59 protein-coding genes and 2 other annotated features (2 of these 61 running past the window's edge) are annotated in these 57,671 nt (G+C 32.8%); of the genes, 43 read left to right on the top strand and 16 right to left on the bottom strand.

Going from position 1 to position 57,671, the window contains the following annotated elements; all coding sequences use genetic code 11:
• Together B7R67_RS06550 and B7R67_RS06545 are read left to right on the top strand one after the other, a co-directional pair.
• Positions 1–479, top strand: the final stretch of a protein-coding gene (locus B7R67_RS06550; protein WP_088068702.1) for a dicarboxylate/amino acid:cation symporter. It extends 730 nt beyond the left edge of the window; the window shows 479 of its 1,209 coding nt (coding positions 731–1,209); the start codon falls outside the window, past its left edge; it ends in the stop codon at positions 477–479.
• A 160-nt stretch (positions 480–639) separates the two neighbouring features.
• Positions 640–1,113 (top strand): hypothetical protein, encoded by a 474-nt coding sequence (locus tag B7R67_RS06545; protein WP_142289525.1) that lies wholly within the window; start codon positions 640–642, stop codon positions 1,111–1,113.
• Between the two features lie 38 nt (positions 1,114–1,151).
• Here the strand turns inward: B7R67_RS06545 and B7R67_RS06540 are convergent, their stop codons facing one another.
• Both B7R67_RS06540 and B7R67_RS06535 read right to left on the bottom strand, forming a co-directional pair.
• Entirely contained in the window at positions 1,152–2,051 is a 900-nt protein-coding gene (locus tag B7R67_RS06540) for an SDR family oxidoreductase (protein ID WP_088068698.1), read from the bottom strand.
• A gap of 121 nt (positions 2,052–2,172) precedes the next feature.
• The gene (locus B7R67_RS06535; RefSeq protein ID WP_088068696.1) at positions 2,173–3,288 is read right to left on the bottom strand and encodes an aminopeptidase; all 1,116 of its coding nucleotides are present in this window, start codon (positions 3,286–3,288) and stop codon (positions 2,173–2,175) included.
• Positions 3,289–3,488: 200 nt separating this feature from the next.
• Here B7R67_RS06535 and B7R67_RS06530 point away from each other — a divergent pair, with 200 nt between their 5' ends.
• Together B7R67_RS06530 and ytxJ are read left to right on the top strand one after the other, a co-directional pair.
• A complete protein-coding gene (locus tag B7R67_RS06530; RefSeq protein ID WP_088068694.1) occupies positions 3,489–3,986 on the top strand; it encodes a DUF948 domain-containing protein in 498 nt (165 codons plus the stop codon).
• Positions 3,952–4,281 carry a bacillithiol system redox-active protein YtxJ gene (gene ytxJ / locus B7R67_RS06525; protein WP_088068692.1) on the top strand — a complete coding sequence of 110 codons (330 nt, stop codon included), beginning with the start codon at positions 3,952–3,954 and terminating at the stop codon, positions 4,279–4,281. The genes B7R67_RS06530 and ytxJ overlap by 35 nt, the downstream gene beginning before the upstream one ends.
• An 85-nt stretch (positions 4,282–4,366) precedes the next feature.
• On the opposite strand, the gene B7R67_RS06520 is transcribed toward ytxJ, so the two are convergent.
• Positions 4,367–4,756, bottom strand: a complete 390-nt coding sequence (locus B7R67_RS06520) for a rhodanese-like domain-containing protein (protein WP_088068691.1) — start codon at positions 4,754–4,756, stop codon at positions 4,367–4,369.
• 207 nt (positions 4,757–4,963) lie between these two features.
• On the opposite strand from B7R67_RS06520, the gene B7R67_RS06515 reads away from it, so the two are divergent.
• From B7R67_RS06515 to ccpA, 4 genes are all read left to right on the top strand, one after another.
• Positions 4,964–5,923, top strand: a complete 960-nt coding sequence (locus B7R67_RS06515; RefSeq protein ID WP_088068689.1) for an acetamidase/formamidase family protein — start codon at positions 4,964–4,966, stop codon at positions 5,921–5,923.
• A 24-nt stretch (positions 5,924–5,947) separates the two neighbouring features.
• Positions 5,948–6,766, top strand: coding sequence for an alpha/beta fold hydrolase (locus tag B7R67_RS06510; RefSeq protein ID WP_088068687.1), 819 nt, complete (start codon positions 5,948–5,950; stop codon positions 6,764–6,766).
• 218 nt (positions 6,767–6,984) lie between these two features.
• Positions 6,985–8,055 carry a bifunctional 3-deoxy-7-phosphoheptulonate synthase/chorismate mutase gene (locus B7R67_RS06505; protein WP_088068685.1) on the top strand — a complete coding sequence of 357 codons (1,071 nt, stop codon included), beginning with the start codon at positions 6,985–6,987 and terminating at the stop codon, positions 8,053–8,055.
• A 262-nt stretch (positions 8,056–8,317) separates the two neighbouring features.
• A complete protein-coding gene (gene ccpA / locus B7R67_RS06500) occupies positions 8,318–9,316 on the top strand; it encodes a catabolite control protein A (RefSeq protein ID WP_088068683.1) in 999 nt (332 codons plus the stop codon).
• A 613-nt stretch (positions 9,317–9,929) separates the two neighbouring features.
• On the opposite strand, the gene B7R67_RS06495 is transcribed toward ccpA, so the two are convergent.
• From B7R67_RS06495 to B7R67_RS06485, 3 genes are read right to left on the bottom strand one after another with little or no spacing between them, the layout of a single operon-like run.
• Complete coding sequence (locus B7R67_RS06495) at positions 9,930–11,102, bottom strand: acetoin utilization protein AcuC (RefSeq protein ID WP_088068771.1); 1,173 nt, start codon at positions 11,100–11,102, stop codon at positions 9,930–9,932.
• A complete protein-coding gene (locus B7R67_RS06490; RefSeq protein WP_088068681.1) occupies positions 11,102–11,743 on the bottom strand; it encodes an acetoin utilization AcuB family protein in 642 nt (213 codons plus the stop codon). Before B7R67_RS06490 ends, B7R67_RS06495 begins: the two co-directional genes overlap by 1 nt.
• A gap of 35 nt (positions 11,744–11,778) precedes the next feature.
• Entirely contained in the window at positions 11,779–12,411 is a 633-nt protein-coding gene (locus B7R67_RS06485; protein ID WP_088068680.1) for a GNAT family N-acetyltransferase, read from the bottom strand.
• A 179-nt stretch (positions 12,412–12,590) separates the two neighbouring features.
• Between B7R67_RS06485 and acsA the strand changes: the two genes are divergently transcribed.
• Complete coding sequence (acsA, locus tag B7R67_RS06480) at positions 12,591–14,309, top strand: acetate--CoA ligase (RefSeq protein WP_088068678.1); 1,719 nt, start codon at positions 12,591–12,593, stop codon at positions 14,307–14,309.
• A 46-nt stretch (positions 14,310–14,355) separates the two neighbouring features.
• Here acsA and B7R67_RS06475 read toward each other — a convergent pair whose 3' ends face one another.
• Complete coding sequence (locus tag B7R67_RS06475) at positions 14,356–15,075, bottom strand: TPM domain-containing protein (RefSeq protein WP_088068676.1); 720 nt, start codon at positions 15,073–15,075, stop codon at positions 14,356–14,358.
• The gene (locus B7R67_RS06470; RefSeq protein WP_088068674.1) at positions 15,072–15,647 is read right to left on the bottom strand and encodes a LemA family protein; all 576 of its coding nucleotides are present in this window, start codon (positions 15,645–15,647) and stop codon (positions 15,072–15,074) included. The genes B7R67_RS06475 and B7R67_RS06470 overlap by 4 nt, the downstream gene beginning before the upstream one ends.
• 186 nt (positions 15,648–15,833) lie before the next feature.
• Positions 15,834–16,071 (top strand) — a binding site (T-box leader).
• 66 nt (positions 16,072–16,137) lie between these two features.
• On the opposite strand from B7R67_RS06470, the gene tyrS reads away from it, so the two are divergent.
• The 12 genes from tyrS (at position 16,138) to B7R67_RS06410 (ending at position 26,430) form a co-directional block, all read left to right on the top strand.
• Positions 16,138–17,394 carry a tyrosine--tRNA ligase gene (tyrS, locus tag B7R67_RS06465; protein WP_088068672.1) on the top strand — a complete coding sequence of 419 codons (1,257 nt, stop codon included), beginning with the start codon at positions 16,138–16,140 and terminating at the stop codon, positions 17,392–17,394.
• Positions 17,395–17,639: a binding site (T-box leader), on the top strand.
• Between the two features lie 187 nt (positions 17,640–17,826).
• Positions 17,827–18,288, top strand: a complete 462-nt coding sequence (locus tag B7R67_RS06460) for a GNAT family N-acetyltransferase (RefSeq protein ID WP_088068670.1) — start codon at positions 17,827–17,829, stop codon at positions 18,286–18,288.
• Positions 18,289–18,347: 59 nt separating this feature from the next.
• Positions 18,348–19,724 carry a Na+/H+ antiporter NhaC gene (gene nhaC, locus B7R67_RS06455; RefSeq protein WP_088068668.1) on the top strand — a complete coding sequence of 459 codons (1,377 nt, stop codon included), beginning with the start codon at positions 18,348–18,350 and terminating at the stop codon, positions 19,722–19,724.
• 57 nt (positions 19,725–19,781) lie between these two features.
• Positions 19,782–19,916: a hypothetical protein gene (locus tag B7R67_RS22645; protein WP_088068666.1), complete on the top strand. Its 135-nt coding sequence runs from the start codon at positions 19,782–19,784 to the stop codon at positions 19,914–19,916.
• A gap of 475 nt (positions 19,917–20,391) precedes the next feature.
• Entirely contained in the window at positions 20,392–20,973 is a 582-nt protein-coding gene (locus tag B7R67_RS06445; RefSeq protein WP_088068665.1) for a YdcF family protein, read from the top strand.
• A gap of 132 nt (positions 20,974–21,105) precedes the next feature.
• On the top strand, positions 21,106–21,474 hold the full coding sequence (locus tag B7R67_RS06440; RefSeq protein WP_235822103.1) for a hypothetical protein: 369 nt from the start codon (positions 21,106–21,108) through the stop codon (positions 21,472–21,474).
• Positions 21,475–21,763: 289 nt separating this feature from the next.
• A complete protein-coding gene (locus B7R67_RS06435) occupies positions 21,764–22,021 on the top strand; it encodes a hypothetical protein (protein WP_088068663.1) in 258 nt (85 codons plus the stop codon).
• A gap of 385 nt (positions 22,022–22,406) precedes the next feature.
• Complete coding sequence (locus B7R67_RS06430) at positions 22,407–23,705, top strand: MFS transporter (protein ID WP_088068661.1); 1,299 nt, start codon at positions 22,407–22,409, stop codon at positions 23,703–23,705.
• A gap of 434 nt (positions 23,706–24,139) precedes the next feature.
• Positions 24,140–24,505 (top strand): DUF2089 domain-containing protein, encoded by a 366-nt coding sequence (locus B7R67_RS06425; RefSeq protein WP_088068659.1) that lies wholly within the window; start codon positions 24,140–24,142, stop codon positions 24,503–24,505.
• A 12-nt stretch (positions 24,506–24,517) separates the two neighbouring features.
• Positions 24,518–24,901, top strand: coding sequence for an SHOCT-like domain-containing protein (locus tag B7R67_RS06420; protein ID WP_088068657.1), 384 nt, complete (start codon positions 24,518–24,520; stop codon positions 24,899–24,901).
• A 9-nt stretch (positions 24,902–24,910) separates the two neighbouring features.
• Positions 24,911–25,201: a hypothetical protein gene (locus tag B7R67_RS06415; RefSeq protein ID WP_088068655.1), complete on the top strand. Its 291-nt coding sequence runs from the start codon at positions 24,911–24,913 to the stop codon at positions 25,199–25,201.
• Positions 25,202–25,437: 236 nt separating this feature from the next.
• The gene (locus tag B7R67_RS06410) at positions 25,438–26,430 is read left to right on the top strand and encodes a zinc-dependent alcohol dehydrogenase family protein (protein WP_088068653.1); all 993 of its coding nucleotides are present in this window, start codon (positions 25,438–25,440) and stop codon (positions 26,428–26,430) included.
• An 85-nt stretch (positions 26,431–26,515) separates the two neighbouring features.
• Here B7R67_RS06410 and B7R67_RS06405 read toward each other — a convergent pair whose 3' ends face one another.
• Positions 26,516–26,977 carry a VOC family protein gene (locus B7R67_RS06405; RefSeq protein ID WP_088068651.1) on the bottom strand — a complete coding sequence of 154 codons (462 nt, stop codon included), beginning with the start codon at positions 26,975–26,977 and terminating at the stop codon, positions 26,516–26,518.
• A 159-nt stretch (positions 26,978–27,136) separates the two neighbouring features.
• Between B7R67_RS06405 and B7R67_RS06400 the strand changes: the two genes are divergently transcribed.
• On the top strand, positions 27,137–28,063 hold the full coding sequence (locus B7R67_RS06400) for a helix-turn-helix transcriptional regulator (RefSeq protein WP_088068767.1): 927 nt from the start codon (positions 27,137–27,139) through the stop codon (positions 28,061–28,063).
• A 248-nt stretch (positions 28,064–28,311) separates the two neighbouring features.
• Here B7R67_RS06400 and rpsD read toward each other — a convergent pair whose 3' ends face one another.
• Complete coding sequence (gene rpsD / locus B7R67_RS06395; protein WP_088068649.1) at positions 28,312–28,914, bottom strand: 30S ribosomal protein S4; 603 nt, start codon at positions 28,912–28,914, stop codon at positions 28,312–28,314.
• A 475-nt stretch (positions 28,915–29,389) separates the two neighbouring features.
• Here rpsD and B7R67_RS06390 point away from each other — a divergent pair, with 475 nt between their 5' ends.
• On the top strand, positions 29,390–31,252 hold the full coding sequence (locus tag B7R67_RS06390; protein ID WP_088068647.1) for a sensor domain-containing diguanylate cyclase: 1,863 nt from the start codon (positions 29,390–29,392) through the stop codon (positions 31,250–31,252).
• 40 nt (positions 31,253–31,292) lie between these two features.
• Here the strand turns inward: B7R67_RS06390 and B7R67_RS06385 are convergent, their stop codons facing one another.
• Positions 31,293–31,781 carry a GAF domain-containing protein gene (locus tag B7R67_RS06385; protein WP_088068645.1) on the bottom strand — a complete coding sequence of 163 codons (489 nt, stop codon included), beginning with the start codon at positions 31,779–31,781 and terminating at the stop codon, positions 31,293–31,295.
• Positions 31,782–31,931: 150 nt separating this feature from the next.
• Here B7R67_RS06385 and refZ point away from each other — a divergent pair, with 150 nt between their 5' ends.
• The 11 genes from refZ to tpx all read left to right on the top strand — a co-directional run bounded on the left by refZ (position 31,932) and on the right by tpx (position 43,798).
• Positions 31,932–32,579, top strand: coding sequence for a forespore capture DNA-binding protein RefZ (gene refZ / locus B7R67_RS06380; protein ID WP_088068643.1), 648 nt, complete (start codon positions 31,932–31,934; stop codon positions 32,577–32,579).
• 257 nt (positions 32,580–32,836) lie between these two features.
• On the top strand, positions 32,837–34,549 hold the full coding sequence (gene ezrA / locus B7R67_RS06375; protein WP_088068642.1) for a septation ring formation regulator EzrA: 1,713 nt from the start codon (positions 32,837–32,839) through the stop codon (positions 34,547–34,549).
• Between the two features lie 76 nt (positions 34,550–34,625).
• Positions 34,626–35,768, top strand: a complete 1,143-nt coding sequence (locus B7R67_RS06370; protein WP_088068640.1) for a cysteine desulfurase family protein — start codon at positions 34,626–34,628, stop codon at positions 35,766–35,768.
• A gap of 4 nt (positions 35,769–35,772) precedes the next feature.
• Entirely contained in the window at positions 35,773–37,002 is a 1,230-nt protein-coding gene (thiI, locus tag B7R67_RS06365) for a tRNA uracil 4-sulfurtransferase ThiI (protein ID WP_088068638.1), read from the top strand.
• A gap of 83 nt (positions 37,003–37,085) precedes the next feature.
• Positions 37,086–37,295, top strand: coding sequence for an alpha/beta-type small acid-soluble spore protein (locus B7R67_RS06360; protein ID WP_088068636.1), 210 nt, complete (start codon positions 37,086–37,088; stop codon positions 37,293–37,295).
• A gap of 119 nt (positions 37,296–37,414) precedes the next feature.
• Positions 37,415–38,287: an aldose 1-epimerase family protein gene (locus B7R67_RS06355; protein WP_088068634.1), complete on the top strand. Its 873-nt coding sequence runs from the start codon at positions 37,415–37,417 to the stop codon at positions 38,285–38,287.
• Positions 38,288–38,648: 361 nt separating this feature from the next.
• A complete protein-coding gene (mbcS, locus tag B7R67_RS06350; protein WP_088068632.1) occupies positions 38,649–40,223 on the top strand; it encodes an acyl-CoA synthetase MbcS in 1,575 nt (524 codons plus the stop codon).
• 136 nt (positions 40,224–40,359) lie between these two features.
• Positions 40,360–41,928 carry an amidohydrolase gene (locus tag B7R67_RS06345; protein ID WP_088068630.1) on the top strand — a complete coding sequence of 523 codons (1,569 nt, stop codon included), beginning with the start codon at positions 40,360–40,362 and terminating at the stop codon, positions 41,926–41,928.
• A gap of 192 nt (positions 41,929–42,120) precedes the next feature.
• Positions 42,121–42,750: a DUF2953 domain-containing protein gene (locus tag B7R67_RS06340; RefSeq protein WP_088068627.1), complete on the top strand. Its 630-nt coding sequence runs from the start codon at positions 42,121–42,123 to the stop codon at positions 42,748–42,750.
• Between the two features lie 12 nt (positions 42,751–42,762).
• On the top strand, positions 42,763–43,206 hold the full coding sequence (ytfJ, locus tag B7R67_RS06335) for a GerW family sporulation protein (protein ID WP_088068626.1): 444 nt from the start codon (positions 42,763–42,765) through the stop codon (positions 43,204–43,206).
• 91 nt (positions 43,207–43,297) lie between these two features.
• Positions 43,298–43,798: a thiol peroxidase gene (gene tpx / locus B7R67_RS06330; RefSeq protein WP_088068624.1), complete on the top strand. Its 501-nt coding sequence runs from the start codon at positions 43,298–43,300 to the stop codon at positions 43,796–43,798.
• A gap of 126 nt (positions 43,799–43,924) precedes the next feature.
• Here tpx and proC read toward each other — a convergent pair whose 3' ends face one another.
• Entirely contained in the window at positions 43,925–44,737 is an 813-nt protein-coding gene (proC, locus tag B7R67_RS06325) for a pyrroline-5-carboxylate reductase (RefSeq protein ID WP_088068622.1), read from the bottom strand.
• 165 nt (positions 44,738–44,902) lie between these two features.
• Here proC and B7R67_RS06320 point away from each other — a divergent pair, with 165 nt between their 5' ends.
• The 4 genes from B7R67_RS06320 to B7R67_RS06305 all read left to right on the top strand — a co-directional run bounded on the left by B7R67_RS06320 (position 44,903) and on the right by B7R67_RS06305 (position 49,464).
• The gene (locus tag B7R67_RS06320; protein WP_088068620.1) at positions 44,903–45,943 is read left to right on the top strand and encodes a phosphatidylglycerol lysyltransferase domain-containing protein; all 1,041 of its coding nucleotides are present in this window, start codon (positions 44,903–44,905) and stop codon (positions 45,941–45,943) included.
• A 300-nt stretch (positions 45,944–46,243) separates the two neighbouring features.
• The gene (locus B7R67_RS06315; protein WP_088068618.1) at positions 46,244–47,233 is read left to right on the top strand and encodes a class I SAM-dependent methyltransferase; all 990 of its coding nucleotides are present in this window, start codon (positions 46,244–46,246) and stop codon (positions 47,231–47,233) included.
• A gap of 90 nt (positions 47,234–47,323) precedes the next feature.
• Positions 47,324–48,514, top strand: a complete 1,191-nt coding sequence (locus tag B7R67_RS06310) for an acetate kinase (RefSeq protein ID WP_088068616.1) — start codon at positions 47,324–47,326, stop codon at positions 48,512–48,514.
• Between the two features lie 104 nt (positions 48,515–48,618).
• The gene (locus B7R67_RS06305; protein ID WP_088068614.1) at positions 48,619–49,464 is read left to right on the top strand and encodes an EcsC family protein; all 846 of its coding nucleotides are present in this window, start codon (positions 48,619–48,621) and stop codon (positions 49,462–49,464) included.
• A 218-nt stretch (positions 49,465–49,682) separates the two neighbouring features.
• Here B7R67_RS06305 and B7R67_RS06300 read toward each other — a convergent pair whose 3' ends face one another.
• Positions 49,683–50,006: a hypothetical protein gene (locus tag B7R67_RS06300; RefSeq protein ID WP_088068612.1), complete on the bottom strand. Its 324-nt coding sequence runs from the start codon at positions 50,004–50,006 to the stop codon at positions 49,683–49,685.
• Between the two features lie 259 nt (positions 50,007–50,265).
• On the opposite strand from B7R67_RS06300, the gene B7R67_RS06295 reads away from it, so the two are divergent.
• The 3 genes from B7R67_RS06295 to B7R67_RS06285 all read left to right on the top strand — a co-directional run bounded on the left by B7R67_RS06295 (position 50,266) and on the right by B7R67_RS06285 (position 52,943).
• The gene (locus B7R67_RS06295; RefSeq protein ID WP_088068610.1) at positions 50,266–51,039 is read left to right on the top strand and encodes an SDR family oxidoreductase; all 774 of its coding nucleotides are present in this window, start codon (positions 50,266–50,268) and stop codon (positions 51,037–51,039) included.
• A gap of 246 nt (positions 51,040–51,285) precedes the next feature.
• Positions 51,286–52,419: an alanine dehydrogenase gene (ald, locus tag B7R67_RS06290; protein WP_088068608.1), complete on the top strand. Its 1,134-nt coding sequence runs from the start codon at positions 51,286–51,288 to the stop codon at positions 52,417–52,419.
• Between the two features lie 230 nt (positions 52,420–52,649).
• Positions 52,650–52,943: a hypothetical protein gene (locus B7R67_RS06285; RefSeq protein WP_407920381.1), complete on the top strand. Its 294-nt coding sequence runs from the start codon at positions 52,650–52,652 to the stop codon at positions 52,941–52,943.
• Between the two features lie 70 nt (positions 52,944–53,013).
• Here the strand turns inward: B7R67_RS06285 and B7R67_RS06280 are convergent, their stop codons facing one another.
• The gene (locus B7R67_RS06280) at positions 53,014–53,535 is read right to left on the bottom strand and encodes a GNAT family N-acetyltransferase (protein WP_088068606.1); all 522 of its coding nucleotides are present in this window, start codon (positions 53,533–53,535) and stop codon (positions 53,014–53,016) included.
• Between the two features lies 1 nt (position 53,536).
• Complete coding sequence (locus B7R67_RS06275) at positions 53,537–54,631, bottom strand: M24 family metallopeptidase (RefSeq protein ID WP_088068604.1); 1,095 nt, start codon at positions 54,629–54,631, stop codon at positions 53,537–53,539.
• A gap of 241 nt (positions 54,632–54,872) precedes the next feature.
• Between B7R67_RS06275 and B7R67_RS06270 the strand changes: the two genes are divergently transcribed.
• Positions 54,873–55,559: a metal-dependent hydrolase gene (locus B7R67_RS06270; protein WP_088068602.1), complete on the top strand. Its 687-nt coding sequence runs from the start codon at positions 54,873–54,875 to the stop codon at positions 55,557–55,559.
• Positions 55,560–55,688: 129 nt separating this feature from the next.
• A complete protein-coding gene (locus tag B7R67_RS06265) occupies positions 55,689–57,005 on the top strand; it encodes a DRTGG domain-containing protein (protein ID WP_088068600.1) in 1,317 nt (438 codons plus the stop codon).
• Positions 57,006–57,633: 628 nt separating this feature from the next.
• Here the strand turns inward: B7R67_RS06265 and B7R67_RS06260 are convergent.
• On the bottom strand, positions 57,634–57,671 hold the end of the coding sequence (locus B7R67_RS06260) for a hypothetical protein (protein ID WP_088068598.1). The gene runs 976 nt beyond the window's last position; only the last 38 of its 1,014 coding nucleotides appear in the window; its start codon lies beyond the right edge, outside the window — the gene reads right to left on this strand; the stop codon is at positions 57,634–57,636.

Raw genomic sequence — 57,671 nt, 5'->3', positions numbered from 1 at the left:
AAATTTATTGGAAAAATGTAATACCATCAACGTTAACATCTTTAGGAACTTGTAGTAGTGCAGCAACGATTCCAACAAATTTTGATTCAGCTGAAAAAATGGGCGTTTCTAAAAACGTTAGAGAAACTGTAATTCCATTAGCTAGCGCTCTTCACAAAGATGGATCTGTTTTGGGCGGCGTAGTAAAAATTGCCTTTGCTTTCGGTGTATTTGGAATGGATTTCTCAGGCATGAATATTTATCTTGTTACAATCGGTATTGCGTTATTAGTCGGTATGGTTATGGGAGCAATCCCTAATGGTGGAATGATAGGTGAAATGTTAATACTATCACTGTTTGGGTTACCGGTAGAATCTTTACCAATTCTTGCAGCAATTAGCACAATAATTGATCCACCTGCTACAATGTTAAATGCAACAGGTGATTTATCTGTTAGTATGTTAATTGAACGAATGACAAACGGTAAAAAAACTGCGTAAAAAAGGACTTTTTATATACACTGAGACTGGAATTTTCCCAGTCTTTTTTTTATTTAGCAATAATAGCAATGCTAATGGAATAAAAAGGAAATTTTGTAGGAGCGTTGAAATAATAATAGTGGAAGAAAATGTTAAAATAGTATTCTTTTTTGAGTATGAGGTGAAGTATTTTCGCTTAATTGCTTGTATATTTTTACTTTTAGCTTACTCTGCTTTTTTTGGTCGCTTTTTGCATGAATCGAATCAAAAGTTTTACGAGTATAGCATTTATGGAAGTACGATCATTTTTTTTATTATTTGTACTTTAGGAGCTTTAAAATTTAGTAAAAAGTTTAGTAAGATTTCTTATTTTTTTACTATGATCGCATTTGTCGGTTGGTTTGTCGGAAATACATATATTTCAAAAACAGTTTATTGGAGAATTGGAGACACATATAGGCCAATTGAAATTGGTGGCATATTTATGTGGTTATTCATTTTAAGTTTAATTGGAAGCTTTATCTTTGGAGTCATTGCGTTTATTAAAGGTGAGAAAGGTTTAGCTAAATATTCAGCAGTATTATTATTGTTAATGACGGGATTAGTATATGTTAGTATGTTTATTATTTGGCTAGTAATCGGTGGAGAATTTTAATAGATGGAAAAAAAGAAGGTTGTTTAACCTTCTCTTTTTTATGTTTCTGTCATAATTCCACCATTTACGTGAAGTACTTGCCCGGTTACAAATGATGAGTCATCAGAAGCTAAGTAAATATAAGTTGGTGCTAGTTCAAATGGTTGACCAGCTCGCTTCATTGCTGTGTCAGAACCAAATTTTTTCACATACTCTGCAGAATAACTTGAAACAATTAACGGAGTCCAAATTGGACCTGGAGCAACAGCGTTTACACGTATTCCTTTTCGGGCTAGTTGTAGTGATAAAGAGCGAGTATATGAGACGATAGCACCTTTTGTAGAGGAGTAATCAATGAGTAAAGGAGCACCTGCGTAGGCGGTAACAGAGGCAGTAGAGATAATTGAACTGCCCTCTTTCAAATGTGGAAGTGCTGCTTTCGTTAAGTAGAACATAGGAAAGATATTTGTTTGGTAAGTTGTTTCTAATTGTTCATTAGAAATTTTTTCAATTTCATCTTGAGGGAACTGAACACCTTGATTCATGACAAGGATGTCTAGTCTTCCGAAGGATTCTACTGCTTTATTAATCACTTCTATACAAAAATCAGGGCGTCTTAAGTCACCTTCAATAAGTAAACACTTTTGTCCATATTGTTCAACCATTCTTTTTGTTGCTTCAGCATCTTCTCTTTCATATAAGTATGCAATTACTAGACTTGCGCCTTCTTTAGCAAAGCCTATTGCAACAGCACGACCAATTCCACTGTCGCCTCCAGTAATAATCGCCACTTTCCCAGCTAATTTACCGCTTCCTTTATAATCGGGATTATCTGAAATTGGAATCGGATTCATTAAATATTCCAGACCAGGTTGCATGTTTTGATGTTGAGGTGGAAAAGTAATTGGAACTTGTTCGCATTTTTCTTCATAACTATAATACGGATATTTAGGTATCAAGCTAGATCCCCCTTTACTTAATTAGTCAAAGCAAGATATTCGCTTTATTAAAAATTGTGCAAGTCAACATGTAATTGCAAAAAAAGAACACATATAAGTATGTGTTCTTTACAAATGATCATTATTTTAGATTTTCTGGGTTTAATCCTTTTAATTCTTCGATTACGAAAAGACCATCTTTACGGATTAATACGTCATCGAAGTAAATTTCTCCTCCACCGTATTCAGGACGTTGAATACATACCATATCCCAGTGGATATTTGAGTTGTTACCATTGTAAGCTTCATCATAAGCTTGACCTGGAGTGAAATGGAAGCTTCCATCAATTTTTTCGTCGAATAAGATGTCTCCCATTGGGTGTAAAATGTATGGGTTTACACCAATTGCGAATTCACCGATAAAGCGAGCGCCTTCATCTGTATCAAAGATTTTGTTGATACGTTCAGTGTCATTTGCAGTTGCTTCAATAATTTTACCATCTTTGAATTTAAGTTGAACATTTTCAAATGTAAATCCGTTGTTAGGTGATGGAGTGTTATAAGAAAGTGTACCATTTACTGAATTACGAACTGGGGCAGTAAATACTTCACCATCAGGAATATTCATTTCACCAGCACATTTAATAGCCGGGATATCTTTAATTGAGAATGTTAAATCAGTTCCAGGACCTTTAATTTGTACTTTGTCTGTACGGTTCATTAAATCAACTAGCGCATCCATCGCTTTGTCCATTTTACCGTAATCTAGATTACATACATCGAAATAGAAATCTTCAAATGCTTCAGTACTCATTTTAGCTGACTGAGCCATTGAATCTGTAGGGAAGCGTAGAACTACCCATCTAGTTTTTGGAACGCGAATTTCTCTATGTACTTTTTTACCTACAGTATTACCATGAATTTTTGTTTTTTCATCAGGTACATCTGATAGTTCACTAATGTTAACACCTGAACGTAAACCAATATATGCATCCATATCTTTCATTACATTTGCTTCGTATTCAGCAATTTTATTGAAGTGCTCTTCAGTAGCTCCCATTAGTAATGCACGATCTACTTTATGATCTTTAATTGATACGAAAGGAAAACCACCAGCAGCATATGCTTCTTTAACTAAAGCTGTAACTAATTCAGATTCCAGCTTAAAGTTTTCAATTAAGATTTTTTCTCCTGGTTGTAATTTTACAGAGTAATTGATTAAGTTTTTAGCTAGTTTTGCAATACGTGGATCTTTCATTGAAAATTTCCCTCCAATATTTATAACTATATTCCTATTGTAAACTATTTGGTCAGTTTTGTTTACCTATAGTATTCTTTTTTACAAAAGAATTTGAAAACTTGTAATACGACTAGTTTAGTGTTTGGTAAAATTTGTAGTATAATACGAAATAAGTGATTAAAATTGTGGAAGGCTATGAACGAAAGGGGTTTTTTCGAATGGATCTTATTTCCGTTAGTGCGTTAATTGCAGCGATTGCATTTGTTATTTTAGTTGTTTTTATTAGTCGTACGTTATTCCGACTAGAAAGGGTGTTTAGAGGTGTAGAATCTACAATTGCTGAGACACAAAAAGATTTACATAACGTTTGTGTAGAAGCAGTTCAACTAGTACATACTTCTAATCATTTAGCAAATGAAGCTAAAATTTTTGTTAATAATTCAAATGAACTTACGAAAGATATGCGTGAACGAGCAAAATCCCTTGATGTATTAGCTAAATCAGTAGAAGAAGTTGGAGTGACAATCTCGGAAATGAACGAAAAAGTACGAGATACTGCTAATAATGTTTCAACTACTGTAAAAGAAAGCACAGAGAAAATGTCTCAAGTTTTAAATTGGGGTACAACAGCAATCGATTTATGGGAAAAGTATAAAACGAAGCGTGAGGGAAAAAAGAAAAATGGTAAATCGAATATCAACGACTCAACAATTTGATGAGCTAATAAACAACGAAGAAAAATTTGTTTTCTTAAAACATAGTACAACTTGTCCAATTAGTCATGCGGCTTATACTGAATTTTTGGCATTTGCTTCAGCATATGAAAATGTACCATTGTATTTTTTACAAGTACAAGATGATCGTGAGTTATCTAATTATATAGCTGAGAAAACAGAAATTAGACATGAGTCTCCTCAATTATTTATTTTTGAAAATGGTGAGGCAGTTTATAATACTTCACATTTTTCAATTAAGAAAGACACAATTGAAAATGCTTTATTAAAGAAATAAATGTAAAAACTGCACCTGAAATTTAGGTGCAGTTTTTAATTAAAACGATTTTTAATCAATATGAGATGTTTCGACTTCTAAAAAATTACTCTACATCAAAACCTGCTGCTTTCCATGCAGCAGTTCCACCATCAATATATGCTACATCAGTGAATCCCATTTTTTTTAGTAAGTAAGCACCTAAAGCAGCTTGACCACCAGCGCCGCATGTTACAAGCACAGGACGATTTCGATCAGCTAATCTTGGTTCGCGTAAATGTTCAGGTAGCTCCAAATCTGCACGGATTGGAAGCATGCCAAGAGAGATATTAACACTGCTAGGAATTAAACCGCATGCACCTGCATCAGCTGCATCTTGTACATCAATGACGAATGTATCTGGATTTGATTTAATTTTTTCTCGTGCATCAGCTGAACTGATCCCATTTACATTTTCACGTGCTTCTGCAACCATTTGTTTAAAAGTAATTGCCATCATTAATCCTCCAATAAAATAAAATTTGATTTTCCTCAAATTGGAAATCCTTTCTATACAATACACCTAAAGGAACAGACAATTCAAATGAAGGCTTTGGGTCGAGGGAAATTTAGGTAGAAAAATTAAAAACAAGGAAATGTATTTTAGATGCAGAATTAAGTTATGGTGAAATCATTTTTTGTTAGCTGAAAGAAGGAGTAAACTATGTCGGAAACATTTAAGTATACTATCTCAAATCAACATTTGCATGCATCTTTTAATAATGAATATGAACCAATTCAATTCATTCGATCTGGTGATTCGATCGAGTTTAACACAATCGATATTGGATGGGGGTATTCAGAAAAAGAAGGTGAACGAATAAGATTTGAGTCAAGAGAGAAAGAAACAGAATGGGGTCATCCAATGATTGGACCATTTTATATCGAAAATGCAAAGCCAGGGATGACTCTTGAGATAAAAATAAATGAATTAAAATCAGGTTGGTACGGATGGAATTGTGCTGGTGGTAATAAGAATTGGCAAAATAAAGTATTAGGTATTTCGGAACAACCAGAAGTAACGATTAATTGGATGATTAATACGGAAAGTAAGTTAGCAAAAACGGAAATAAAAGACCAAGAATTTTCGGTACCATTAAGTCCATTCTTAGGTGTTCTTGCAACAGCACCTAGTGAACCGGGAATTCATTCGACAATTCCACCTAGATATTGTGGCGGAAATATAGATTGCAAAGAATTAATAGAAGGTAGTACGTTATTTTTACCGATTGCTGTTGAAGGGGCTTTGTTCTCAGCTGGTGATGGACATGCTGCCCAAGGAGATGGGGAAGTATCAGGTCAAGCGATCGAAGCACCATTTGATAAAGTAAATCTTACCCTTACAGTCAGAGAAGATTTGCACATAAATATGCCTCGCGCTAATACTCCGGCGGGGTGGATCACTTTTGGTTTTGATGAAGATTTAAACAAAGCAACAGCTACGGCATTAAACGGTATGGTTGAATTAATGCAAGAACTTTACAGTTTAGAAAAAACAGAAGCTGTTGCGTTAGCTAGTGTTTGTGTTGATTTGAGAATCACTCAAATTGTAAACAAGGTCAAGGGAGTTCATGCAGTATTACCACATGATAAATTATTTTCACCAACCGGTAAATCAGAGTAAATAAAAAGTTTGGAGGTAATTAAAATGCCTTTTTGTACTTTAAAAAATAGTGAGATTAACTATGAAATAAAGGGAGAAGGACAACCAATTGTTATGATTCATGGGTTTACGCCGGACTCTAGGTTAATGCAAGGTTGTATGGAACCAATATTTACGAATAGGAATGGTTATAAGAGGATTTACTTTGATCTCCCAGGAATGGGTAAAACAAAAGGAAGCAGTGAGATTAATACAACAGATGATATGTTAAAAACAGTTCTTGAATTTCTAGATGCAATAATTCCTGGGCAATCATTTTTATTAGTGGGAGAATCTTACGGAGGGTATTTAGCTAGGGGGATTATTGCGAATAGATCAGAAAAAGTAGAAGGTGTTGCATTTATTTGCCCGGTGATTATACCAGAATATGAACAAAGAACACTTCCTGAACACACAGTAGTAAAAGAAGATTTCATATTTATGAACCAACTTACTGAAATAGAAAAAACAGATTTTCGTACAAATAATGTTGTGTTAAATGAAAAAACTTGGGTTCGATATAAAAATGAGATTGAAAGTGGCTGTTCAATTGCCGACCAAGATTTCTTATCGAAAATAAGGAGGAATTACGGTTTCTCATTTAAGATCGACAGCAGAAAGTTCAATGCACCAAGTTTATTTTTGTTAGGATTACAGGATTCAGTCGTTGGATTTAAAGACGCATTTAAATTACTAGAAAATTTTCCTGGAGCAACTTTTACAGTATTAGATCAGGCTGGACATAACCTGCAAATCGAACAAGAGAAATTATTTAATTCTCATATTAATGAGTGGTTAGACAGAGTAGGAGAAGATAGTAAATAAAAAACTATTGTTTCTTTATAACATACAAAATTAAATATGTTATGGAAGATTTACTTAGGTGAATCTTCTTTTTTTATTGCTATAAAAACCTACCTTTAAATCTTAAGCTATTCGGATATAAAATATTTTTGTAAAATAATGCTCTTATTTTGATTAGCTTTTAATAAAGTGTCATAATAACAAATGAGATATTGGTTTATTTGCAAGGAGGATTTAAGTTGAACAATAATGATTTAGAGCAACTAAGAAGTGAAATCGATCAGATTAATCATCAAATATTTGAGTTGTTAAATAGAAGAGGCGAAATCGCTAAAAAAATAGGAATCGCAAAGATTGATCAAGGAGTTAAACGTTATGATCCAGTCAGAGAACGTAAAATGCTTGATCATATAGCAGAAATAAATGAAGGACCATTTAGTACAGCAACACTCCAACATATATTTAAAGAAATTTTTAAAAGTAGCTTAGAGCTTCAAGAAGAAGATGATAAAAAGGTTTTACTTGTATCAAGAAAAAGAAAATCTGAAAATACAATCGTCGAAGTAAATGGCGTTAAAATCGGTGATGGAAGTCCAATCATTATTGCTGGGCCATGTGCAGTTGAAAGTTATGAGCAAGTGGATTCTGTTGCAAAAGTATTAAAGGAACAAGGAATTAAAATTATGCGAGGTGGTGCATTTAAACCACGCACGTCTCCATATGATTTCCAAGGACTTGGTGAAGAGGGCTTGAAAATCTTAAAAGAAGTTGGTCAAAACCACGGTTTAGCAATTATTAGTGAAATCGTTAGTCCAGAGCATATTGAAATGGCTTTAGATTATGTTGATATCATTCAAATTGGTGCTAGAAACATGCAAAATTTTGAGCTTTTAAAGGCTGCAGGTTCTGTGAAAAAACCAATTTTACTAAAAAGAGGATTATCTGCGACAATCGAAGAGTTTATTTATGCGGCTGAGTATATTATGTCAGAAGGAAATCAAGAAATCATCTTATGTGAACGTGGCATTCGAACTTATGAAAAAGCGACAAGAAATACGTTAGATATTACAGCTGTTCCAATTTTAAAACAAGAAACACATTTACCTGTATTAGTAGATGTAACTCATTCTACAGGAAGAAGAGACTTACTAATCCCTGCAGCAAAAGCAGGATTAGCAATTGGAGCCGATGGAATTATGGCAGAAGTTCATCCGGACCCTGCAACTGCATTAAGTGATTCATCGCAGCAAATGAACTTTGATCAATTTGGCCAATTTATGACTGAAGTTAATTCATTCATGAATCGATAATTTTCAAAAAAGCGCTGGCTGACTAAAATTCAGTCAGCGCTTTTTTGAATAATTTGTGAACATTTGTTTTAAATTAGGTTTAGATAGTGAAAAACTACAAATTATTTACATTTTTTTCTAAACGGTGTATTGAATGAATATTCATTTCACTATAAGATAGAAGGAAGGCACTATTTTTGTGGAATATGACGATTTATGACTATTTTACTCAAATTAAAAACAAACTACATAATAGATAGAATAAAATAGAGGAGTGAAGAAAATGACGGTTACGATTTACGATGTGGCACGTGAAGCAAACGTTTCCATGGCTACGGTTTCACGTGTAGTCAATGGAAATCCTAATGTTAAACCGACTACAAGGAAAAAAGTAAATGAAGCGATCAGTCGTTTAGGATATAGACCTAATGCAGTTGCAAGAGGGCTAGCAAGTAAAAAAACAACAACAGTTGGAGTAATTATTCCAGATATATCAAACACTTTTTATGCAGAACTTGCTCGTGGTATTGAAGATATCGCAACAATGTATAAGTACAATATTATTTTAAGTAACTCTGATGAGAATGTTGAAAAAGAGATTACATTAATTAATAATATGTTAGCAAAACAAGTGGACGGTATTTTATTTATTGGTGGAACGATTAAAGATATCCATATTGAAGAATATGAAAAAGCTGGTGTACCGATCGTTTTGGCAACTACTTTTGATGAATCAAAAAAAATACCTTCAGTAAATATTGATTATGCTCAAGCAGCTTTTGATGCAGTTGATTATTTAATTAAAAAAGGTCATCAACAAGTAGCGTTCGTAAATGGACCTACAGAAAATAATATCATCGGTTCAAGCAAGCTAGAAGGATACAAACGTGCTTTACAAGAGAATGGTATTGAATTCGATGAAAATTTAGTTACTTATGGTGATAATAGCTATGAATCTGGAAGTGAAGCATTTGAATCATTTCATGAACGCAATATAGTGCCTAGTGCGATTTTTGTAGCCTCTGACGAGATGGCGATAGGGGTAATCCACAGTGCTCAAGATCATGGAATCCTTGTCCCAAATGATCTTGAAGTTTTCGGATTTGATAATACAAGACTTGCCTTGATGGTTCGTCCGAAATTAACATCTGTTGCACAACCAATGTATGATATCGGTGCAGTTGCAATGCGATTATTGACGAAGTACATGAATAAAGAAACTGTTGAAGATGCTACTGTCATTCTTCCTCATCATCTTCAATTCAGACAATCAACAAAATAATAGAAATAAGAAGCTTAGGAATGGTTTTGTTCCTGAGCTTTTTTTATTTTATGAGGAGGAGATTAAGGGTGTGAACTGCAAATAAGTTGAAGGAAGCGGCAAATAAACTCAATAAAAGTGCAAATACAGATTTGAGAGGCAGGAAGTGAAGAATGAACTGCAAATAAGTTGAAGGAGCGGCAAATAAACTCAATAAAAGTGCAAATACAGATATGAGAAGCAGGAAGTGAAGAATGAACAGCAAATAAGTTGAAGGAAGCGGCAAATAAACCCTATAAAAGTGCAAATAAAGAGATGGAAGCAGCAAATAAAGAGTAAACTGCAAATAAAAGGTGTGAATCGCAAATAAAAATGGCAAAATAGCAAATAAAATTCGAGAATCGCAAATAAAACAGACAGAATCGCAAATAAAAGTATAAATTACCTATACCGGCAAGTGTATTTCGTAGGGAATTTGGGCAATTGTGGATGTTTTTTAATATAAAACTAGCAATTTTTCTTTAATTCTCTTTGAATTTGATTAGAAATCTAATAATTTTATATAAAAAAGACCAATAAAATCTACTAAAAATAAAAAACGCTGTCAGGATACCCCTTAACAGCGTAAAGAAATTTAAATAAAAGGTTTCTTTTGTTGAATATGCAATGGCTCGAGTGCACGGTATAGAATTTGTTCGTTATATTCTTCTATTTCTTTTTTTCTTGGGATTGGTTTCACAATTGATGGATCGTCTGTCCAAGTAGTTGGTAACTTAACATTAGCAATATTCTGCCATTTTTCTAACCAACTATCCGGTATTAATTCTGAAGTCGGTTGTTGATTTGTCATTGCGAGCCATACTTGAGACCAAGCACGTGGTACGACTCTCCAGTAATCGTATCCTCCGCCAGCGACTGCAATCCATCTACCTTCACAATATTTATGGGCAATTTCATGAGCGATTTTTGGGATTTCTTCAAATGTTTTCATCGTTGTACAAAGATGTGTTAATGGATCGTAGCAATGAGAATCAGATCCATTTTGTGTGAGAATGATATCTGGTTTAAAATATTCAGCTATATCTGTAATTGCTTTTTTGTAGTTTGATAGAAATGACTCATCTTCTGTAAATGCATCGACAGGAATATTAAATGCATAACCGTAACCTTTTCCTTGGCCTCTTTCGTTTACGGCACCAGTACCTGGGAATAAATATCTACCAGTTTCATGAATGGATAATGTGCATACAGTTGGGTCATCATAAAATGCCCATTGAACTCCATCGCCGTGATGGGCGTCTGTATCAACATATAAAACTTTTAATCCATATTTTTTTTGTATGTATTTTATTGCGATTGCACAATCATTATAGATACAAAATCCAGAAGCTTTTCGTTTAAAACCATGATGGAGACCACCGCCTAAATTAAAGGCGTGATTTGATTTTCCTTCCAAAACGGCATCAACTGCAGTCAATGTACCACCTACGATTAGTGCGCTTGCTTCATGCATGTTTCTAAAAATAGGTGTATCTTCAGTTCCTAAACCGTATTGTTCGGCGACATTTGCTCTTATTGGTTCTCGACTCGCTTTTTTAACTTGTTCGATAAATTGTTGATCATGAAAAAGTAATAATTCCTCATCTGTTGCTAATCTTGGTGGAAGAATATCAATATCAGATACAAGATTACTAGATTTTAATAGTTCATAAACTAATTGGGACCGTATTGGATTAAAAGGATGATTTTCATTGAATTGATATGTATGATAGTCTGCACTATAAACTAAATAAGCTTCCTTTTTCATCATACTTCACTCTCTTCATTTGGCGAAAGAACTTTATAACCTTCATTCTTTAAGATTTGAATGAGAGGAAGTGGATTCATTGTTTGAATTCTAAAAACTAGAACTTTATGATTTTCGTCTTTTGCAGGGTATACAAGTACACTTACAATATTAATGTTTTCTTTTGCAATAACATTTACAACATCACTTAATATACCTGGTTCATCATGGACTAATATTTCGATTTGGGAGCTAGGTTGATAGGCACCCGTTAAAGTTACAAGTGTATGTAATACATCAATTTCTGTTACAATTCCTATTAGCTTACCGCTTAATATGACTGGTAAACAGCCTATTTTATATTGAAAAAAATAGGTTGCGACTTCTTCTACAAAATCAATCGGGCTACACGTAATAACATTAGTAGTCATAATTTTTTCAACCGGTACATCAAATACCGATGAAATCGCTTGTGAATATAAGGTAGAAGGTAGGGCATCACGGACATCACGGTCAGAAATGATTCCAACAACTTGCCCGTCATCATTAATAATTGGAATATGACGGACTGCGCCTTTTCTAAAAATAGCTACTGCTTCACCAATCGTATTGTCCTTCTTTAAAGTAATGTTTGAACTGCGCATAATATCTTGAATAAGCATTGTTTTGAATCCTACCTTTCGAGATTAAAGTTCAGTTAGTACATATATCTTTGCAAAAAGCGTAGTGCATCAAATGCTTGGATTTCTTCAGTTGTTACCCGTTTTCCTATCCTCGCCATTAAACAGTTTGCAGGATGCGAGCAAATTTCCGGATCGTCAGTTGCAAATTGAATGAGCCCTCCCGCATTCATCATTTTTTCCATCATTTTACGGTATTCCCAAACATTTAGACCGGTACCTTTTAAATCCCAATGCCAATAATATTCAGTCGTAATAATGATATAATCTTCCATTGCATCATCTAGCATTGAAAGAATTAGCATATTTTTAGCGACAGAAAAGCCTCTAAATTCTGGGATAACTTCGACTGCACCTAACTCAACTAAATTTTCGAGCGTAGTTTGTGACCATCTTTCAAGTGGGTCAGGATATAAATAAGTTACATACCCTACAATTGTTTGATCATGTCTTGCGATAATAATTCTTGCCTCAGGTAAACTGGCAATTTCAACAATTGCTTTATGTTGTTGTGCTGGTTGTCTAAAAGAAGTTAGATTTTCATGAAAATGATATGTTTCAAGTAAAGCAGATTCGACTGGCCCTTCTATAATTAACTCACCATGTTGTGTTTGAATCGTTTTCGAAAAATATTTTTTTGGGTGATCCAATATTACACACTCCCTCGGAAAACACCTTTTTTTATATCATACTAAAAATTACAGGAAAGACATACAGGAAAAAAATCGGTTAATGTCTAATACATATAAATGGCGAATTTATTTAAAATACTGAAAATTGAGTATTATCAATGTATAATGTTAGTAGACAATATCAAGGAGGGATTTTTATGAAGGTGGAAGCGCTTCCTGTTAGTAATGGTCAATTTAATTTAAAAAACTATGAAGAAAGCTATAAAAATTTTAAGTGGGAAGATGTAGAAAAAGAGTTTTCTTGGTATACAACGCAAAAATATAATATGGCATTTGAGGCGGTCGACCGTCATGCAAATTCTCATCGTAAAGATAAAATTGCATTGTATTACAAAGATGATAAGCGAAATGAAAAATATACGTTTGAAGAAATGAAAAATCATTCAAATAAAGCAGCAAATGTATTAAAACAATTTGGTGACGTTGAAAAGGGCGATCGCGTATTTATCTTTATGCCTCGTCAGCCGGAATTATATTTCGCTCTTTTAGGTGCCTTGAAACTTGGCGCTATTGTTGGCCCATTATTCGAAGCATTTATGGAAGGTGCTGTTAAGGATCGTTTAGAGGATAGTGCAGCAAAAGTATTAGTAACAACGCCGGCTTTATTATCACGAGTACCAATTAATGATTTACCTGCATTAAAAACAATTTTCCTTGTAGGAGAAGATGTTGAAGAAGGCGGTAAATTTGTAGATTTTAAAGGCCGCATGAAAGAGGCAAAAACAGATTTTGAAATTACTTGGTTAAACCGTCATGATGGTTTAATTTTACATTATACATCTGGTTCAACTGGAAAACCAAAAGGTGTTCTTCATGTTCAACAAGCTATGATTCAGCATTATCAAACTGGTAAATGGGTAACTGATCTTCAAGAGGATGATATTTATTGGTGCACGGCTGATCCAGGCTGGGTAACTGGGACATCTTATGGTATTTTTGGTCCATGGTTAAATGGTGCTTCTAACGTAATTTTGGGAGGCCGTTTCAGTCCTGAAGCCTGGTATGAAACAATTCAGGAGTTTGGAGTAACAGTTTGGTATAGCGCTCCGACAGCGTTCCGTATGCTAATGGGAGCAGGAGTTGATGTAATTAAGAAGTATGATTTAAGTTCGCTTCGACATATTTTGAGTGTTGGTGAACCATTAAACCCAGAAGTAGTTCGTTGGGGTGCGAAAGTATTTAATTTAAGAATTCACGATAATTGGTGGATGACTGAAACTGGTGCTTCTTTAATTGCTAACTATCCTTGTATGCCAATTCGTCCAGGATCAATGGGAAAACCATTCCCTGGGGTTGTAGCAGCTATTGTTGATAATAATGGTAATGAGGTTGCGCCATATACAATGGGAAATCTAGCAATTAAAAAGGGCTGGCCATCAATGATGAATACGATTTGGAATAATGAAGCAAAATTCCAATCATATTTCTTAAATGATGAGTGGTATGTTTCGGGTGATTCAGCTTACATGGATGAAGACGGATATTTTTGGTTCCAAGGACGTGTTGATGATGTGATTATGACTTCAGGTGAGCGTGTAGGTCCATTTGAAGTGGAAAGTAAACTAGTTGAACATCCAGCGATTGCAGAAGCAGGTGTAATCGGAATTCCGGACCCAGTACGTGGAGAAATCATTAAAGCATTTGTTGCTTTAAGAGATGGTTATGTTGCTTCGGATGAATTGAAAGAAGAAATTCGTAATTTCGTTAAACTAGGATTAGCGGCTCATGCAGCACCTAGACAAATTGAATTCCGTGATAAATTACCAAAAACTCGTAGTGGAAAAATTATGCGAAGAGTCTTAAAAGCATGGGAGTTAGATCTTCCAACGGGTGATTTATCTACTATGGAAGACTAATAAAAAAGTAAAACCATTGGAAGAAATTTTTCCAATGGTTTTTTAATTAAAATTTTCGATCAGAGCCCCCACCGCCGGAGCTTCCGCCTCCACCGCCTCTAGAGCCACCTGATGAATTCAAAAGAGCTGGTAATAAATTTAAGATGAAATAAGTGAGTACACCGTTAAAGAACATCATATCAAGGATAATAATCCCGATTACAACTGCAATAATAATAAATATTTTTAAATTGTCCCATAACGTACTTGAACTTGTATGACCAGTTTTCTCAGAGCCATTTAAAATAACGTTATATAAAGACTTATAAGTATTTGTTATTGCAAGTGACTCCTCACCTTTTTTTAAATATGGAATTGCACTTTGATCTAATATGTTACCAGATCGAACATCTGTTACAACTCCTTCTAAACCATAACCAACTTCAATTCTTATTTGTCGATCTTTTTTTGCATATAACAATAGGACACCATTATTCTTCTCTTTATTACCTAAGCCATATTTTCGAAAAGCTGTATTAGCATATTCTTTAATATCATTTCCCTCTAAGCTTGGAATTGTTAGAACTGCTAGTTGAGCAGAAGTAGTATCATCTAATTTTTTTCCTAACTGAATTAGAGTTTGTGTATCTTCACTGTCGAGTACATTCGCATAATCTTGTACATAAATATTTCCGACTTTTGAAGGTACTTTAATTTCAGCATTTGCATTCGTAACAAATGATAAAAGGAAACCTATTAGGAATATTGTTGAGAGGATTTTTCTCATTTATTACCAGCGCCACTAAAGTCAACCTCAGGTGTAGCTTTGTCTGATTCAGATACTTCAAAGTATGGTTTCTGTTCAAATCCAGATATTCTGGCTACTAAAACTCCTGGGAATTTTTTAATTTTTTGATTATAGTCAGTTACTGCATCATTGTAATCTTTACGAGCAACTGCTAGTCGATTTTCTGTACCTTCTAGACTATCCATTAGTGCCTGGAAATTTTGGTTTGATTTTAAATCAGGATAGTTTTCTACTACAACTAATAAACGAGACAATGCTCCAGATAATTCTTGGTCAGCCTTGCTTTTTTCAGACGTAGTTTGAGCGCCTGCTAATTTTGCACGTGCATCTGTTACAGAAGCAATCACATCTTTCTCTTGTGATGCATATCCTTTTACTGTATTAACTAAGTTCGGAATTAAATCTGAACGACGTTTTAATTGGTTATCAACTTGTGACATTTTATTCGTTACATTTTCTTCCTTTGTTACAAAGCTATTATAGCTTCCCACACCCATAAAGATTAGAACTGCTACAATTATTAGAGCAATCCACATACCCTTATTCTTCATGAATAACACTCCATTTCCAAAATATGTATTTTTAAAGATACTAATATTAATATTTAACCATATTATTGAATTTAAAGCATTTATATTCAATGAATGGATGACAATTTAGATAAAATTAATAAAAATTTAATTATCTATTTGACTTTGTAGAATTATGTGTGATATAAATGTTTCATAACATTTTAATAGTGAGCGTTGAAAGGCTTAGTAGTGTGAATGCTATTGTTTCAGAGAGCTAATGGTTGGTGAGAATTAGCACAGACATTGACATGAATTACACCCTGGAGCATTCTTTTTCGACATTTGTTAAGTTAACAAATTAGGATTAGAACGGTTAACAGCCGTTAATTGTATGAGAGGTAGCTAGAATTTTTTATTAGCTACAACTAGGGTGGTACCGCGATTTTAATTATTCGTCCCTACTGTTTATCAGTAGGGACTTTTTATTTTGTTTAAATGCTTATAGAAGATAGAAGGGGTGGGCTAAAAAATGGAAAATATCTTACAAGATCTAGAATTTCGTGGATTAATTAATCAAATGACAGATGAAGAAGGACTTCAAAAATTATTAAGCGAAGAATCTGTTTCATTATACTGTGGTTTTGATCCAACAGGCGATAGCTTACACATTGGACACTTATTACCAATTTTAATGTTAAAAAGATTTCAAGTTGCAGGTCATAAACCAATTGGGGTAGTAGGTGGAGCAACTGGTATGATCGGAGACCCAAGCGGTAAAAAAGCAGAGCGTACATTAAATACGGCTGATACAGTGAAAATGTTCAGTGAGCGAATTCGTACACAATTATTACCATTCTTAAGTTTTGAAGGTGATAATGCTGCGAAAGTAGTTAATAACTACGATTGGACTGGAGAATTAGATGTAATTACTTTCTTACGTGATATCGGTAAAAACTTCGGATTAAATTACATGCTTGCTAAAGACTCAGTTGCATCTCGTTTAGAAGCAGGTATTTCATTTACTGAGTTTAGCTACATGATATTACAATCATACGATTTCTTAAAATTGTACCAAGACCATAACTGTAAATTACAAATTGGTGGTAGTGACCAATGGGGTAATATTACAGCTGGTATGGAATTAATTCGTAAAACAGAAGAAGATTCAAAAGCGTTTGGACTTACTGTACCATTAGTTACAAAAGCAGATGGTTCTAAATTTGGTAAAACAGAAGGTGGAGCAGTTTGGTTAGATCCTGAAAAAACAACTCCATACGAATTCTACCAATTCTGGATTAACACAGATGATCGTGATGCAGTTAAATACTTAAAGTACTTTACATTCTTATCAAAAGAAGAGATTTTGGAAATTGAAAAACAATTCAATGAAGCTCCTGAACAACGTGTTGCTCAAAAAGCATTAGCTGCAGAAGTAACAAAACTTGTTCACGGTGAAGAAGCTCTTAATCAAGCAATCAAAATTACAGAAGCACTATTTAGCGGTTCTGTAAAAGAGTTAACGGCTGCTGAAATTAAACAAGGATTTAAAGATGTACCTTCATTTCATTTAACTGAAGCAGAAAAAGGATTAGTAGATCTTTTAGTAGAAGCTAAAATTTCTCCATCTAAACGTCAAGCTCGTGAAGATGTTCAAAACGGAGCAGTTTATGTAAATGGTGATCGTATACAAGATGTTACAAAAGTGTTATCTAAATTAGATGCAATTGAAGAACAATTTATCATTATTCGCCGTGGTAAGAAGAAATACCACTTAATTACATTATAATAATAAACAGTGAACGAAAAAGCAGTAGTTTAGTTGAAGTTAGTTCAGAGAGCGAGTGGTTGGTGAGAACTCGTCTATCCAATTAAACGAATTACATTTCGGGAGTTTTCTTTTCGTAGTTAGTTTATCTAATGAAGGGAAGAACGTAATTCTACGTTACAGATGTCGAGTGATAAAGAGAGATACTTTTTATAGTAATCCTTCTTTATAACTAGGGTGGTAACGCGATCGAGGTCGTCCCTATATTTAATAGGGGCTGTCTCGATTTTTATTTTGCACTAAAAGTGTATAAATTGACAGAGATGATGCGTAATCAACGTAGTAGGCTTTTTCTAGGAATAAAGTATAATTGCAACTACATTTATGCCATCGCCATAAAAGGCTCGCTATTTAACGAGTTTTCTTAACCAATTTTTTGAAAGGAGAATAATCATGGAGATATTTGTAACGAAAGATTACCGAATATTGGCAAAACTTAACGAGAGTGTTCAAAACCTACACGCTGAATTATTTCCACAATTTTTTAAGGTTCATAATCTGAATGAAATTACCGAGTTTTTTAAGAATGTTGTAGATAAACCGGAGCATCATTTTTTTGTCGTAAAAGATGTAGAAGAATTGGTCGGTTATGCTTGGATAGAAATAAAAAATATTCCTGAGGGACCAATAAAGAAAGCGGATCGTTTAGGTTACATTCACCAAATAAGTATTAATGAGGGAAAAAGAAATATGGGTTATGGTTCATTTTTAATTCATAAACTTGCTTCATTTGCTCGTGATCATGAACTTTCAAGGGTTGAGCTAGATTATTGGATTGATAATAAAAATGCAAGTGAATTTTATGAAAGACTTGGTTTCGTAAAGTTTCGTGAACACGTATATATGGAAATTTAAAAACAGGTTTTAAACACAATAGAAATTGAAAATAAAAAGAATAAGGGGAGAGTATCTTCATGAAAAACATCGAATTAGGTGCGTTAATCGTACTGTTTACTATCATTATGTCTAGTTGTCTAGTTTTGTTAAAAACTGAGCCGCATATTCCACTTTTACTGTGTGTAGTATGTTTAGCTATTTTTGGTTTATTTAAAGGATTTAAATGGGAGCAGCTTGAAAATGGAATGAAAAAAGGAATTCAAAATGGTTTGTCGCCTACGTTAATCCTGATGATGATCGGGTTATTAATCGGTTCTTGGATGTTAAGTGGAACGGTTCCTACATTATTATTTTACGGAATTTCAGTACTTTCGGCTAAATGGTTTGCAATTAGTGCAATCTTTATCACAATTATCGTAGCTAGTTTTACAGGTAGTACGTTTACAACAATCGGCACGGTTGGTGTAGCGCTAATGGGAATAGCTCACATTATGGGAATTCCACCAGCAATTGCAGCGGGTGCGATTATTAGTGGAGCTTGCTTTGGAGATAAAATGTCACCAATCTCAGATACAACGAATTTCGTTCCAAGTATTTTGGGTATAAAAGTTAATGAACATATTCGTCATATGTCATACACAACAATCCCTGCTTTAATTGTTACTGTTATTTTATTCTTAATCATCGGTATGGGACATGGTAATACTGATATGGCACAAGTAACTGAGATGAAAAAAGCAATTTCTTCTAGCTTTGAAGTTAATCCACTTTTATTAATTCCATGTTTAATCGTTTTTATCATGGCATTTAAGGGATTTTCAACCTTACCAACAATGTCTGCTGGTATTGTTAGTTCACTTGTATTAGCATCTTTCATTCAAAAAGGAATTACGCTTGAAAAAGTATTTGCAACTTTACAAAATGGTTTTCAACTAGATACAGGCAATGAAATGCTTAATTCGATTGTAAATCGTGGTGGATTACAATCAATGATGTGGTCTGTTTCATTAATTTTTATTGCACTTGCTTTAGGAGGATTACTGCAGGAGCTTAGAGTTTTTGATACATTAATTCAGTCATTATTTAATTTAAAACGTAAAGGTAGTATAGTTGTTGCAAGTACATTATCAGCTATGGGGGTAAATCTCTTAACAGGTGAACAATACCTTTCAATTCTACTTCCTGGGCAATTATTAAAAGATGTATTTATCCAAAAAAATATTCCATTAAAAAACTTATCACGAGCATTAGAAGATGGAGGAACCTTGTTTAATCCAATCGTTCCTTGGAGTGTAAGTGGAGCATTCTTTGCATCAACATTAGGGGTACCAGTTTTAGAATACTTACCGTTTTCATTCGTTCTATTTATCACGCCTTTGTTTAGTATAATAGCTGCCATTATCGGAAAAGGTTTTGAAGTTGAAAATGATGAAAATTCACGAAATGTCGCATAAACATTTTCTTTCTACGCAAACTAGTTTTTGTACGAACTGGTTAATGGAGGGAAAGAAATGAGTAATGGAGCTGGTGGTTCAAAGAAAAATCGTCCAAGTGATGCAAATCATGTAGACGCTAAAACGAAAGCTCATCAAAAGAGACTTTCAAAGGATCAAAAAAATCCAATGGATTATAAGTATCCAAGATAATCGAATAAAAAGCATATCTTTAGCATAATACGTCCCCTAATTAGAAGTGAAAAATTTCTTTTACTCTTCTAATTAGGGGATATTTTTATACTTTGAAAAGAATTTTCAAACTTGGTTAGTATAAAATATTTTAAGAAACGGCTCTGTTAATGTTTTGTTTAATTGTTGTTATTTTAAAAAAGACGGAAGAGCAGGAAGAGCAGGAAGAGCAGGCTTAGAGGAAATCAATAAAATACTCTAAAGTCTTTTAATATCTTTTCCTTTTTCCTTGATCCTGCCTTTCCTAGTTCCTGCTTTTAAGAAAGCGAGCATCCTGGAACGGAAATCAACCTTCTTTTTTTACAGATCTTATTCTTAAATAAATTTTCAAGACTTTTGTTAAAGATTTGTGTAAGATGATTATTTTTAATGAAATCAATAATATTATTCGCTAAAATAAGATTTAAAATAGATCTTATTAAAGGGGATACTTTAAATGGGCTTTTTAAAAGTAGTAACATATACAGTATTAATTGGCTTTTTAGCTTATTTGTTCTGTATCGTTTTTATTGGAGTACATAGTTATTTGCAATATAAACAGAAAGTACCGAAAGATGCCGATTATGTGATTGTTTTAGGTGCGGGATTAAAGAAAAATAAGCCTACTAGAGCTTTACGTTATCGAATTGAAACTGCTGCTAAGTATGCAAAGGAAAATAAAAACACGAAAATAATTGTTTCTGGTGGAAAAGGAAAAGATGAATTAATATCTGAAGCCGAATGTATGAAAGTTGAACTAATTAAATTGGGAATTGACGAAAAAAAAATTATTAAAGAGGATTTATCTACAAATACATATGAAAATATGAAGTTTTCAAAAAAAATCATTAACAATAATCAAGCAAAAGGTATCATTGTAACAAATGATTATCATCTATTTAGATCTTTAAAATTGGCTAAAAAACAAGGCTTAAATGTAGTGGGACTACCAGCAAAAACGCCAAAAGTAATCATTCCTACTGCATATATAAGAGAATGTTTGTCTATTTTAAAAGCAACTTACTATAAACAAATATAAGATGTAGTGGCGAAGTTATCATTTTTTTAAACTATTATTTTAATTGTACCAATGTCCGTTTCATTTTTTGATATGAAACATTTAATATTATATGGATTTGCTTGTCCAAATAATATGAAGGGAGTGACATTGATGGCTAAAATTTTAACAACTGGAGTACTAAGAAGACATTCTAGTACGATGTTTTTAACAGTAGAAGCTTTTAATGTTGATCCAGATAGCTTTCGCTCAGTATCTGTTTTAATGTTTGACTGGTCAAGCGGCTTCCCAGTCGTTATTCCTATGGCTGACCCGTCAACAGTATCAATTCCACCAAATCAATATAGAACATTTAGATCTTTCCAACTTCCATCAAATCTTTTCGCTTATGAAGTAAGAGTTCTGCATCCGAAAGATAAAGATGTTGTAGTGAATGTATTTGGACTTAGTGATATTGCATTTGATCCTCAAACTGGTAATAATGCAATGCAACATGACTTAGCGGTAGTGAAATTAAAATAACAAAATAGTTTATTTTATACACCTCTCATTTCCGCTATAAAGCCCTTCGAGTAATTTCGAGGGCTTTTTTTATGTTTTTTTAGAAATTATAAATGTACATCTTAACTTAATATAGTTTAATCTTGTAGCGATAGGAGTTGTTCTTTTACTTAATTTAAATGTTTATTGAGATTGTCTATTAACGATACAGTTTAATTGAACAAAAAAAGTTTAATTCCGATGATTGGAATGGAAAAATAAGGTAAAATAAACTAGCTTACCAAGATAAACTGAGAGGAGGAAAAAACAAGTGTCAGCTAATGAATTAGGATTACTTATTTTTTTGGGAGTAGTAGATAGTGTACTTTTTATGCTAGCTTTTAAATATAATAGAAAAGTGTCTGAGGAGAGTGGAAGTTTCGGTTCACCTGATAACTCAGGTGCATTTTATATGAATCTATTAGCAATGACTCCTTATATTTTTCAAAAAATCTGGAGGTTTATAATAGCTTTTGGGTTATTAGCACTTATTATACTTATTGAGCTAAAGGCTCGTAGCATTTTATAAATAAAGCCGTGCCCTTTATTACCTTTTTCACTTTATTTAAGCTAACCGCTAAATAAAATTGTGTATTAAGCGATTAAATGAGAATCTTATGGAACTACCGCATGCAATCATTTCAATAAGTTTAGGAGTCGATGATGATTGACTCCTTTTTACGTTTTTGCACTTTCTTGTCCCTTTCTTAAGGACTGTGTATAAAATTTTTGCTAGTCACAGAGCAATCAACTGACTGAGACTTCTCGGCAAATTACAGCAGCTCAGCGATCCAACCTAATATTGTTTGCCATACAATTACAGTATTGTGTGGTTTTTTTGAACATGTTATGCTGATTCAAAACTAGTAGGGGGATTATAAGAAATAGAATTAGTTTCATAGAAAGCGAGGGAAATTATGTTACCGAATGCAAGTGTAAAAACGTTAGACGCTAAATCAGCTTTATTACAAAGTTATATTAATTCTTCGGAAAAACAAAAATCATTATACAAGCGTACATTATTAATTGTAAGTATTTCACAAATCTTTGGTGGTGCAGGATTAGCAGCGGGAGTTACTGTTGGGGCGCTTCTTGCACAACAAATGCTCGGAACCGATGCTTTTGCAGGACTTCCTTCAGCTTTATTTACTTTAGGATCAGCAGGTGCTGCTTTATTTGTAGGGAGACTTTCGCAACGTTATGGGCGATGTACAGGTTTAACTACTGGTTTTATAATTGGTGGACTTGGAGCAATCGGAGTCATCATCTCAGCTATCATAAATAGTGTATTGCTATTATTTATTTCTTTACTTGTTTATGGAGCAGGGTCGGCAACAAATTTACAAGCTCGTTATGCTGGTACGGACTTAGCAAATAGTAAACAAAGAGCGACTGCTATAAGTATTACGATGGTTTTTACAACATTTGGTGCAGTTGCAGGTCCCAATTTGGTTAATGTTATGGGGAAATTCGCTCTATCAATTGGTGTTCCATCACTTGCAGGACCTTTCATATTAGCTGCAGTAGCATATATATTAGCAGGTCTTGTGCTTTTCACTTTACTTCGTCCAGATCCGTTAGTAATAGCAAGAACAATTGAAGCAACAAAACAGGAACAAAATGATGAAGGGCATATAACTACATCTAATCAAGTAGAAAACAAGAGAGGCGTAATTGTTGGGGCAACTGTTATGATTCTGACTCAAATTGTAATGGTAGCTATTATGACGATGACGCCAGTTCAGATGAGGCATCATGGACATGACTTGAGTGCAGTAGGTCTTGTTATTGGATTTCATATAGGTGCGATGTATCTCCCTTCACTCGTTACAGGTGTTCTTGTTGATAAATTAGGGCGAACTGCGATGGCTTCTGCTTCTGGAATTACATTACTTATGGCAGGTTTAATTGCTGCTTTTGCTCCAGAAGATTCTATGGTTCTTCTAGTAATTGCTCTTTCTTTACTTGGGTTAGGTTGGAATTTTGGTTTGATAAGTGGGACAGCGCTTATTGTTGATTCAACTGAAGCTTCCACACGTGCTAAAATTCAAGGGACAGTAGATGTTTTAATTGCGTTGTCAGGAGCTGCTGGTGGTGCCATGTCTGGAATGATTGTGGCAGGATCAAGTTATTCAACTTTATCTATTATTGGGGGATTTTTCTCAATATTACTAATTCCAGTGGTGATATGGTCTCGTGGAGGTAAAAAATAAGTTGAATTGTTTGAAGGAAAGACTATTTTACAAGAAAGTTAGTTTGATAAAAAAATAATTTATAGAACAGCCTGAATTAATAGAACTTAGTAATGTTCCTAATAACAAACTAATTAACCACTGATGCTAAAACTACAGTAGCATTAGTGGTATTTATTATGCTTAAAAAGACTAATAGGATTTAAGAGAAGCCAATTTTTTTGAGGATTTGCTGTAAAAGTGCACTATATTTAACTAGAGCCATTATGTGGTGAGTTTACATTATAATCTGTCTGTCCTTTCCGCGTTAAACCATCAATAGATCTTATTAAAATTAAAATATTTAAAGTGGATATTAACATTATTAAGGTCGAAATTAATAATATTGAATATTTGTGTTTACTTTTTTAATTTTTCATCATATAATCTAATCAAATGAAAGGAAGGGTTTGATTATGGCTTATCCGGTTATTACAAATTGCCCTGTTTGTAGTAAGACATTAAAAATTACAAAACTACATTGTTCTCACTGTCACACAACAATTGAAAATGAATTTGAGCTATCTGCTTTTTCCTCATTATCAAAGGAACAACTTCATTTTGTTGAAGTATTTTTGATATGTAGGGGAAACATCAAAGAAGTAGAAAAAGAGCTTGGGATTTCGTATCCGACTGTACGAGGTAAACTTACTGATATTATCACATCACTTGGCTACGAAACGAAGAAGAAAAATGAAGTAGACGAGAAAAAAGTTGTTGAAATGCTGGAAAATGGAGAAATCTCTGCAGAAGAAGCAATCAGGTTGTTAAAAGAGGAATAGGAGGAATCTAGTATGAAAGAAGAAATCACTAAAGTATTGACGATGGTACAAGAAGGGAAAATCGATGCAGAAAAAGCATCGGAACTTATTGAAGTATTAAAGGAAAAAGAAGCAGGAAGCAATCCTGTCAAAGCAGCTAATTATGCAGATAAAACATTGAAAATTCGTGTTGAATCAGCTGAAAATGATAATGTTAAGGTCAATTTGCCAATAAAACTTGTCAAGGCAGTATTAGTGGCTGGAAACAGCATCTTAGCGAGTATTCCTGAAGCTGAAAAATATGTAAAGGATATTGACATTAACCTAATTATTGAAGCAATTGAGAACGAATTAGCTGGCCAACTTGTTGATATTAAGTCGTCAAACGGCGATATAGTTTCTGTTACGATTGAATAGGGTTTGCTTATGCTACAAGTAAAAGTGAAAATAAAAGAAAGACGTTTCACGATCCCAATTCCATATGCCATTTTACATCTTGCTATTTCTATTCTTTCATCTAGATTTCTTCATCAACAAATGAATAAATGGTTAGAAGAGCAAAATGAACACAAGGTAGATAAAAAGATCTCTTTGACCATTCCACAAATAGACAAAAAACTACTAAAACCAGTTATAAAAGAATTACAAAAATCTAAAGGGCTTGTGTTAGTAAACGTCAAAGCTCAAGATGGTACAGAAGTTTTAGTAAAGCTTTAATTTTAATTACTCCTACAGGATAAGGTGTATTCAATAATTTCAATACATGACCTTTTTTAATTGTTCGTTTTTTAGATTTTTAGAAAAATAGTTATTTTAATTCTAATAGAACTAACGTTTAGGTTAGTTCAACAAAATGATAGTCGCTTAGGCGGCTTTTTTATTTGAATTGACAATCAGTATAGTTGAAAATGATATAATAAATAAATCTGATCTATATCAAGGAGAATTTTAATTTGGAAGCGAAATGTCTTAAATTCTACGAGTTTGGTAGTCCTAAAAGTGTATTAAAAGTTGAATATAAAAGTATAGAACCACCAAAAGACAATGAAGTGATTGTTCGAATGCTAGCACGACCTATCAATCCTTCTGATTTAATACCAATTAGAGGATCATATGCTCACCGTATATCTTTACCAAATATTCCTGGTTATGAAGGAGTAGGTATTGTAGAAGATGTAGGTTTTTCAGTTTCTAAAAACCTTATTGGTAAACGTGTATTACCTTTAAGGGGAGAAGGAACATGGCAAGAATTTGTTACAACGTCAGCAGAATTTGTAGTGCCTATACCTGACTCTATTGATGACTTTACAGCAGCTCAAATGTATATCAATCCAGTTACTTCCTTGGTGACTTGTACGGAAATTTTAAAGTTAAGACCGGATGATGTTTTACTGGTTAACGCTTGTGGTTCTGCTATTGGACGTATTTTTGCTCAATTGTCAAAGGTATTGGGTTTTCGATTAATAGCAGTCAATAGAAATAATATCCATACAGAAGATTTACTTCATCTTGGTGCTTCTTTTGTAATCGATACTTCTACTGTACCACTATATGAAACGGTTATGGAATTAACAAATGGAGTTGGTGCGGATGCGGCAATTGATTCGATTGGTGGCACTTCTGGGAATGACTTAGCTTTTTGTGTGCGCCCTAACGGGAATTTTTTAACAATCGGTCTATTGTCAGGGATTCAAGTCAACTGGTCAGATATTGTTAATAAAGCTAAAGTTAATGCGAACATGTTCCATTTGAGAAACTGGAACCATAATGTTTCACAGATAAAGTGGCAAAATACTTTTGATTATTTGATCAAACTAATTGAAGATAAAAAATTACAATTGATGAAAATGGATTCCAGGTTTGACTTGTACGATATAAAAAAGGCTATTGAAGTTGTTGAGTCTTCCAAAGTAACTAAGGGAAAAGTGTTTTTAACAAGCTTTTGAATTATCTCTTATATGCGTATTATGTAAATTAACCACCTAATTTTTTAGGTGGTTAATTATTTTATCAATGAGTAATCAATACAATTCAATCATTTTCTTTCTGATGTCCTCTTATTACAGCTTCTTCAGAAAGTGCTGTGAAAATTTGAAAAGTAACCCCGAATTTGTCAGTTACAATGCCGTAAGCTGGACTAAAATGTACTTGTTGCATTGGCATTACCACTTGACCATCTTCCTTCAACAATTTGTAAAAATTATTGGATTTCTCGATTTCATTCGTACTAATACAGATATTAACATTGTTGCCGTTTCGATAAGTCATCCTTGGAAACATATCTGCAATCATGATATTTGTTTCCCCTATTTTTAAGATTGCATGCGATACTAAATCCTTTAGATTTTCTGGTAAAGGAGAATTAGGATCTGCTGGTGCATCACCGAATGTTTGACTAAATAATAGTTCTGCATCGAGTGCTTTCTTATAAAAATTAATTGCTTCCTTTGCATTTCCATTCATCATCAAAAATGAGTTTAATTGTACGGCCATAATAATACAACTCCTTTAGTTTTTATTGTAATAAGTTTAGGTATATCTACTATTTCAAGATATAAATGAGGACTTATTGTTTCTTTCATCAAGATTGAGTACACTTACAAGTATAGTGACTAAAGGTGACAAAACTTGGCACCATTAAGAGGTGTTAATATGAAAAAATCAGAACGAATAAATCAAATACTTCGCTACATTAATCAGAAACAACATTTTACTCTACAGGATTTAATGCAGGAATTTCAGATTTCAAAAAGGACTGCACTAAGGGATATCGCTTCTTTAGAAGAAATTGGCGCACCAATTTATGCTGAATATGGTCGTTATGGGGGATATCGTTTACTTAATCAAATGAAGCTTCCACCTATTTCTTTTAATAATCAAGAAATCCTTGCGCTTTACTTTGCTATGCAAGCACTTCGAAGCTTTTCAAATTTACCATTTCAAGTATCCTATCGTACTATACATGAAAAATTCATAAATGAACTGTCGGAAAGTCGAAAACAAGATATAGAGAGAATGCAAAATCGTGTTTCCTTTCAAAATACTGAACAAATCAAAGAAAGCGTACATTTAGAAATATTACTAATGGCTGCTGTTCAAAATTTTGTATTAAAAATAACGTATCAAAATAGAATCCGCACAATTCACCCAATTGCTATCTACGTAATGAATGGATACTGGTATTGCCAAGCATATGATATGGATAAAATGGCCTACCGTGTTTTTCGTTGTGACCGTATCTCTTCAGCTGAAATAACTACCATTAAACCTTTAGAGGATTTAAAGGAAATTACTAAACAAAATTCACATACATTATGGAAGCCATCAGAAAAAGCCATACATTTTAAATGGTTGATTAATCAAGCAGGAATCGAATTATTTCAAAAGGAACATTATCCATCTATGGAATTAATCAGCGAGTCGGAAAATACATATATAGTCGGGACGTATGAACCAAACGAACTTAACTTTATCATTCATTATCTTGCCAGATTAGGTAAGACGGTAAAAATCATACAGCCTATAATTTTAAAGGAAGGCTTACGGCAATATTACAGGGATTTAATTGAAAATATATAATGAACTAGTTCTAAACTTTGATAGTTTTAATGCCTAACTAACAAGTATTGAAAGGGATTTTTGGGGGAGTAATAGTATCGTTATCTTGACCTTAACATTTAAACCATCTACACTTTTAAAAAATCATGCCCAGTTAACAAAGTGGGAGGATTTTAATTTACATTCCAATAAAAATAAAAAACCTCTAGAGTCGTTGATCAATCAACATTTCTAGAGGTTTTTGTATCGCTATCTAAGAAGCGATATTATTAACGGTTGTAGAATTCAACGATAAGAGCTTCGTTGATTTCAGCTGGTAATTCAGAACGCTCTGGTAAGCGGTTGAAAGTACCTTCTAATTTGTCAGCGTTGAAAGTGATGTACTCAGGTACAAAGTTGTTAACTTCAACAGCTTCTTTAACTACAGCTAAGTTTTGTGATTTTTCACGTAAGCTGATAGTTTGACCAATTTTCACACGGAAAGAAGGGATGTCTACACGTTTGCCATCAACTAAGATGTGACCGTGGTTAACTAATTGACGAGCTGCACGACGAGTACGAGCAAGACCCATACGGTAAACTAGGTTGTCTAAACGAGTTTCTAATAAAATCATGAAGTTTTCACCGTGTTTACCAGTTAATTTACCAGCGATATCAAAAGTGCGACGGAATTGACGCTCATTAACACCGTACATGTGACGTAATTTTTGTTTTTCAGTTAATTGTAAACCGTATTCTGATAATTTTTTACGTTGGTTTGGTCCGTGTTGACCTGGTGCGTAAGGGCGTTTTTCTAATTCTTTACCTGTTCCGCTTAATGAAATGCCTAAACGGCGAGATAATTTCCAAGTAGATCCTGTATAACGAGACATTGAGTGTCTCCTCCTTTAGTTTTTATTTTGGAGTAAAATAAAAACGTTCGTGTAGCCCCAGTCAGTTTATTTTGCTTTCATGTATCCTCGCTCCAGCAGCCAGAGTTACGCGATGACACCTCTTTATAGTAGAGGAACAAAATAAAAATCAAGCCTGTGCTTACAACGCTGCGTTATTTTACACAAAGAATATTATAACTAGATAGTATAAAATAGTCAAGGAGGGGTTTATAACTAATTACTCATTTATATTATGTAAAGAATTTATTAATATTAGGTAATTTTGAATTAATATACATTGTGGATAACTGAATTACTTTGAGTTATTTCCTATTATATAGTGTAGTGTTGAGTCAGAATTATAAGAATATGTCCAATTTTGTATAAAAATAGTTGTAGGAAAAACTTACTAATTGTTTTATAATGAAAAATAGTTATTATAGTACATTTTTATACTGTTAGTAGGTGATTTTGTATGAATCTCGATGAAAAAAATAAAATATTGTATTTAAAATCGGAATTTTTAGATTTTATGGTTAATCAAGAAAATATTAAACTTAGTTCAAGTTTATATAAAAAATATTCAAAATTAACTTGTAATGTTTTAGGAGCAAGATCTGTATCTTTATTTAGTAAAAATAATAATGGAGAGTTGCTTGATTCTATCACATACAATAGATTTCCGTTAAATGAAAACGAATTTGAAAAACAATCACAAATTTCGAATGATAAATTAGATATAGAATTTGATACAGAGAGTAAATACAAAATAATTCACATGTTAAATCAAACATTTCTTTATTTTTGGAAATGTGAAGAAAATGATATAAATATTGTTGGATTCGATTTTACAGGTGAAGAAAGAGTATTAGAGCAATTTAGCGAGAGCTTTTTACTTAATTTTCATAAAATCACATTCGATTTACAAAATTTATTAGTTAAAGTAAATAGAACTGTTGAACAAGGAAAACAGTATTTACAATTGTCGAAAATCACTACAAAGCTACATTCGTCATTTAATGTAGAGAATGTTTTTTCTGAAATCATTACTTCGTTAAGAACAGTCTATCCAAATAACGATTACCTACTATTACTAACAAATCAAACTGTTGAACCATCGCATTTACCAGTTAAGCAGTTTTCTCCTATGGATAAAGATGCAAATCCTTATGCAATTCAGGCTTATAGTGAAAATATAAATACATATGAAAAGAAAAATGGATCTGTTTATATGTACGCACCTGTACAAGGGCAACAGGGAGTGTATGGCGTTCTTCAAATTAAAAATAAAAACTTTAGTAATTTTACTGTATATGAGCAAGAATTTTTTACGTTACTTGCTTCAAAAGCAGGAATTGCTTTAGAAAATGCAAAGTTATATCAACAGGTTGAAGATAGTGCAAAACGAATTCAATTTGTTAATGAGGTTGGTCAGAACTTAAATCAGAACTTAAATAGCTTAGAGCTAATTAAATATTTAGTAAATAAGTTTCAAAAACGTTTTGAATGCGAAGAATTTGCAATTATATTACTTGATCATGAACAAATTAAAGTTCTTGACGGTAGTACAAGTTTTTTTGATGAAATGGAGTCAGATTTTTTAGTCCAGCGAATTATCAAGGAATTGTTTGGCCATGATGGTACTTTATTAAAGGTTAACGCATCACAAGAGGTAGGTTATCAAAATTATCCTTTTAATTCGATTGTCGCGGTAAAAGTTGAGACAACAGGATTACTCGGAGTGTCTATTATGTTACATCGAGACCCTTTTAAATTTAAATATGAGGATCGTACCCTTGTTGAGAATGTCATGGAACCAACAAAATTAGCGTTGCGGAATACGATGTTACAAGAGAAACTTGAACAATTGGTTGCGACAGACCATTTGACTGGTTTATATTCAAGAGCATATATTGAAGAGCAAATAAGTAAAAGTATGAATGAAGATAATCAAGGAACTTTAATCCTGTTAGATATTGATGACTTTAAAAAGATAAATGATACTTTTGGTCATCAAATAGGAGATAATGTACTGATACAAGTATCGAATGTTATTAAAGATGTTGTACGTTCCACTGATATTGCAGCAAGATGGGGTGGAGAAGAATTAGCAGTTTATTTACCGAAAATCGGTATTGAACATGCTAAGAAAGTTGCATCTAGAATAATTGAAGAAATCGAGCGTATTTCTAATCCGAGAGTTACAACTTCCTGCGGTGTATCATCATGGGGCGGTGGATTTACTTCAGCATCTATTGAAAAATTATTTAAAAGTGCAGATGATGCATTATATATTGCAAAAAATACTGGAAAAAATAAAGTTACGATTGCAAACTAAAAAGGAATCCTCATGGATTCCTTTTTTTGGTATCTTAATCTTATTTGATTGTATCTTCGATTAAGTTGACAATTTGCTGTAAATATTGCTGATCGACCTCATCAAAGCGATTGAATTCTGGGCTGTCGATATCTAATACTCCGATTACTTCCCCTTTGTGCATTAAAGGAATAACAATTTCCGAATTTGATGCCGCGTCGCATGCAATGTGTCCAGGGAAATCATGAACATTATCAATTCGTTGAACAGTTTTAGTCTGTGCAGATGTACCGCAAACACCTTTACCAAATGGAATGCGAACACATGCAGGTAGACCGACGAATGGACCCAAAACTAATTCATCACGGTCACCATCTTTTAAATAAAAACCAACCCAGTTAATTTGCTGTAAAAATTGATTTAACAAAGCTGAAGTATTTGCTAAATTTGCGATTAAATTATGTTCATCATGTATTAAAGCTTTAATTTGTGAGGTAAGTGTATTATATTGTTGTTCTTTCGTACCCGAATATTCGACTTTTTGAAACATGAATAGACCCCTTTCCCTATATCATTTGAAATATCATAGCATATTTCGGAAGAATACTGGTAATTTTGTCGACTATTTAGTAAAGGAATTTGAAAAAATTTCGCTAATGTTTTAATAAAGGAATTGATGTTGTAGAAGAGGGTGACAAGTATGGAGCAAGAAAAACTTGCAACAAAGAATAAAGTCATCGAGACAGCACTTACATTATTTAAAATTAATGGCTATCAAGGTACATCAGTTAGAGATATTTCTAAAAAAGCGAATGTTAACATTGCAACTATTTCATACTACTTTAAAGGTAAACAAGGATTACTGGAATATATTATTGTAGAGTTTTTAGAAGGATACGTGAAAATTTTAGATAAATTTAGTTTATTGCTACAGCATAAAAATGCTAATTTAATCTTAAAAGAATTAGTTGAAGAGGTCTTGAGTTATTATTATCTGAATAAAGAATATGCTTCGATCTTTTTTAGAGAGCTTACGCTGGACTCTATTTTAATTCGAGAAATTATGATGACATATTTAGCTAGAGAGCGATATACATTTACTCAAATTTATGATGCGATTCGGTTAAGAAATGCAAAAATAACGATGCCATTTTCTGTGTTTTTTGTACAGTTAAAATCGTTTCTTTCTACACCGTATTTATTTCCGGGTTATTTGAATGAAGTATTGTATATTCAACAAAACGATCTGTATTTTTTTGAAAGATATAAAGAGTACGTTGAGAAGTGGATTGATACACTTTTAGATATGGATGAAAATTTTATTCGTCACGTTGAACTATCATCCTAAAATTTCGCCTTTTTCACAGTGAGAAATCACAATGAAAAGGCGTTTTTCGTTGATATAAAATTTTAAATTTCGACAAGTTTCTACAATATTTAGTATAGTTTGATAAAAATATAAAAAAATTGAAAAAATTAAGCCAAAAAACAACTTTATCATGTTATTATTAACTATAACCTATGTAAATGGACGATTTATTATTTTAAAAATGTAAGAAGAGATAAATAGATTCAGATGGCAAGTAGAGGAGGTACACCAGGGAAATGACATACAGTGTAATTTTAATCGTAATATGTATTGTTATCGCATTAATGATTGTGGCCCTAACAATTCGAAATCGTTTATTCAAAAGACTCGATCAGCTTGAGGCATGGAGAATGCAGTTAATGAGTAAACCGGTAACGGATGAACTTTCAAAACTAAAGGCTTTAAATATGACTGGCCAAACAGAAGAGCTTTTTGAAAAATGGAGAACTGATTGGGATGAACTAGTTACAACTGTACTACCGAAAGTAACGGATTCAATTTATGATATTGATGAAGCGATTAATAAATATCATTTTATGAAAGCTAAAGCAGCAATTACTGAACTTGAAGGACGTTTAAATGAAGCGGAGTCAAATGTTGAATTAATCCTTAATGAAGTAAGTGATTTAGTTGGTAGCGAAGAGCAAAATAATCAAGATATTGAACAGTTAAATCAAGAGTATCTTGAACAAAGAAAACTTTTACTTACACATCGTCATCTCTATTCAATTTCCGAAACTCAGTTAGAACATAAAATGGATGAAATTAAGAAACAGATTCAAGTATTTAAGGAAACAACTGAAAATGGAAATTATTTAGAAGCTAGAGAGTTAGTTAAACAAATTGATGATCAAGTAAATCTATTAAAAGCAAACATGCAAATTATTCCAGATTTATATATTGAATCATCAACAACAATGCCATCTCAAATACATAATCTTACTGAAGGCTTAAAACAAATGAAAGAGGATGGCTACGCACTTGATTATGAAATGTTAACTAATGAGTCAATCGAATGCACTAAAATTTGTATCGAATGTGTTGAGCTTATTAAAAATCTTGAAATCACAGATGCGAGTGAAAAACTTGAGTATGTTAAAGAAAAAATCGATTCAATTTATGATTTATTAGAACGTGAAGTTGAGAGCAAATATGTTGTAGAAAAAGAAATTTGGACCTCACAAGAAGAAATTCAACGAATTCGAGAAGCTAATTTAAAAACAAAAGAAGAGACTCAATTAGTTCAACAAATATACGAATTAAATGAAGAAGATACTCAAGCACAAAAGCTAGTTGAGAAACAAGTAAGTATCATTACGAAACGTTTTGAATTATTACAGATTCGAGTTGCTGAACAAGATCTTGCATTCTCTGTAATACGAGAAGAATTAGATTTATTGAAAAAGCAAATGGAAGATGTTAAAGATTCGCATACGACGTATGTTGAAATGTTAAAAGCACTTCGAAAAGACGAATTGCAAGCACGTGATCAACTGATAGAGATGAAACGATTAATGTTAGAGGTCAAACGTCTTGTTCAAATTTCTAACCTACCAGGTATGCCAATGTCATCATTAAAACAAATACAAGCAGCACAAGAGAGTATGCAAGTTGTTTATTTAGAATTAGAACAAAAGCCATTAAAAATGGGTAAGGTTTCAATTCTTCTTGATAAGGCATCTGCAGCTGTAAATGAATGTTATAATGATACAAAATACATGATTGAGCAAGGATATTTTGTTGAAAAAGTGATACAATATGGTAATCGCTATAGAAGTAAAAATGTACAAATTGCAATGTCAATGGATAAAGCAGAGCAGCTTTTTAGAGAATTCCAATATAACGAAGCTCTAGAAGAAGCAGCAGTTTCTATAGAAAAAATCGAACCTGGTGCGATTGATAAATTACAAGAAATACTAAGTGAACAAAAGTACACACTACCCCTATAGATGTAAATCTTAGGGGTTTCAGTCTGTTTTCGACTATAATGAAAAATGGACTCAAGCAATATGGAGGTTTCGATAAATGATTTATTTTGATAATAGTGCGACTACCAAACCTTATAAAGAGGTGTTAGACACATATATAACGGTTTCAGACCAATTTTTTGGGAACCCTTCTTCAATCCATAAACTGGGAGGTCGCTCAGAACAATTGCTTTCAAAAGCGAGAAACCAAATTGCGGAACTTTTATCTGTGCAGCCATCTGAGATTATTTTTACTTCAGGTGGAACAGAAGGGAATAATTTAGCAATCAAGGGAACTGCAATGATGCATCGATCTAGAGGGAAACATCTAATTACAACTGAAATTGAGCATCCTTCAATTTATGAAGCCTATAAACAGCTTGAAGAGATTGGATTTGAAGTAACCTATTTATCACCAGATGAAAATGGTTTTATTTCTGTTGAACAATTAAAGGATGCTTTAAGGGATGATACAATTCTTGTTTCACTAATTCATGTAAATAATGAAACAGGAGCAATACAACCAGTTGAAGAAATTGGGAATTTATTATTGGATTATCCGAAAGTATTTTTCCATGTAGATGCTGTTCAAGGGATTGGAAAAGTACCTTTGAATATTAAGCAATCAGCGATTGATCTATTAACGATTTCTGGCCACAAGTTCCACAGTGTAAAAGGTACAGGGATTTTATATATTAGAGAGGGTGTAACATTATCATCCTTAATGACAGGTGGTTCTCAAGAAAGAGAGATTCGTTCAGGTACAGAAAATTTAGCTGGTATTGTTGCAATGGCAAAAGCATTGAGAATTACAATGGAAAAACAAAATACAATGAATAATGTTCTATTAAATATGAGGAATGAACTTCTACTTAATTTAGAGAAGATTGATGGTGCTGTATTGAATTCACCTCAGTATAATTTTGCTCCACATATCATAAATATTTCATTTGTAGGACTAAAGCCTGAAGTAATTGTACATGCTCTATCTGAGGAAAATGTTTTTATCTCTACAAAGTCAGCGTGTTCTTCTAAAACTTTCGAAATTAGTCGAGTATTACAGAGTATGGGTAAAAGTGAGAAGGTAGCAAGTAGTGCTGTAAGAATAAGTCTTTCTTATGAAAATACGATGGATGAAGTAAAGCGGTTTAATGTGATAATGAAAGAAGTAATTAAAAATTTATATAAAGTAATGAGGTAACAACATGAATGTAGAATATATCTTAATCCGTTATGGAGAAATGACAACTAAAGGTAAAAATCGAGGTAGATTTACAAGTATATTACGAGAAAATGTTCGTAATCGTTTAAAAGCTTTTGAGAAAATAAAAATTACTGCGACACGTGACCGTATGTATATAAAACTAAATGGTGAAGACCACGAAAAGGTAGCTGCAAATTTAAAAGAGGTTTTTGGTATTCATACGTTTAGTTTTGCACGAAAAGTTGATACTGAATTAGAAGCAATTAAACAAGGTGCTCTTGAAGCTATTAATGAATTAGGGGATACTGTTAAAACTTTTAAAGTAAACACTCAACGTAGTTATAAACAATTTCCTCTAAATACACCACAGCTTAATCGAGAATTAGGTGGATATATACTTCAAAATACTGAAAACTTAACTGTGGATGTTCATAATCCAGATGTAGCTGTTCGAGTAGAAGTTCGTGATGATGCTACTTATATTACTTGTGGAGAAGAATATGGTGCTGGAGGTTACCCTGTAGGAGTTGGCGGAAAGGTAATGCTATTACTTTCAGGTGGAATCGATAGTCCAGTAGCTGCTTATATGCTTCTTAAGAGAGGGGTATCAATTGAAGCGATTCATTTTGAAAGTCCTCCATTTACGAGTGATCGTGCAAAACAAAAAGTTTTAGATTTATCAAGTAAGTTAACTAGATATTGTAAAAGAGTGACTTTACATGTTATTCCATTTACAGAACTTCAAAAAGCGATTCATAAAGAAATGCCTGCAAGTTATACAATGACGATTATGAGAAGAATTATGCTTCAAATTGCTGAAAAAGTATCAGTACAACGAAAAGCCCTAGCGTTAGCAACAGGTGAAAGCTTAGGACAAGTTGCAAGTCAAACACTAGAAAGTATGCATACGATTAATGAGGTTACTAACTATCCTGTGTTAAGGCCATTATTAGCAATGGACAAATTAGAGATTATGGATATTGCTAAAAAAATTGATACGTATGATATTAGTATTAGACCATATGAAGATTGCTGTACGATATTTACGCCAGCTAATCCAACAACAAAGCCAAAACGCGACAAAGTAGCACGTTATGAAAGTAAATTTGACTTTACTGATCTAATAAATGAAGCTGTAGTTTCTAAGGAAACAATCATATTTGAAAATGAAATGATCCGAAATCAATCTTCTCCTAAAGAGGAAGAAATCGATATCGATGCACTTTTATAAAAAAATACCAAAAATTACCAACTGAATTATGAATGAAGATATGTGTTTTATCACACTCTATACTCACAAGGAGGTGACAACACATGTCAAATAGAAATAATTCAGGCAGAAATCAATTATTAGTTGAGGGTGCTGAGTCAGCATTAGACCAAATGAAGTATGAAATTGCAACTGAATTTGGTGTACAGCTTGGTGCAGATACAACTTCTCGTGCGAATGGTTCTGTTGGTGGTGAAATCACAAAACGTTTAGTACAAATGGCTGAACAAAGCCTTGGTGGATATTCAAGATAATAACATTAAATAATTATGGATTAAGAGGTAGGGTAAAACCTACCTCTTTTCTATTTATTTAATAATAAATTTAAAATTTGCTATAATAAGGGACAATAAATCAAAGGAGAAGCCTGGACATGTCATACATTGAAAATGATTTTATTAAAATTACAACTAAGTCACAGGGGGCAGAGCTGACAAGTATTTTTACAAAAAAAAATAATATTGATTATTTGTGGAATGCTGATCCAGCTTTTTGGGGGAGACATGCACCTGTTTTGTTTCCGAATGTTGGTAAATTAATTGATAACCAATATAAAGTGAATAACGAAGTCTACAGTCTCCCACAGCATGGTTTTGCAAGAGACATGGAGTTTAAGTTAATTGATAGCAAAGATAATGAGCTAAATTATATGCTGATTAGTGATCAACAAACGATAGTAAAATATCCATTTCAATTTTCATTAAATGTGAATTATAAACTAAAAGACGAAACATTGTTTATTACATATATCGTAAAGAATAATGATACGAAACCAATGCCATTTTCAATCGGTGCTCATCCAGCCTTTAATATTCCTCTACTAGATAATGATTCATTTGAAGATTATTATATTGAATTTGAAGAAGAAGAAAGATTAGAGACAATAAAATTAGAAGGACCTTATCGGAATGGCCAAAGAGAGCTTATTGGTGAACGTATAAAAAAATTACCATTAACTCGTGAACTATTTAAAGATGACGCATTAATTTTTGAAAATCTTAAAAAGAATACAATCTCAATTTGCTCAAATAATCATCCAAATACAATTAAAGTCAATTTTGAAGGATTTCCTTTCGTTGGTATCTGGACTACTAAAACGGCACCTTTCCTATGTATCGAGCCTTGGTATGGAATTGCAGATGAAATCGGTTCAGTAAAAGAAATGAAAGACAGATTAGGAATTCAAATCCTAAAACCAAGTGAATCTTTCAAGAGTACATATAGTATTACTGTTAGTAGTGAATGATGATCTAATAAAACTTATTAAATAAGCTATCTATTTGTAGATGGTTTATTTTTTTTTGCCAAATTTAACTATTTAAGAATGCATTAGAGCAAATGATGCGAAAGTATAGTGAAGATTGATACGCCAAACTCACACATACTTTAAACAATGGCTCGCTCCTTGCAGAAATCGAGGATCTTGTAACGAAAATCAACATTCTTTTTAAACAGTTCCTTGAATATTCGTGCTTTTGTTCAAATTTTCTGAAAAATAGTCGAAAATTAGCAGGAATCATAAAGATCATTACCGAAACCTTTATTATTCTATTTTGCAAAATTCAAAATATAATTTTAGTAATGATCCAAAAGGGGGACAAACAAGTATGAACGGAACAAGTTTAATCGCTCCAAAAGTGTACAATTTAGTTTGGGAAATAGAGAAATTTGCTTCAACTGATAAAATAGCATTAAAGTGGGTTGATGCAAAAGGAGAGTCCAAGCAAATAACGTATAAAGAACTTTATAATAAAGTTCATCAATATGCTTTTACATTAAAAAATAATGGCATAGAAAAAGGGGACAAACTTTTTGTCATGATGCCAAGATGCGTTGAGACATATGTAGTATATTTAGCAATATTAAAAATAGGTTGCGTTGTCATTCCCGGATCTGAAATGTTAACTGTTAAAGATATTCAATATCGTATTGAACATAGTGAAGTAAAAGCGATTGTATCGCATGATGAATATATTGATAAATTTACTAGTCTTGCTAAAAGTGAGAAGTATAAATTATTTACAATCCATCATCAAAATAGTGTATGGACTTCATTAAATGATCAAGCAATTACTGGAGCACATGTTTTAACAGTTGAAACTAAAAGTGATGATTTAGCATTTATTTCATATACATCAGGAACGACAGGTAATCCAAAAGGAGTTGTCCATACGCATAGTTGGGGATATGCACATATTCGTACTGTTGCGTCGAACTGGTTGGATGTAACAGAGGATGATACTGTATGGGCAACAGCAGGTCCAGGTTGGCAAAAATGGATATGGAGTCCATTCTTAGCTACGTTAGGGAGTGGCGCGACAGGATTCTTTTACGAAGGGAAATTTGAAGCTAATACTTTCCTTACAATGCTCAAAGAACAAAATATTTCAGTATTTTGTAGTACACCTACAGAATATCGTTTTATGGCAAAGGTTGAGAATCTAGAACAATACGAGTTGCCTGCATTAAGAAGTGCTGTTTCAGCGGGTGAGCCATTAAATCAAGAAGTAATTCGCACATTTAAAAAGCATTTTAATGTTGATGTAAGAGACGGATACGGTCAAACTGAAAATACTTTGTTAATTGGTACGATGAAAGACATTAAAGCAAAGGCTGGTTCAATGGGGATCCCTACTCCAGGTAATTTAGTCGAAATTGTCGATGACGAAGGAATACCAGTTGGTGTAAATAAGGTTGGTCATATTGCTGTACATTTAAACTCACCAGCTTTATTTAAACACTACTATAATGATTTAGAGCGTACAAAAGCGCAGATTAAAGGTGAATATTATTTAACAGGTGACCGAGCTAGAAAGGATGAAGATGGTTATTATTGGTTTGATGGACGTAGTGACGACATCATTATTAGTTCAGGTTATACAATTGGACCTTTTGAAATTGAAGATGCACTTGTTCAACATAGGCTTGTAAAAGAATGTGCAGTAGTGGCTAGTCCAGATCCTTTACGTGGTAATGTTGTAAAAGCATTCGTAGTACTTACTGAAAATTATTCTAATCAAGAAGAATTAGTATCAGAGCTACAGGAGCATGTGAAAAAAATTACAGCACCGTATAAATACCCACGAAAAATTGAATTTGTTCAAGAACTTCCTAAAACGACTTCAGGCAAAATTCGTCGAGTTGAATTACGTACGATGGAACAATTACGTGAATCGAATTAAAGATTCAATTATGTTAAAATGAGGGAATATTCCCTCTTTTTTTATTTAGGCATTATGTTGTTTAAAAAGATGCTTATAGACAGCAGAAACTGAACTTTATTATATAGTTTATCTTATTATTGGACGGTGATTTGAAATGAAAAAGCTATGGTATAATGGAACATTTTATACGATGGAAAATGAAGGTGAGACTGTAGATTCGATCATAACAGATGGAAATCGAATTATAAAAACTGGATCTTATCGTGAGTTATTAACCTATTTAAAAGAAGAACAGCATGATGAATTTGATTGCAAAGGAAAAATAGGTTTTCCAGGTTTTATTGATAGTCATTTACATTTAATTGGACATGGTGAAGCGATAAACCGCGTTGATTTATCTAAATGTCAATCATATGATGAGATGCTTGAACTTATGCAAAGGGCCGTATTGGAAACTAATCAAAATGACTGGATAATCGGTGAAGGTTGGAATGAAAATGATTGGAAAACACAACACACTTTTTCAATTGATGATTTAAATAAATTGTCCAATAAGAATCCTATCGTATTAAAAAGAACTTGTAGGCATGTCTATTTCGTAAATTCTGTAGCACTTAATTATGCAAATATAAATGAGAATGTACAAATCGAAGGAGGGCAAGTTGGTTTTACAGAAGATGGACAATTAAACGGATTATTATACGACGAAGCTGTAAATTTAGTTCTAAAAACAATGCCAGCTCCTAATGCTTCCTATTTGTCAAAAGCAATTACAACTGCAATTAAAGACTGTTATAAATATGGTATAGTAGCAGCAGTAACAGAGGATTTATCTTATTACGGTAATGCAAATTTGGTCATTAATTTATATGAACAATTATTAAATGAACTTCCATTCCATACACATGTCTTAATACATCATACAACTTTAGAAGAGGTTAAAGACAGATTACATAAAGGCAATCAGAATGTTTCGTTTGGAGGCGTTAAAGCATTTATTGATGGATCATTTGGTGGGCGAACAGCACTATTAGAAAAACCATATGAGGATGATCAGAACTTAACGGGATTACAAGTTACATCTCCTTCAAAATTAGAATTCATTACAAAAAAAGCTAGAGAAAATGGATTGCCAATCGCATTTCATATGATTGGTGATTTAGCTGTTAAACAAGGGATTGAAGCGATTAAAAAGTATCCGAATAGTGGCAAACTGCCAGATCGATTGATCCACTGTTCACTTTTATCTCCTGAATTAGTTCGTGAAATGAAAGGTTTAAAAATTGTTGTAGATGTACAAACTTCATTTTTGTATGCAGATTATCCATGGTTAATCGAGCGAATAGGAGAAAATAGAAACCAATATGCTTATTTAATAAAAACTTTACTAAATGAATCGATTCCGATAGCAAATGGTTCTGATACACCAATTGATACAATAAACCCATGGCAAGGTATATATACATCTGTTACCCGTAAAGCGAAAGATGGAGAAACCTATAATATTAAAGAGGCAATTAGTTTATTTGAAGCAATTAAACTTTATACAATAGATAGTGCTGCTTCTTTTGGTCAAGATGATCATAGAGGATTGATAAAAGAAGGTTATTCTGCTGACTTTGTCTTATTTGATGAAGATCCTTTTGAGTTGGAAAGTGAAGAGTTATTATCCGTAAAATGTAGTGAGACGATTTGCAGAGGGGATATTGTTTATAAAAAATAAAGTCAAACATGCACTTCAGCTTGCTCGCGTTCTTAAGAGCAGGAACTAGGAAAGGCAGGGGCAAGGAGCTAGGAATAAGGAATTTTTAATAGTATATTTCAACACTTTGAAAAAGAATGGAATTATATTTCCGTTCTTTTTTGTTTATGTAGATGTTTGATTGCCCATACTGTTACAAAAAAGGGTGGTTTTTTGCTTTATATTTATTCTGTTCTAATTTTTATAGCAATCGTCGTTATTATTTTAATAGCTTTTATACTTTTTATTAATATGAAAGTCATTATTCAGTCTGTTTATACGAATGAAGAAAGATTTTTGATTGTAAAACTCTCTATCTTGGAAAATTTATTCCATTACACTTTCACAATACCTTTAAAAAGACCAAAAGAAGTAAAGGAAGATGTGTCTGATTTAGAAAAGAAAAGAGATTTGTCTGTTTTTCAACAAGTTGATTTTTTTATAAATTTATATAAAAATGCACATACTATCATTACGAAATTTTTAAAGACTGTACAAATTTATAATTTTACCTTTCATATTCATTTTGGTGTAGGAAATTCTGCTTTAACAGGTGTATCCATTGGAACAGCTTATAGTGTAATCGGAATTTTTGAGAATTTATTAAGGGAATACACGGTTTTACATCAGCTACCTAGCATTGATATTACGCCAAACTATTACACGACCGTAATGGAGACTACCGGTAAAATTCGATTTTCATTTTCAGTTCGGAAGGCAGTATTTACAGGATTACTATTAGTTAAAACATATTTAAAAACAAGAAAAGACTTTAAAGCAACACATCCAATTGAAACTAATTAGAGGTGATTATCAATGAGTCAGCATCCTATTGGAGACTTAATGCACGCAGCAATGGAAAATTTATCAGCAATGATTAATGTAAATACAATTATTGGCGATCCGATTTCAACTCCTGATGGAAGTATAATTTTAACTGTTTCAAAAGTAGGGGTAGGTTTTGCAGCGGGCGGTAGTGAATTTCGGAATTACCATCTTGTAGATGGGGTTAAACAAGCGGAAGTAAGAAGTCCACATCCTTTCGGTGGTGGTACAGGTGGTGGTGCATCAATTACTCCAATTGCTTTTCTAATCGTAAATAAAGATGGTGTTAAGTTACTACACCTTGATCAAAATACGCATTTAATTGAAAAGCTAATGGATTTAACACCACAAGCACTAGAAAAAGTAAAGAAATATATGAAGAAAAAAGATGATTCTGTTGAACATGAGGATGATTTTGAACCAGATTTAGATTAAATTTAAAATTTGAGTAAAGTTAATTGCATTCATTGTTTCCTTCCAGTAAGATAAATGTTGTGAACATTTTGGAATTTTGGGAGGAAATATCATGGCAACTGTAACGTTTAAAAACAATCCAGTAACATTAATCGGACAAGAGGTAAAAGTAGGAGACAAAGCTCCAAGTTTTACTGTATTAGCAAATGACTTAAGCCCTGTGACTTTAGAAGCTTCAGCAGGAAAAGTTCGTTTAATTAGCGCAGTACCTTCTGTTGATACAGGAATTTGTGATGCTCAAACTCGTCGTTTTAATGAAGAATTATCTAACTTAGAAAACGTTGAAGTTTTAACAATTTCTATGGACTTACCATTCGCACAAAAAAGATGGTGTGCTGCTAGTGGATTAGAAAATGTACATACTTTCTCTGATCACCGTGATGCATCTTTCGGTGAAGCATTCGGTGTATTAATGCAAGAATTACGTTTATTAGCTCGTGCGGTATTCGTAGTAGATTCTAATGATGTTGTTACTTATGTTGAATACGTAAGCGAAGGAACAACTCATCCAAACTATGAAGCAGCAATCGAAGCTGTAAAAGCTGCTAAATAATTAAATAATAAAAGCTGTCGAGAAAAATCTCGGCAGTTTTTTTGTACCCACTAAAAAAGACACCCACTAAAAAAGACACCCACTAAAAAAGTGGATGCCTTCATTTACATTTATTTAATCTGAATTTTATTCTTTTTTACCTAGTGACATCGATTTTTCGGTACAACGTTCCATTGCCGAAATGATTGATGAACGGAAGCCATGTTTTTCTAATTCTGCTATGGCTTCAATTGTTGCTCCACCAGGAGTACAAACTTGATCTTTCAACTCGCCTGGATGTAATTCAGTTTCAAGTACCATCTTTGCAGCACCCAGAACAGCTTGTGCAGCTAATTTATAAGCTTGATTACGTTGAATTCCTTGCAAGACAGCTCCGTCTGCTAACGCTTCGATCATTAGATACACATAAGCAGGTGAAGAACCACTTACTGCCGGGATTGCATCCATTAACTTCTCATTAACTAATTCACATTTGCCAAAGCTGTTGAAAATATCCATAACTTCGCTTAATTCATCTGATGTTACGATTTGGTTATGGCAAAGTGCACTCATTCCTTCACCTACTAAAGAAGGGGTATTTGGCATAGTTCGAACGATTTTAACCTCTTTACCGAATGACTTTTCAACGCCTTCTAGCGTAATTCCAGCTGCGATTGTGATAATGACAATATTACTTGAGATTACATCTTTAATTTCTTCAATTATAACTGGATATAAATCAGGTTTAACTGCTAAGAACAAATAATCGACTTGCTTTGCTAAATCAATATTATTATCGAAAGTTTGAACGTTATACAGATTTTTAACCTTGATAAGAGTATCATTCGATCTTGCACTTACATAAATATGATTCCTCTCAATGACATTCGAATCGATTAGCCCGCCGATCATAGCTTGAGCCATTTTACCGCATCCAATAAATCCTATTTTCTTGTTCATATCATTTTCACATCCATACTATTTAATAAATTGAATTATACAGGAGGGGTTAATTTTTACCAAATAATAGTTTATTAAAAAAAATTAATAATTGGATACTCACATTGAATAATATTTTGTAAAATAGAATTTGCAATAAAATGATTGATACGATTAGGGGGAATTATGGAACAAATTTTAAAAGAATCAAATCAAAAAACTGCAATTGAAATCATTCAACAACTTATTCATAATTACGGTGCAACCTCATTATCACACTTAGGATTATTAGGTGATAAAAAAGTTTTTATTTCAAAGGACCAAAAGTCTGCATTTGTTTATCGTGAACAAGGAAATAAATTAGTTGTATTATGTGATCCAATTGGAGAGTGTTCTTTTGAAAAAATAATTGAATTTGAAAATTTTAGTATGAGTATCAACTGTACTCCTTGCTTTTATCAAATAGATGATAAGTCAAAATTGCTGTATGAAAAAGCGGGTTATCGATTATTTAAATTAGGAGAAGAAGCCATTGTTGAACTTGAACGTTTTGAGATTACTGGTAAAAAAGGAGCGAAATTAAGAACAAAAAGAAATAAGTTCATTCGACAAGGCTATCAATTTGAAGTTAAAATGCCAAGCCATTCTTTAGATTTACTTAACGAATTAAAGAAAGTATCAGACGAATGGTTAGATGGTAGAGATGAGTTATCTTTTTCAGTAGGCTCATTCCATTTTGATTATGTTTCAAATTTTCCTGTTGGACTTTTACGAAATAAAAATGGCCAAATTATTGCATTTGCTACATTACCAGTACAAGGGGAAAATATGACCATCGATTTAATGAGGTATTTAAAGGAATTGCCTTATGGAGCAATGGACATGCTTTTTGTCTCAATTATGTTTTGGGCAAAAGAAAATGGATTTAAAAATTGTAGCTTAGGGATGGCTCCTTTAGCGAATGTTGGACTTTATTCTAATGCAACTCTTATAGAAAAATCCGCAAAAATGATTTTTAAATATGGTAACTCGATTTATAACTTTAAAGGTTTATTAACTTTTAAAAGTAAATTTGCTAATAAGTGGGAATCTAAGTACTTAGCATATAAGCCGTATACATTACTTTCCGTGATCACAAGTTTATATTGCTTAGTTCATGGAATAAAATCTTTTAATTATATAACACGATTCAGAAAACCTTTAAAAAAGAACATAAAGATTGGTTGAATTTAGACCTCAATGAGCGGGGAATACAGTTTTCTAAATTAAAGATGAAATTCTTTTCTTAAACTTTTTTGAAACTGAACCGCTCTAAAAACTACATAAAATGTTCATATTGTATTAAAAATTTATTAACTTACTTCAATTAAAATTAAATTAACAATACTGGATTAAAATTGTTTTGAAAAACCGAATACTTTCTAATAGGAGAAAATAATTGTTACAGCTAATAAAGTGGACACGTTTAAAAGGCATACGTATAATGAGAACCAATGACTGTTCTATTTTGAAAGTGAGGAATACAAAATGGTAAAAGAGAATTCAGTGGAGTTATTTAATTACATAGATGAATCGACAGAATGTATAAAAGATAATCTTGAAATATCTTATTTGGAAGCATTAATCGAGACGGGTGAAAATTTCTTTGAAGGTGAAATTCTACAAGAAGAAATAAATGATTCCCAAAAAGATAAACTAATGAATAGTATTAAACAATTTATTTCTTTACCTAAAGACAACGAAAGCATTCGACGTGCGTTTCAATTAGCAATATTGAAAGGGATGAAGCAAGGAGTTCAAACAAATCATGAGATGACTCCAGATGGAATTGCTTTTATTATTTCTTATTTAGTAGGGAAAGTGACAGAAGGTAAACAAAATTTAACGATTTTAGATCCAGCAATTGGTACAGGGAATCTTTTATCAACAATATTAAATTCTTCAAACGATAAATTTACAGCGTCAGTTGGAATCGACGTTGATGACGTTTTAGTAAGGATTGCATTTGTAATCGGAAATTTATTAGGACATGAAGTAGAATTGTTCAATCAAGACAGCTTAGCACCTTTATTTGTTGATCCAGTTGATCTGGTTGTTTGTGATTTACCAGTTGGTTTTTATCCAAATACAGAGCGTGCAAAAAACTATGCATTAAAAGCAAAAGAAGGTATGTCTTATGCACACCATTTATTTATTGAGCAAAGTATGAACTACTTAAAATCTGGTGGATTTTTCATTTCATTAGTTCCAAATCATTTATTTACATCAGAGCAATCTCAACAATTGCAGAACTATATTAATGAAACAGGTGTTATTCAAGGATTGATACAGTTGCCAGTATCTGCCTTTAAGGATGAAAAACATCAAAAAAGTATATTAATTATCCGCAAAAATGCAGAAAATATGAAGAAGCCAAAACAGGCTTTATTAGTTGATTTCCCTAAGTTATCTAATATGAAGGCAGTCGAAGATATTATGCTTCAAATGAATGCATGGTTTAAAGAAAATTTACAATAATTGAACTTTTAAACACGTAAACTAATTTGTGTTATAATAATTTCGATAAAAAAAATATAACAGTTTCATGTTTAAAGGAGATGCAAAAACATGGCAAATATTCTTGCAATTAATGCAGGTTCATCATCATTAAAATTTCAATTGATTGAAATGCCTAGTGAAAAAGTACTTACAATTGGTTTAGTTGAACGTATTGGTTTGAAGGACAGCGTTTTTATTATTAGTGTAAATGGTGAAAAGATTAAAGAAGTAACTGATATTGCAGATCATTCTGTTGCAGTAAAAATGCTTCTAGAAAAGTTAACAGGTTTAGGAATTATTTCTTCATTCGAAGAAATTCATGGAGTTGGACACCGTGTTGTTCATGGTGGAGAGTTATTTACAGACTCTGCTTTAATTACTGAAGAAGTTGAGAAGCAAATTGAGAAACTTTCAGATTTAGCACCACTTCATAATCCAGCAAACTTAGTTGGTATTCGTGCATTTAAAGAATTATTACCAAATGTTCCTGCAGTAGCAGTATTTGATACAGCGTTCCACCAAACAATGCCGGAAGAGTCTTTCTTATATAGCTTACCTTACGAGTACTATAAACAATTTGGTATTCGTAAATATGGATTCCACGGTACATCACATAAGTATGTTACGGAAAGAGCTGCAGAATTAATTGGTAAACCAATTGAAGAATTGAGACTTATTTCATGTCATTTAGGTAATGGAGCAAGTATTGCAGCAGTTGAAGGTGGAAAATCAATTGATACTTCAATGGGATTCACTCCACTTGCAGGTGTAACAATGGGTACTCGTTCAGGTAACTTAGATCCAGCTTTAATTCCATTTATTATGGAGAAAACTGGTAAAACAGCAGAAGAAGTACTTGAAGTATTAAACAAAGAAAGTGGAATGCTTGGAATCTCTGGATTCTCTAGTGACTTACGTGATATTGAAAGTGCTGCTGAAGAAGGTAATAAGCGTGCTAAAATTGCACAAAGCGTATTCATCGAGCGTATCCACAAATATTTAGGATCTTATGCTGCACGTATGAAAGGTGTAGATGCAATTATTTTCACAGCAGGTATTGGTGAAAATGGTCCTGAAATCCGTCAAGCTGTTTTAGAAGGATTAGAATTTATGGGTGTTTATTTTGACCCAAGTAAAAATAACTTTAGAGGAAAAGAAGCTTTCATTAGCTTTGACCACTCTCCAGTTAAAGTAATTGTTATTCCAACAAATGAAGAAGTAGTTATTGCTAGAGACGTAATGCGAATTGGAATGAAATAATTAAGTTATGAATAAACGTAGAGCATACAAAAAAAGATGAACTCATATTCTTAAAATGAGATCACTTTTTTGCTCTACGTTTTTTTTATATATGAGGTGATAGTATGGATCAAATGAAAGAATATAATTTGTGGATTGAACTCAATGATTTGGTTAAGAAGAAACAACAAATCGTACCAAATAAATTTGAACAATTATATAATAATTCTTCTAAATTTCTCCTTCAAAAAATACCTCAAGGCTATACGAATGCCTTTAATGAATTTTTTTCAACATCTTTTTTCCACACTCAATCATTATTACAAACGACTAAACAGTTTCAGGAAAAGAAAATGGATATTTTGAAACGTGCTCAAATTTTAAAAAGTGATGTTAGGTCGATCAGTGATTTAAGAAAATTACCATTAAGACAATTAAATTTTTTAGCAGAACAAGAAATTTCCAAGGCACTAATTATTTCAAGTGTACAAGGTGGAATTAGCGGCACTAGTTCTAAGCTTGCTTTAATTAGTGATTTACCCGCATTATTATTTATTAATCTTAAATCTGTACAAGAAATTGCAATATGCTATGGATATGATGTAAGTATTCCAAAAGAAATGGAATGTAGTTTAAAAGTTCTACAAGGTGCCATGCTGCCGGCAACAGAAAAATATGTAACATGGAATAAATTAATGGATGATATAACAAAGCATGAAGATGAGGATGTATTTGCAGTTTGGGAAAATGAATTTAGCGGAGAAGGTTTAATTTATACTTTGTTATTACAAATGAGTAAGTTATTTCTTATCCACTCACTAAGGAGTAAAGTCTTAGGGGGCGTTCCATTATTGGGCGTATCAATCGGTTCAAAATGGAACGAATCTTTTACGAAAAATGTATTAGAGTATGCGAAGCAATTTTATCAATATCGGTTATTATCGAATCGGATAAAAATAGAGCCAACATAATATATGTTGGCTCTCAGACTGTTTATAAACGCTCGTTTTCTTTGTTGCTTCGCTTGTCTGCGGTGCTCATTACCGACTAGGGTAACTCCGCTCCTCACCAAGCTTCGCTCCTCGAAAGACAAGCGTTTCAATCAGTCTGATAATCAGATTTAAAATGTTTCTACATAATAAATGTGTTGGCTCTCAGACTGCCCGCTAAACGCTCGCGATCTTCGTTTTTATCCATGTATTTTTGAATTATATGATATTTGTTGGTTACTTCTAAACCAAATCCAAAGATCATTTATAATTGAGGCTAAATCAGCAATTTCAGAGTTTAGCTTACAACTTAAAGTAAAATCCGATTCATGATTTAATCGTTCTTGCTTATCATTGATTGTAAACTCTAATCGTTTAATATGATCTGGTATTTCTCCACGGATGTATTCCCATTCGGTCAATATCATTTGTTGTTCAACGTGAGAGTAATCTTCCCAATCCAATTTTAACTTGGGTAGAAAAATACCTAATCGTTCATCGTATGAAAAATATTCTTGAAACATATTTACTCCCCCTCTAGACTATATTATACATTGAAAAAAATAATTGGAAATTAATAATGAAAATTAATTCAATATAATAGAAAACTAACTTATCTTTTTATAAAATAATCTTACTAAATAGCAGTACTATTGTATAAGATAAATACATAATTTTTTAAAGATTGGATAGAAAATTTCTTACAAATAGATAGAGTTGATTGGTTTATCTAGATGATTTGAAGGATTAGATAAAATTATTTAGATCGAAAGGAAGAGTTTTATGAGACATGCTGTCATTACGGCAGGAACGAAGGGGTTAGGAAAGAAGGTTACTGAAACTTTTTTAAGTGATGGGTATTCAGTTACAGTAACGTACTTTTCCGATGAACAAGCTGTCAAGGAACGAAAGGAAGAATGGAAAGATTATATAGACCGTGTGCTCTTCGTAAAAGGTGATATATCGGATAAATCATTCGCAAAAGAGATTGTCTCAAAAACAATGGAGAAATTCGGTAGGATTGATTGTTTAATAAATAATGCAGGGCCGTATTTATTTACTCGTAAAAAACTGGCAGACTACACTGAAGAAGAGTGGGAATACTTGTTGTATGGAAATTTGCATAGTGTGTTTTATCTTTTGAAGCAAATTATTCCTATAATGAGGAATCAAAAATATGGCCGTATTATAAATTATGGATTTCAGGGTGCAAATTCAGCTTCAGGATGGATTTATCGATCTGCATTTAGTGCAGCAAAAGTAGGACTAGTCTCCTTAACAAAAACAATAGCTTATGAAGAAGCAGAAAACGGGATTACGTCAAATATGATTTGTCCCGGCGACATTTTTGGAGATATGAAAGAATCGAATCAAAATGAAGCAACAAAACATGGAAAAGGTGTTGCACCAGTAGGAAGGTCGGGAACCGGTGAAGATGTAGCTAGAATGGTTCAATTTTTATGTAAAGAAGAATCAGATTTTATTACTGGAGATGTGTTTGAAATAACAGGTGCATTAGATGTTATTCATAAATACCGACATATCCCATTATCGTGATTTTAAGTGGGACAATTCTATTTGATAAAGCATATTTTATTTTAAGAGCAAGAAAAGCAGGAAAGACTCCTTGATCCTGTCCTTATGATAATAAAAAAGATTCTGAATTAACTTTTATTATAAGAATTTAAGCGTTTTCATTTGTGCATTTAAGTATTTGTGTTAATATAAAATTGTATTATTTGATTAGATAAAAATTCATCCTAAGAGGCACGAATTAGAATATATATTTCAGGGGGAAATGACATGCGTATTGGGGTACCAAAAGAAATTAAAAATAATGAAAATCGTGTAGCAATGACACCAGCTGGAGTAATGAACTTAGTTGGTCATGGTCATTCAGTTTATATTGAAACAGGTGCTGGACTTGGTTCAGGCTTTACTAATGAAGAATATATAAAAGCTGGTGCAACAATCGTTGAAACTGCTGAAGAAGCTTGGAACAATGAAATGGTTATGAAAGTTAAAGAACCAATTCCGAGCGAATATGGTTACTTCCGTGAAGGATTAATCTTATTCACATACTTACACTTAGCTCCAGAGCCTGAGTTAACGAAGGCTTTAATTGATAAAAAAGTAGTTGGTATTGCATATGAAACTGTACAAGTTGGCAATACTTTACCATTATTAACTCCTATGAGTGAAGTAGCTGGACGTATGTCAGCACAAATTGGTGCTCAATTCCTTGAGAAAAACAAAGGCGGAAAAGGTATCTTATTAGGTGGCGTACCTGGTGTTCGTCGTGGAAAAGTTACAATCATTGGTGGAGGTGTAGCTGGAACAAATGCTGCTAAAGTAGCTGTTGGTCTTGGTGCTCACGTTACAATGATTGATTTAAATCCAGATCGTTTACGTCAATTAGATGACATTTTTGGTCATCAAATTACGACTTTAATGTCAAATCCTTATAATATTGCTGAAGCTGTTAAAGAATCAGATCTTGTAATCGGTGCAGTATTAATTCCAGGTGCTAAAGCGCCAAAACTTGTTACAAAAGAAATGATCGAATCAATGGAGCCAGGTTCAGTTGTAGTTGATATTGCAATTGACCAAGGTGGTATTTTTGAAACAACTGACCGTATTACAACTCATGATTTCCCAACTTATGAGAAACATGGAGTAGTACACTATGCTGTAGCTAATATGCCAGGTGCAGTACCTCGTACTTCAACTATGGCATTAACAAATGTTACTGTACCATATGCTGTACAAATCGCTAACAAAGGCTATCAAAAAGCTTGCTTAGAAAATACTGCATTATTCAAAGGTATCAACACACTTGATGGTTATGTAACTTACGAAGCAGTAGCTGAAGCACACGGATTAGAGTTCAAAGAAGCAACTACTTTATTACAAGGTACTTCTGTTTCTACAAACTAATTTTAAATTATTAAATCCCTTTCCAATTTGGTTAGGGATTTTTTGTATTAACCTGAATTCCATCCTGGGGAAGCGGAAAAAAGTTGAAATTCAAAATCAGCAAGAATCTTATGACTTTCTACATAATTTATAAAAAATACTCCATTAAATTTGATTAGTTACAAGGGACATTATAGAAAGTAAAATATAGTACAATATGGAAAAAATATCCATCTAATGTATAAAAGGGAGTGGTAATATTGGATTTTATTTATGTACTTCTTATGCTAATTGCAGGTGTACTTGGGTTTAATTGGCTTATGGGTTATCGTAATCAAAATATTACTTTAGATTTGGATGAACGATATATTGATTTAAAAGAATATGCGAATGCTGTAAAAGCTGAGTTAGAAAGCCAAGGTAAGGAAGTTGAATACAAAGGTAATAGGCTTTTTGTTATAAATGGTAAACAATATCATTTAATCGAACGAAATGTATCAATGGGTGGTGTGCCTTTGCAACATACGATCCTTCAAAAAGTATAAAAATAAGCCTATTCTTATGGGCAAAAAAAATCCCTTCTCCATCTAAATGAAGAAGGGATTTTATCCTATTTTAAATAAATTCTTCTCTTAAAAGGCTATATTGATACATATCACGATGAGCTCCTTTAAAAAACTCATGTTTGCGCAATATACCATCTAAATGAAAACCTAATTTAGTGAGGAATTTTTGTGAAGCAATATTATAATCATATACTTCACCATATATTTTTACGAGTTTTAATTCATTAAAAGCATAATTAAGTAAATAGTTTAATGCAAATGAACCAAGTCCTTTATTTTGCATTGCTTTATCACCAATTACGATTCCAAAAGCGGCATGATTATTTTCTTTATCAAGATTTCCTAATTCAATTCTTCCAACGCAAATATCGTTGTATTCAATTGTGAACAAATTAAGATTAAGTTTTAGTCCATCAAAGTATTTTTCATAGCCTAGTACCATGTCATTTAAAGACCTTGGCTTTTCGATTCCTACAAGCTTACCAATCTCATCATCACATTCCCATTTATGCATAATAGGGATATCAGAGGGAAGTACTTTTCGGATTTTTAATAATTGGTCCTCAATCATATTACAGAATGATTAATTCTTTAGGGAATTTCGTTAGAGTAACTGCACCAGTTTCAGTAATAACGATATCATCCTCAATACGAACTCCACCAACATTTGGTACATAGATTCCTGGTTCAATTGTGTATGACATACCAGGTTTAATAATACCTGTATTTGAGTCGTTTACTGAAGGATAATCATGAATGCCAATACCTAAACCATGTCCAATACGGTGAACGAAATATTCGCCATAACCAGCGTCTGCAATAATTTGACGAGCAGCGCGATCAACGTTTCCTAATATTTCTCCTGGTTTACTTACTTCGATTGCAGCAAGTTGTCCTTTTAAAACGGTTTCATAAATTTCGCGTTGTTGATCATTAGGTTGACCAAACATTACTGTACGAGTGATATCAGAGCAATAGCCATCAACGATAAAACCTAAGTCCATTAATACGAAATCACCTTTTTTAATTGGGTTAGTACCAGGGTTTCCGTGAGGAAGTGCTGAATTTGCACCAGTTAAAATTAACGTACTAAAAGAAGTTTTAGAAATTCCTTTTTTCTTCATTTCGTATTCCATTTCAGCAATTAAATCCATTTCTGTTTTGCCTTCAGCAATACGATCAACAATGATTTGGCAAGCCATATCAGCTGCTTCTGCTGCAACTTGCATACGACGAATTTCTTCACTATCTTTAATTAAACGTAAATCATGTAATTTTTCTTCAGCTGCAAGGAATTGTACTCCTGGGAATAACTGAACTAATCTTTCATAACGCCCTACAAGTAGGTGCTCTTTTTCAATCGCCATACGATTTACTGAAATATTGCGTTTTGCTAATGATTCTTGAATCATTGTCCATGGATCTTGACTATCATTAAAGCCGATTACGTCATACTTCCATCCTGCATTTTTTACATGGCCAACTTCCATTTGTGGGCATACAAGAATTGGCTCATCATTTGGAAATACTAAACAAGCTAATAGACGCTCATGTGGATTACAATGGAAATTAGTTAAATAAAATACGTTCTCAGTAGATGTAATAAATCCAAGTTGAATATCTTGCTCTTTTAACCAAGTTGATAGATTTTGTATACGGTGTTCCATTTGTAACATCCTTTCTAAAATACAATTTACTGTAATAAACAAAGTTTGTGTTTCTTTACAGTGGTTAACAGTACTATTTTACCATTTTATATTGATTTTCGTAAAATAGTTAACTTCAAACTGTCTGAAAATCACATTTTTTAAATTTATCTGTATACTGCTTAATTTCCTGTTTTTTTAATTTTATAATATCTGTTAAAATATGGTAGTGACTAAATTTATTAAAGAGGAGCGAGTTCGTTTGAAAATTACTTATTTCGGGCATAGTGTCATTCTAGTAGAGCATGGTCATGATTCAATTATTATTGATCCATTTATTAACGGAAATCCTCATACGAATGTAAAAGTTCAAGATATTAAAGTGAATTATATTTATGTTACACATGGACATGGAGATCATTTAGGTGATACGGTTGAACTCGCTAAACAAAATGATGCAACTGTTATTGCTCCTGTAGAATTAGCTACGTGGATATCTTGGCAGGGTGTCAAGGTTGTTCCTATGCATATAGGTGGAGAAAAAGAGTTTTCATTTGGTAAATTAAAATTAATTGAGGCAATTCACGGATCAAGTATTGTTGATGATGAAAATAAACAGATTATTAATGTAGGACCACCATCAGGTGTACTATTAAAAATAGCTGGTAAAACAATTTATCATGCTGGAGATACGGCATTATATAGAGGAATGAAAACATTAGGTGAATATGAAAAGATTGATTTAGCGTATTTACCAATAGGAAATCACTTTACAATGGGGATCGATGATGCGGTAATTGCTTCGGAATGGATAGATGCAAAGCAAGTAATTCCAATGCATTATAATACGTTCCCACCAATCCAAGTTGATCCTAATGAATTTGTTTCTAAACTACCAAAGCAAAATGGCTATATCCATGAGCCGAATACTACAATTTCATTATTGTAATATAGATATACTAAAAAATATTAGTACAGATTTAAAAGCACGTTTAAACGTGCTTTTTTTCATGGTATGAATTGTTATATAATAGTTAATAAAAATATTAATACAACCATTGAAAGCTTGGTGAGGTAATTGACTACAAAGCATGATCAAATTCTAGAACATATTGAACAACTACCAGTTGGTCATAAAATATCTGTTAGACAAATAGCAAAAGACTTAGGTGTAAGTGAAGGTACTGCATATAGAGCAATTAAAGATGCTGAAAACAAAGGTTTCGTTAGTACGATTGAACGTGTAGGTACGATTCGAATCGAGACGAAACGAAAAGAAAACATTGAAAAATTAACTTTTGCAGAAGTAGTTAATATTGTAGATGGACAAGTTTTAGGTGGGAAAGAAGGATTACATAAAACATTAAATAAATTTGTTATCGGAGCGATGCAGCTTGATGCGATGATGAGATATATTAGTGCCAATAATTTATTAATTGTCGGTAACCGTGTTAAAGCTCATGAACTTGCATTAAAAGAAGGTTCAGCAGTTTTAGTAACTGGTGGATTTGATACGGATGAAAGTGTGAAGCGTCTTGCAGATGAAATGAAGATGCCAATTATTTCATCTAGCTATGATACTTTTACTGTGGCCACTTTAATCAATCGAGCGATATATGATCAATTAATAAAAAAAGATATTGTACTAGTTGAGGATATTTTAATTCCAACTGAAAAAACAGCTACTTTATCTCCATCAGATGAAGTTGAGAAATGGTTTGAATTTAATCGAGTTACAGGGCATGGTCGATATCCAGTAGTAGATGATCGAGGTAAACTAATCGGAATTGTTACTTCAAAGGATATTATTCATGAACAACGTACACAAAGAATTGATAAAGTAATGACTAGGCAGCCAATAAGCGTAAATGAGAAAATGTCAGTTGCTGCTGCAGCTAGAATGATGGTATGGGAAGGTATTGAACTTTTACCAGTTGTTAATTCTTCTAATAACTTAATTGGAATTATAAGTCGTCAAGACGTACTAGAAGCGTTACAACAATTACAACGACAACCACAAGTCGGTGAAACAATCGATGATATTGTAACTAGTCAATTTCATAATAATAAAGAACAAAAAAATGAAGACTTTTCAATTAGATGTAATGTAACACCACAAATGACAAATGTAATTGGTACACTATCACATGGTGTATTTACAACGATTGTAACTGAAGCAGGAAAACGAGCTGTTCGCGATATGAAAAAAGGGGACTTAATCGTTGAAAATATTACGATCTATTTCGTTCAGCCTGTTCAAATTGATGATGTAATTGAAATTAAACCAAAAGTATTAGAATTAGGTCGTAAATTCGGAAAAGTTGATGTTGAAGTATTCCAACAAGGAATATTAGTAGGCAAGGCTTTAATGATGATGCAATTATTAGATCGATAAAAGATACATGAAAAAATAAGCCTGATGAGGGCTTATTTTTTTTCTAAGTTTGAAATTGAAATATAAAGTAGTCAATATAACACTAAATGAAATTAATAAAAAAAATTGATCTTCGTAGAAATTAGGATGATTTTTGTAAAAACTAAATTTCTTTGATATAACTGCAAATTTTATTGGGTATATCTGGACTATAAACAGAATCCTAATATAATCTAAAAAAATATTAGTCAAAATCTATTTTTAGTTGAGATGTATTGATTAAGAAATCAAACACGGACTAAATTTTTGATATGTTTTATACTTGAAAAATAACAAAGTAGACTTGTATAGTGATTAATTTAGATTTTAAAAAGAAACACATTTACTTTTGTATTAGTTGAATGGAACGGAAGGAGGCTCGACTCCTGTGGGAGTAGCGGGAAGGGTGAGACCCCACAGGCTTGCCGAGGAGGCTCAGCTCACGCCCCACGGAAAGCGAGCATCCTGCAGTGGAATTCAACAAGTCACATGCTTTTTTATAGACAATAATTAAGGTAAGAGTATTGATAATTGATAGATTCATTTTTCAATAGCATAAAAAAATAAGCCCATTAGGGGCTTATTTTTAAAGTTTAATAAATAGTAAATATTAAACCGAAAGAAGTTTATTAACTTTATTCACATACT

Origin of the sequence: Gottfriedia luciferensis, assembly GCF_002156865.1 — a bacterium.
In the GTDB taxonomy this organism is placed as follows: Bacteria; Bacillota; Bacilli; order Bacillales; family Bacillaceae_G; genus Gottfriedia; species Gottfriedia luciferensis.
This window is presented reverse-complemented; position numbering and strand designations above follow the sequence as displayed.

Coding starts and splice junctions, on each gene's coding strand:
- B7R67_RS06420 (WP_088068657.1), top strand. CDS start 24,518: ATGAAAGAAGAAATCACTAAAGTATTGACGATGGTACAAGAAGGGAAA.
- B7R67_RS06390 (WP_088068647.1), top strand. CDS start 29,390: ATGAATCTCGATGAAAAAAATAAAATATTGTATTTAAAATCGGAATTT.
- B7R67_RS06535 (WP_088068696.1), bottom strand. CDS start 3,288: ATGAAAGATCCACGTATTGCAAAACTAGCTAAAAACTTAATCAATTAC.
- B7R67_RS06370 (WP_088068640.1), top strand. CDS start 34,626: ATGATTTATTTTGATAATAGTGCGACTACCAAACCTTATAAAGAGGTG.
- acsA (WP_088068678.1), top strand. CDS start 12,591: ATGAAGGTGGAAGCGCTTCCTGTTAGTAATGGTCAATTTAATTTAAAA.
- B7R67_RS06360 (WP_088068636.1), top strand. CDS start 37,086: ATGTCAAATAGAAATAATTCAGGCAGAAATCAATTATTAGTTGAGGGT.
- B7R67_RS06310 (WP_088068616.1), top strand. CDS start 47,324: ATGGCAAATATTCTTGCAATTAATGCAGGTTCATCATCATTAAAATTT.
- B7R67_RS06445 (WP_088068665.1), top strand. CDS start 20,392: ATGGGCTTTTTAAAAGTAGTAACATATACAGTATTAATTGGCTTTTTA.
- mbcS (WP_088068632.1), top strand. CDS start 38,649: ATGAACGGAACAAGTTTAATCGCTCCAAAAGTGTACAATTTAGTTTGG.
- rpsD (WP_088068649.1), bottom strand. CDS start 28,914: ATGTCTCGTTATACAGGATCTACTTGGAAATTATCTCGCCGTTTAGGC.
- B7R67_RS22645 (WP_088068666.1), top strand. CDS start 19,782: ATGAGTAATGGAGCTGGTGGTTCAAAGAAAAATCGTCCAAGTGATGCA.
- B7R67_RS06460 (WP_088068670.1), top strand. CDS start 17,827: ATGGAGATATTTGTAACGAAAGATTACCGAATATTGGCAAAACTTAAC.
- B7R67_RS06470 (WP_088068674.1), bottom strand. CDS start 15,647: ATGAAGAATAAGGGTATGTGGATTGCTCTAATAATTGTAGCAGTTCTA.
- ytfJ (WP_088068626.1), top strand. CDS start 42,763: ATGAGTCAGCATCCTATTGGAGACTTAATGCACGCAGCAATGGAAAAT.
- B7R67_RS06345 (WP_088068630.1), top strand. CDS start 40,360: ATGAAAAAGCTATGGTATAATGGAACATTTTATACGATGGAAAATGAA.
- refZ (WP_088068643.1), top strand. CDS start 31,932: ATGGAGCAAGAAAAACTTGCAACAAAGAATAAAGTCATCGAGACAGCA.
- B7R67_RS06315 (WP_088068618.1), top strand. CDS start 46,244: ATGGTAAAAGAGAATTCAGTGGAGTTATTTAATTACATAGATGAATCG.
- B7R67_RS06355 (WP_088068634.1), top strand. CDS start 37,415: ATGTCATACATTGAAAATGATTTTATTAAAATTACAACTAAGTCACAG.
- B7R67_RS06320 (WP_088068620.1), top strand. CDS start 44,903: ATGGAACAAATTTTAAAAGAATCAAATCAAAAAACTGCAATTGAAATC.
- ald (WP_088068608.1), top strand. CDS start 51,286: ATGCGTATTGGGGTACCAAAAGAAATTAAAAATAATGAAAATCGTGTA.
- B7R67_RS06405 (WP_088068651.1), bottom strand. CDS start 26,977: ATGGCCGTACAATTAAACTCATTTTTGATGATGAATGGAAATGCAAAG.
- B7R67_RS06520 (WP_088068691.1), bottom strand. CDS start 4,756: ATGGCAATTACTTTTAAACAAATGGTTGCAGAAGCACGTGAAAATGTA.
- B7R67_RS06530 (WP_088068694.1), top strand. CDS start 3,489: ATGGATCTTATTTCCGTTAGTGCGTTAATTGCAGCGATTGCATTTGTT.
- B7R67_RS06415 (WP_088068655.1), top strand. CDS start 24,911: ATGCTACAAGTAAAAGTGAAAATAAAAGAAAGACGTTTCACGATCCCA.
- B7R67_RS06510 (WP_088068687.1), top strand. CDS start 5,948: ATGCCTTTTTGTACTTTAAAAAATAGTGAGATTAACTATGAAATAAAG.
- nhaC (WP_088068668.1), top strand. CDS start 18,348: ATGAAAAACATCGAATTAGGTGCGTTAATCGTACTGTTTACTATCATT.
- tyrS (WP_088068672.1), top strand. CDS start 16,138: ATGGAAAATATCTTACAAGATCTAGAATTTCGTGGATTAATTAATCAA.
- B7R67_RS06475 (WP_088068676.1), bottom strand. CDS start 15,075: ATGAGAAAAATCCTCTCAACAATATTCCTAATAGGTTTCCTTTTATCA.
- ezrA (WP_088068642.1), top strand. CDS start 32,837: ATGACATACAGTGTAATTTTAATCGTAATATGTATTGTTATCGCATTA.
- B7R67_RS06300 (WP_088068612.1), bottom strand. CDS start 50,006: ATGTTTCAAGAATATTTTTCATACGATGAACGATTAGGTATTTTTCTA.
- B7R67_RS06425 (WP_088068659.1), top strand. CDS start 24,140: ATGGCTTATCCGGTTATTACAAATTGCCCTGTTTGTAGTAAGACATTA.
- ytxJ (WP_088068692.1), top strand. CDS start 3,952: ATGGTAAATCGAATATCAACGACTCAACAATTTGATGAGCTAATAAAC.
- B7R67_RS06385 (WP_088068645.1), bottom strand. CDS start 31,781: ATGTTTCAAAAAGTCGAATATTCGGGTACGAAAGAACAACAATATAAT.
- B7R67_RS06495 (WP_088068771.1), bottom strand. CDS start 11,102: ATGAAAAAGGAAGCTTATTTAGTTTATAGTGCAGACTATCATACATAT.
- B7R67_RS06440 (WP_235822103.1), top strand. CDS start 21,106: ATGGCTAAAATTTTAACAACTGGAGTACTAAGAAGACATTCTAGTACG.
- B7R67_RS06515 (WP_088068689.1), top strand. CDS start 4,964: ATGTCGGAAACATTTAAGTATACTATCTCAAATCAACATTTGCATGCA.
- B7R67_RS06490 (WP_088068681.1), bottom strand. CDS start 11,743: ATGCTTATTCAAGATATTATGCGCAGTTCAAACATTACTTTAAAGAAG.
- ccpA (WP_088068683.1), top strand. CDS start 8,318: ATGACGGTTACGATTTACGATGTGGCACGTGAAGCAAACGTTTCCATG.
- B7R67_RS06305 (WP_088068614.1), top strand. CDS start 48,619: ATGGATCAAATGAAAGAATATAATTTGTGGATTGAACTCAATGATTTG.
- tpx (WP_088068624.1), top strand. CDS start 43,298: ATGGCAACTGTAACGTTTAAAAACAATCCAGTAACATTAATCGGACAA.
- B7R67_RS06400 (WP_088068767.1), top strand. CDS start 27,137: ATGAAAAAATCAGAACGAATAAATCAAATACTTCGCTACATTAATCAG.
- B7R67_RS06280 (WP_088068606.1), bottom strand. CDS start 53,535: ATGATTGAGGACCAATTATTAAAAATCCGAAAAGTACTTCCCTCTGAT.
- thiI (WP_088068638.1), top strand. CDS start 35,773: ATGAATGTAGAATATATCTTAATCCGTTATGGAGAAATGACAACTAAA.
- B7R67_RS06275 (WP_088068604.1), bottom strand. CDS start 54,631: ATGGAACACCGTATACAAAATCTATCAACTTGGTTAAAAGAGCAAGAT.
- proC (WP_088068622.1), bottom strand. CDS start 44,737: ATGAACAAGAAAATAGGATTTATTGGATGCGGTAAAATGGCTCAAGCT.
- B7R67_RS06295 (WP_088068610.1), top strand. CDS start 50,266: ATGAGACATGCTGTCATTACGGCAGGAACGAAGGGGTTAGGAAAGAAG.